This window comes from Sorangium sp. So ce124, from assembly GCF_051525235.1.
In the GTDB taxonomy this organism is placed as follows: domain Bacteria; phylum Myxococcota_A; class Polyangia; order Polyangiales; family Polyangiaceae; genus Sorangium; species Sorangium atrum.
The window spans coordinates 6087501-6145171 of record NZ_CP150312.1 but is presented as its reverse complement, the minus strand read 5'-3'; the positions used below and the strand labels follow the sequence as shown (position 1 = coordinate 6145171).

General features: G+C 71.4%; 40 protein-coding genes and 1 pseudogene (1 of these 41 only partly in view). 15 read left to right on the top strand and 26 right to left on the bottom strand.

Annotation, left to right across the window (positions count from 1 at the left end; genetic code table 11):
* Positions 1–720, bottom strand: partial view of a glycosyl hydrolase family 18 protein gene (locus WMF19_RS22970; RefSeq protein ID WP_437901027.1) — the 5' portion only. It extends 573 nt beyond the left edge of the window; the window shows 720 of its 1293 coding nt (coding positions 1–720); it begins with the start codon at positions 718–720; the stop codon falls past the left edge of the window.
* A gap of 617 nt (positions 721–1337) precedes the next feature.
* Entirely contained in the window at positions 1338–2735 is a 1398-nt protein-coding gene (locus tag WMF19_RS22965; RefSeq protein WP_437901026.1) for a sigma 54-interacting transcriptional regulator, read from the bottom strand.
* Positions 2736–3335: 600 nt separating this feature from the next.
* Between WMF19_RS22965 and WMF19_RS22960 the strand changes: the two genes are divergently transcribed.
* The gene (locus tag WMF19_RS22960; RefSeq protein WP_437901025.1) at positions 3336–4952 is read left to right on the top strand and encodes a cellulose binding domain-containing protein; all 1617 of its coding nucleotides are present in this window, start codon (positions 3336–3338) and stop codon (positions 4950–4952) included.
* 297 nt (positions 4953–5249) lie between these two features.
* A complete protein-coding gene (locus WMF19_RS22955; protein ID WP_437901024.1) occupies positions 5250–6269 on the top strand; it encodes a glycoside hydrolase family 11 protein in 1020 nt (339 codons plus the stop codon).
* Positions 6270–6357: 88 nt separating this feature from the next.
* On the opposite strand, the gene WMF19_RS22950 is transcribed toward WMF19_RS22955, so the two are convergent.
* Positions 6358–7158 carry a DeoR/GlpR family DNA-binding transcription regulator gene (locus WMF19_RS22950; protein WP_437901023.1) on the bottom strand — a complete coding sequence of 267 codons (801 nt, stop codon included), beginning with the start codon at positions 7156–7158 and terminating at the stop codon, positions 6358–6360.
* 190 nt (positions 7159–7348) lie between these two features.
* Here WMF19_RS22950 and WMF19_RS22945 point away from each other — a divergent pair, with 190 nt between their 5' ends.
* Complete coding sequence (locus tag WMF19_RS22945; protein ID WP_437901022.1) at positions 7349–8569, top strand: MFS transporter; 1221 nt, start codon at positions 7349–7351, stop codon at positions 8567–8569.
* 66 nt (positions 8570–8635) lie between these two features.
* Here the strand turns inward: WMF19_RS22945 and WMF19_RS22940 are convergent, their stop codons facing one another.
* Positions 8636–9265, bottom strand: coding sequence for a class I SAM-dependent methyltransferase (locus WMF19_RS22940; protein WP_437901021.1), 630 nt, complete (start codon positions 9263–9265; stop codon positions 8636–8638).
* Between the two features lie 133 nt (positions 9266–9398).
* Between WMF19_RS22940 and WMF19_RS22935 the strand changes: the two genes are divergently transcribed.
* A complete protein-coding gene (locus WMF19_RS22935) occupies positions 9399–10667 on the top strand; it encodes a sulfotransferase family protein (RefSeq protein WP_437901020.1) in 1269 nt (422 codons plus the stop codon).
* 30 nt (positions 10668–10697) lie between these two features.
* On the opposite strand, the gene WMF19_RS22930 is transcribed toward WMF19_RS22935, so the two are convergent.
* Positions 10698–11531, bottom strand: a complete 834-nt coding sequence (locus WMF19_RS22930) for an alpha/beta fold hydrolase (protein ID WP_437901019.1) — start codon at positions 11529–11531, stop codon at positions 10698–10700.
* A gap of 232 nt (positions 11532–11763) precedes the next feature.
* Positions 11764–14088, bottom strand: coding sequence for a response regulator (locus tag WMF19_RS22925; protein ID WP_437901018.1), 2325 nt, complete (start codon positions 14086–14088; stop codon positions 11764–11766).
* A 991-nt stretch (positions 14089–15079) separates the two neighbouring features.
* Here WMF19_RS22925 and WMF19_RS22920 point away from each other — a divergent pair.
* Entirely contained in the window at positions 15080–16540 is a 1461-nt protein-coding gene (locus tag WMF19_RS22920) for a serine/threonine-protein kinase (protein ID WP_437901017.1), read from the top strand.
* A gap of 103 nt (positions 16541–16643) precedes the next feature.
* On the opposite strand, the gene WMF19_RS22915 is transcribed toward WMF19_RS22920, so the two are convergent.
* The gene (locus WMF19_RS22915; protein ID WP_437901016.1) at positions 16644–17492 is read right to left on the bottom strand and encodes a helix-turn-helix domain-containing protein; all 849 of its coding nucleotides are present in this window, start codon (positions 17490–17492) and stop codon (positions 16644–16646) included.
* Positions 17493–17685: 193 nt separating this feature from the next.
* Here WMF19_RS22915 and WMF19_RS22910 point away from each other — a divergent pair, with 193 nt between their 5' ends.
* Positions 17686–18084, top strand: a complete 399-nt coding sequence (locus WMF19_RS22910; RefSeq protein WP_437901015.1) for a hypothetical protein — start codon at positions 17686–17688, stop codon at positions 18082–18084.
* Between the two features lie 6 nt (positions 18085–18090).
* Here the strand turns inward: WMF19_RS22910 and WMF19_RS22905 are convergent, their stop codons facing one another.
* The 3 genes from WMF19_RS22905 to WMF19_RS22895 form a co-directional block, all read right to left on the bottom strand.
* Positions 18091–18798: a DUF4336 domain-containing protein gene (locus tag WMF19_RS22905; RefSeq protein WP_437901014.1), complete on the bottom strand. Its 708-nt coding sequence runs from the start codon at positions 18796–18798 to the stop codon at positions 18091–18093.
* Positions 18799–18863: 65 nt separating this feature from the next.
* Positions 18864–19469, bottom strand: coding sequence for a glutathione transferase GstA (gstA, locus tag WMF19_RS22900; protein ID WP_437901013.1), 606 nt, complete (start codon positions 19467–19469; stop codon positions 18864–18866).
* A 43-nt stretch (positions 19470–19512) separates the two neighbouring features.
* On the bottom strand, positions 19513–20268 hold the full coding sequence (locus WMF19_RS22895) for a Uma2 family endonuclease (RefSeq protein ID WP_437901660.1): 756 nt from the start codon (positions 20266–20268) through the stop codon (positions 19513–19515).
* Between the two features lie 743 nt (positions 20269–21011).
* Here WMF19_RS22895 and WMF19_RS22890 point away from each other — a divergent pair.
* Entirely contained in the window at positions 21012–21620 is a 609-nt protein-coding gene (locus tag WMF19_RS22890) for a LysE family translocator (protein ID WP_437901012.1), read from the top strand.
* Positions 21621–21797: 177 nt separating this feature from the next.
* Positions 21798–22919 (top strand): acyl-CoA dehydrogenase family protein, encoded by a 1122-nt coding sequence (locus WMF19_RS22885; protein WP_437901011.1) that lies wholly within the window; start codon positions 21798–21800, stop codon positions 22917–22919.
* Between the two features lie 63 nt (positions 22920–22982).
* Here the strand turns inward: WMF19_RS22885 and WMF19_RS22880 are convergent, their stop codons facing one another.
* Positions 22983–29009 (bottom strand): AAA family ATPase, encoded by a 6027-nt coding sequence (locus WMF19_RS22880; protein ID WP_437901010.1) that lies wholly within the window; start codon positions 29007–29009, stop codon positions 22983–22985.
* Between the two features lie 64 nt (positions 29010–29073).
* A complete protein-coding gene (locus WMF19_RS22875; protein ID WP_437901009.1) occupies positions 29074–30060 on the bottom strand; it encodes a response regulator in 987 nt (328 codons plus the stop codon).
* A gap of 1230 nt (positions 30061–31290) precedes the next feature.
* On the opposite strand from WMF19_RS22875, the gene tkt reads away from it, so the two are divergent.
* From tkt to WMF19_RS22860, 3 genes are all read left to right on the top strand, one after another.
* The gene (tkt, locus tag WMF19_RS22870; RefSeq protein WP_437901008.1) at positions 31291–33279 is read left to right on the top strand and encodes a transketolase; all 1989 of its coding nucleotides are present in this window, start codon (positions 31291–31293) and stop codon (positions 33277–33279) included.
* Positions 33280–33665: 386 nt separating this feature from the next.
* Positions 33666–34610 carry an AEC family transporter gene (locus WMF19_RS22865; RefSeq protein ID WP_437901007.1) on the top strand — a complete coding sequence of 315 codons (945 nt, stop codon included), beginning with the start codon at positions 33666–33668 and terminating at the stop codon, positions 34608–34610.
* A gap of 535 nt (positions 34611–35145) precedes the next feature.
* Positions 35146–36441, top strand: a complete 1296-nt coding sequence (locus tag WMF19_RS22860) for a PAS domain-containing protein (protein ID WP_437901006.1) — start codon at positions 35146–35148, stop codon at positions 36439–36441.
* A gap of 112 nt (positions 36442–36553) precedes the next feature.
* On the opposite strand, the gene WMF19_RS22855 is transcribed toward WMF19_RS22860, so the two are convergent.
* The 5 genes and pseudogenes from WMF19_RS22855 to WMF19_RS22835 all read right to left on the bottom strand — a co-directional run bounded on the left by WMF19_RS22855 (position 36554) and on the right by WMF19_RS22835 (position 41083).
* Positions 36554–38101, bottom strand: a complete 1548-nt coding sequence (locus WMF19_RS22855) for an Hsp70 family protein (protein WP_437901004.1) — start codon at positions 38099–38101, stop codon at positions 36554–36556.
* Between the two features lie 62 nt (positions 38102–38163).
* Positions 38164–38532 carry a Uma2 family endonuclease gene (locus WMF19_RS22850; RefSeq protein ID WP_437901003.1) on the bottom strand — a complete coding sequence of 123 codons (369 nt, stop codon included), beginning with the start codon at positions 38530–38532 and terminating at the stop codon, positions 38164–38166.
* Positions 38472–39293 carry a hypothetical protein gene (locus WMF19_RS22845; protein ID WP_437901002.1) on the bottom strand — a complete coding sequence of 274 codons (822 nt, stop codon included), beginning with the start codon at positions 39291–39293 and terminating at the stop codon, positions 38472–38474. The genes WMF19_RS22850 and WMF19_RS22845 overlap by 61 nt, the downstream gene beginning before the upstream one ends.
* A 246-nt stretch (positions 39294–39539) precedes the next feature.
* Positions 39540–40621, bottom strand: a pseudogene (locus WMF19_RS22840) (NADH:flavin oxidoreductase/NADH oxidase).
* Positions 40622–40684: 63 nt separating this feature from the next.
* Positions 40685–41083, bottom strand: a complete 399-nt coding sequence (locus tag WMF19_RS22835) for a PEGA domain-containing protein (protein WP_437901001.1) — start codon at positions 41081–41083, stop codon at positions 40685–40687.
* 141 nt (positions 41084–41224) lie between these two features.
* Between WMF19_RS22835 and WMF19_RS22830 the strand changes: the two genes are divergently transcribed.
* Both WMF19_RS22830 and WMF19_RS22825 read left to right on the top strand, forming a co-directional pair.
* Positions 41225–41512: a hypothetical protein gene (locus tag WMF19_RS22830; protein ID WP_437901000.1), complete on the top strand. Its 288-nt coding sequence runs from the start codon at positions 41225–41227 to the stop codon at positions 41510–41512.
* A 7-nt stretch (positions 41513–41519) separates the two neighbouring features.
* Positions 41520–41957: an HNH endonuclease gene (locus WMF19_RS22825; RefSeq protein WP_437900999.1), complete on the top strand. Its 438-nt coding sequence runs from the start codon at positions 41520–41522 to the stop codon at positions 41955–41957.
* On the opposite strand, the gene WMF19_RS22820 is transcribed toward WMF19_RS22825, so the two are convergent.
* Entirely contained in the window at positions 41936–42322 is a 387-nt protein-coding gene (locus WMF19_RS22820; RefSeq protein ID WP_437900998.1) for a VOC family protein, read from the bottom strand. The two genes, WMF19_RS22825 and WMF19_RS22820, sit on opposite strands and share 22 nt — an antisense overlap.
* A 284-nt stretch (positions 42323–42606) precedes the next feature.
* Between WMF19_RS22820 and WMF19_RS22815 the strand changes: the two genes are divergently transcribed.
* On the top strand, positions 42607–44445 hold the full coding sequence (locus WMF19_RS22815; RefSeq protein WP_437900997.1) for a M2 family metallopeptidase: 1839 nt from the start codon (positions 42607–42609) through the stop codon (positions 44443–44445).
* A gap of 15 nt (positions 44446–44460) precedes the next feature.
* Here the strand turns inward: WMF19_RS22815 and WMF19_RS22810 are convergent, their stop codons facing one another.
* The 5 genes from WMF19_RS22810 to WMF19_RS22790 all read right to left on the bottom strand — a co-directional run bounded on the left by WMF19_RS22810 (position 44461) and on the right by WMF19_RS22790 (position 49517).
* Positions 44461–45282, bottom strand: a complete 822-nt coding sequence (locus tag WMF19_RS22810; RefSeq protein WP_437900995.1) for a GNAT family N-acetyltransferase — start codon at positions 45280–45282, stop codon at positions 44461–44463.
* 291 nt (positions 45283–45573) lie between these two features.
* On the bottom strand, positions 45574–46146 hold the full coding sequence (locus tag WMF19_RS22805; protein ID WP_437900994.1) for a hypothetical protein: 573 nt from the start codon (positions 46144–46146) through the stop codon (positions 45574–45576).
* A 307-nt stretch (positions 46147–46453) separates the two neighbouring features.
* Positions 46454–47746, bottom strand: coding sequence for a cytochrome P450 (locus WMF19_RS22800; protein ID WP_437900993.1), 1293 nt, complete (start codon positions 47744–47746; stop codon positions 46454–46456).
* Between the two features lie 130 nt (positions 47747–47876).
* Positions 47877–48230: a hypothetical protein gene (locus WMF19_RS22795; RefSeq protein WP_437900992.1), complete on the bottom strand. Its 354-nt coding sequence runs from the start codon at positions 48228–48230 to the stop codon at positions 47877–47879.
* 600 nt (positions 48231–48830) lie between these two features.
* Positions 48831–49517, bottom strand: coding sequence for a DUF1349 domain-containing protein (locus tag WMF19_RS22790; RefSeq protein WP_437900991.1), 687 nt, complete (start codon positions 49515–49517; stop codon positions 48831–48833).
* A 94-nt stretch (positions 49518–49611) separates the two neighbouring features.
* Between WMF19_RS22790 and WMF19_RS22785 the strand changes: the two genes are divergently transcribed.
* A complete protein-coding gene (locus WMF19_RS22785; protein ID WP_437900990.1) occupies positions 49612–50094 on the top strand; it encodes a hypothetical protein in 483 nt (160 codons plus the stop codon).
* 19 nt (positions 50095–50113) lie between these two features.
* On the opposite strand, the gene WMF19_RS22780 is transcribed toward WMF19_RS22785, so the two are convergent.
* The 3 genes from WMF19_RS22780 to WMF19_RS22770 all read right to left on the bottom strand — a co-directional run bounded on the left by WMF19_RS22780 (position 50114) and on the right by WMF19_RS22770 (position 56896).
* The gene (locus tag WMF19_RS22780) at positions 50114–54712 is read right to left on the bottom strand and encodes a HEAT repeat domain-containing protein (protein WP_437900989.1); all 4599 of its coding nucleotides are present in this window, start codon (positions 54710–54712) and stop codon (positions 50114–50116) included.
* A 143-nt stretch (positions 54713–54855) separates the two neighbouring features.
* On the bottom strand, positions 54856–56316 hold the full coding sequence (locus WMF19_RS22775; RefSeq protein ID WP_437330648.1) for a hypothetical protein: 1461 nt from the start codon (positions 56314–56316) through the stop codon (positions 54856–54858).
* 235 nt (positions 56317–56551) lie between these two features.
* Complete coding sequence (locus WMF19_RS22770) at positions 56552–56896, bottom strand: hypothetical protein (protein ID WP_437900988.1); 345 nt, start codon at positions 56894–56896, stop codon at positions 56552–56554.
* Positions 56897–57671: the final 775 nt, after the last annotated feature.

Sequence of the window (57671 nt, the reverse complement as noted above, 5' to 3'; positions counted from 1 at the left end):
GATCCTGCGATCCTGGGTCGTCCGTGCGTACTCGATGTCGGCGTTCAGGTTCGTCGCTGCTCCCTTGCCATCACCCGGCGGCTCCCAGTAGACGGCGCCCGTGGTGCCGGGCGATCCTCCGAAGGGCTTCGCGGCAAAGAGATAGATCACGTTGTAATTGCTGTTGATGTCCCGGATGCGGACGGGCGCTTCCGTCCAGTTGGGGTAGTAGCCAGCGACGACCTTTTCGGGGAGCCCAAAGCCCGCGCGGGGTCTGTCGTCGGGGCTGTCGCTGCAGCCGGAGTACGGCTGCCAGAAGTAGGTGCTGACGGTCGGGATGAAGCCGGGATTGTCGTACCTGGCGATGTAGGCCGACCCCTCGTAAATCACGATGTCCCCCGCGGCATACGGCTGACCCTGTTGCCATTGCGGATAGCTGCACGAGCCCTCGGTGGGCTCGGGGCTGGAGCCCTCGGTGGGCTCGGGGCTGGAGCCCTCGGTGGGCTCGGGGCTGGAGCCCTCGGTGGGCTCGGAGCTGGAGCCCTCGGTGGGCTCGGGGCTGTCGCTGCAGCCGGAGTACGGCTCCCAGAAGTACGTGCTGACGGTCGGGATGAAGCCGGGATTGTCGTACTTGGCGATGTAGGCCGACCCCTCGTAATTCACGATGTCCCCCGCGACATACGGCTGACCGTCCTGCCACTCCGGAAAGTCTGCGCACGCGGCGGATTCGTTCTGATCCACCTCGAGCTCCTCCGGCGGACTGGAAGCAAGGCATCCGAGCCCGCTCGCGGTGAAGGCGACGAGGAGAAGCGAAAGCTTGGGAGCAATCTTGGAAAGATGGAGAGACATGGTAGCCTTTCTTCGACGAGAGACGAACGCTCGCCGACGGTGGTCTCGCCGGACGCAGCATTGCCCTGCTGCGATCCGGCGCCGCTGGGCCGTGACTCGCCGCTGGGCTCGCCTCGATCACCACCCGTTGATGGGGACATCGTGGTACCGAGCGCGGCCGGGTCGTCGTGGCCCGATGCAACTGCGCTGCTGCTACTGCTGCGCTGCTTCTGTTTCCCGGAAGAGCAAGCGATGTACCAGTCGTGATGATGGCCCCGACGATGGGCGCACGGCGTCGCGGCAGCCCGTCGCTGAGCTCTTCCTGGCGCCGACGCGCGGCGATCGCGCTCGGCGAGCCGGGGGCGCGCGTGGGCGATCGGGGAGATCGCACCGCGATCGCCTCGATCGCGAGCGTGGGAACTCCTGGATCGCCCCCGGCGATCCGGCGCTCTCGGGCCGCCTGGAGCTCATCCGCGGCCTGTCGCGCGCCTGTCGCGCGCCTGTCGTCCCGCGCGCCGGCGCCGCGGGCGTCAGGTGGAGCGCCGTGCGCGCAGGATCTGGAAGTACCGCCGCGCGATGCCCGACGCGGCCGCCGCGTTGCTGACGTTGCCCCCGTGCTGCGCGAGGACGCGCTGCACGTAGCGCCGCTCGAAGTGATCGACGATCCGCTCCCGCGCGCGCGGCAGGGGCAGGTTCAGCGCGAGGATCTCCTCGACGATGTCGCCGGATGTCCCGGGCTCCGCGCCGCCGCGCGTGGAGGGCGGAGCCGGCGCGCCCGGGGAGGCCAGCCCGGCCCGGGTTGTCTCGATCGGCGCGGCCTCGCCGAGCGCCACCCGGCGCGCCACGGCGTTGTAGAGCTCGCGCACGTTGCCCGGCCAGGCGTAGTCCTCGAGCCGCTCGCCGAACCCCGGGGGGAAGGGCGCGCCGCGGCCCGCGAGCTGCCGCCAGAAGTGGTGCGCGAGCACCGTGACGTCCCCCCGCCGCTCGCGCAGCGGCGGCAGCTCGATCCGCGCCACCGCGAGCCGGAAGAACAGATCGTCCCGGAACCGCCCTGCCTGGATCTCGCGCTCCAGATCGCGCCGCGTCGCCGCGAGCACCCGGATGTCGACGCGGATCCACCTGTTCGAGCCGACGCGCTGCACCTCCGAGCGCTGGATCGCGCGGAGCAGCTTCGCCTGCAGCCCGAGATCGAGATCGCCGATCTCGTCGAGCAGCAGCGTGCCGCCGTGCGCCTCCTCGAAGACGCCGCGGCGGGCCTCGTTCGCGCCGGTGAAGGCGCCGCGCTCGTGCCCGAAGAGCGCCGACTCGACGAGCGTCGGCGGCACCGCCGTGCAGTCGAAGACCACAAACGGCCCGGCGGCGCGCGGCCCCTGCTCGTGGATCGCCTCGGCGAGCACCTCCTTGCCGGTCCCGGTCTCGCCCTCGATCACCACGGGGACGCTCGAGGCCGCGAGGCGCTCGCACAGCGGGTAGAGCAGCCGCATCGCCTCGCTGGCGCCGACGAGCCTGCCGAACTGCACGGCGGACGAGAGGTCGGCCGCCTGCGTGACGCCGAGCGCCTCGACGCGGAGCACCGTCTCGCCGATCCGGACGAGCTCGCTGCCCTGGAGGTACGCGTCGCCCACGCGGATCCCCTGGACGAAGGTGCCGTTCGTCGATCCGAGGTCGGTGACGCGGAGCCGGGCGCCGGCGAGCTCGAAGGCGGCGTGGCGGCGCGACACGAGCCGGTCGGTGAGGGCGATGTCGCAGGCGGGGCTCGTGCCGGCGAGAACGCGCGAGGGCAGCCCCGGCGCTACCGTGAACCGTCGGCCCTCGTCCGGGCCCGCCATGACGGAGAGGGCGAAGCTCTCGGCCGCGGCCGCAGCGGGGCGCACCGGCCCGGGCAGGAGTTCGGTGGAGGCGGCATCGTCGTCGCTCAACGGAGGCATGCTTCCATCTCAGCAGGCCTCCGCGCCGACGTCACGGCCGCGTGACGTTCGTGCCTCGATGGATCAAAGAAGATCCAGAGGGCAGCTATAGTGAAGTTATCCAGCGTTTGAACCCCCCGAGCCGCTCCGCGATCGCCATGACGCCGGGTGCGATCCCGCCGATCGCCCCTTTCCCCCAGAGATCGCACCCGAAGGATCGCCGGGATCGCCCTCGCACACACTCCCGGCAATCCTCCCTCGAGCCTGTCGCTTCAAAGCCCGATCCGGCGCTGCTCAGCGCTGGCACACGCTGTGCTTGAACACGCTGTGCTTGAAGGTGAAGTCGGCCGTCGCGCCCAGACCAGGCGACGGCGGATCGGCCCGTAAGCACCGAGGCTCGGGGCGGTCCCACGCACATCGTCCGATCGTTAGGAATCGTTGCGATCGAGCGCATCGCAATCTTTCGACCATGCGGGCGTGAAAGGAGCACGATTGACAATCATGAACTCGAGATATCTACATGCTGTCGAGCAGACGAGACGGGCTGGTCGACGCACACGTGCCACGTCCCTCGAAGGGATCGCCCATTTCTTGCGGGCTCGCGCCCTCCGCCTTGCGTGCTTGAGCATCTTCATCGCGCTCTCGACTTGCGGTCACTCGAGCGATAGCCTCGCCGGAGCGGCCGACTTTACCGTTCAATACAGCAACTATGACGCCGCCGTGCCGAACGACTCCATCATCGAGGCCGGGATAAAAATCCGCAACAACACCGCTGCCTCGATACCGCTGAGCAGCATCGTCATACGCTACTGGTTGACGAAAGACAGCGCGACGACCGTGACCCCGGCGTGCTGGTGGTGGAGCCCTGGCTGCAGTCGAGTTACGCTGACGACCGGGACAGTGTCCTACACTGGCGCTGATCGCTACGTGCAGATCGGCTTCACCAGCGCCGCCGGAAGCCTGGCTGCGGGGGCGACGACCCAGCCGATCGACCTCGGGATCGAGTTCAACGCGAACGTCGTCGAGACCGACGATTACTCGTATGGAAGCCAGACAACCTTCTCTAACTTTGGCCGTATCACCGTGCACGACGCCGGCTCGGCTCCCACGGGCGGCCTGCGCAGCGGTACGCCGCCCAGCGGCAGCGTGTCGCCGCCTCCGGCGCCGATCTCCCTGACGGCCACGGCGTCGAGCGCAGGCGCGATCGCCCTGAGCTGGGCGGCGAGCAGCGGTGCGACGAGCTATGACGTCTACCGATCGACCACGTCGGGTTTCACGCCTGGCGCGGGGAACCGCATCGCCAGCGGCGTGACCTCTACCAGCTACAACAGCACCGGCCTGGCGGCGTCGACCACCTACTATTACAAGGTCACGGCCCTGAACGCGGGCGGCGCGTCTGCCGCCTCCAATCAGGCGAGCGCGACGACCCGGGCCGGCAGCGCGGCCACGGCCGAGTTCTTCGACGATTTCAGCTACAACGGGACCAGCGACGCCAACTTCACGAGCTGGTGGTCGGTGCGGAGCTGGTCGGGGGCGCCGGGCGTGAGCGGCGCGGCGTGGCTGGAATCCAACGTTTCGATGGTCGCTGACCCGCAGAGCTCCACGAACAAGCTGATGCGTCTCAAGGCGAGCACGAGCGGCACCGGAGCGACCACGTCGCAGGCCGAGGTGATCACCAATGCCCAGAAGTTCCGCTTCGGCACCTACGCTGCGAGGGTCAAGTTCAACGACACCCCGCTGTCCGGCACGCGCCTTTACGCCGACAAGCCCGTCGAGACCTTCTTCACCTTGACCGAGTGGGCCGCCGGCGACCCGGACTACTCGGAGCAGGATTTCGAGTACATGCCCAACGGCGGTTGGGGCCAGGGCAACACGAGCACGATGTGGCTGACCTCGTGGGAGACGTCGGACGTGAACGTCTCGAACTCGGTCTCCGCGAACTTCAACGGATTTCACACGCTCGTCGTCCAGGTCACCAGCACGTCCATCAGCTATTACATCGATGGAGTGCATCGCGCGACGCACGGTTCCATGTACGCTCCAGAAGTGGATCAATTCATCTTCTTCAACCTCTGGTACGATGAGCTCGACGCCGCGAAGGGCAGCTCGCGGACATACCACGAGGACGTCGACTGGGTCTACTTCGCCGAGGACACGATCCTGTCGTCCGCCGAGGTCGACGCGAAGATAGCTGGCTTCCGCTCTTCGTCGATTCCCCGTCGGGACACGGTGCTTTAGAGCGACGGTCACCCGCTTCGGATACGGGCTCACCTCGGCGTTTTCGGTGCTCGGCGTACAGGAGTCTCAGGACCCTATATGTCTCACTTGGATGGCCGAACGGGTTCTGCAGATCGCGGGAGGGCCTGTCGAACTGGCGCTCGTCACCGCGCCGGTGAACTTGTCGAGCTGCCCATGGAACGGGATGTTTGCGCGGGTCTGGAAACTTCTGCCCGATGCGGCGAGCCGACGACGAGCTCTCCTTCCAGCGGTTCGCCTCCCTTGATCACCATGTGCATACCCTGGCATGCTCCAACCATGAAGGTTCTCGTTCCGTCGCGTTGGTCGCTGGGTACCCTCGCCGCTTGCCTCGCTGCCGCGGCTTTCACCGGCTGTTCCGGCTCCGGGGAGGTGAAGGACGACAACGGGAGCGGCGGATCGATCGCAGGATCCACCGGCGCGAGCGGAGGCGGTGGTCAACCGGGCGCCGGGGGCACGGGCGCTGCCTCCGCTACCGGAGGCGTCACGGGGAGCGGCGGCGCGAGCAGCAGCGGCGGCGGGCTCCCTGGTGCGGGCGGAGCGACGGGTGGAGGTGGCTCCACCGGCGACGGCGGGTCCACCGGTGAAGGCGGCGGGTCCACGGGCAGCGGCGCGAACACCTGCCCGCCGGCGACACCCCTGACCGGAGGCAGGGAGTATTGCTCGAACAGCCGAGGCAATGCGGGCAATGGTTACGGTTATGAGCTCTGGGCGGAGGGAGGCGGGAAGGGCTGCATGACCGTGCACGGCGTCGACGCCGCGTTCAGCGCGGAATGGAACAATGTCGAGGATTTCCTGGCGCGCGTCGGGCTCGACTTCAACCAGACCCAGAAGCACACCCAGATCGGCACTGTATCGGCGGAGTTCGCGCATACCAAGACGGAGGAGGACGGCGGCTTGACGTACATCGGCATCTACGGCTGGACCGTCAACCCGCTGCGCGAGTTCTACATCCTCGACGACTGGGGCAGCGAAAAGCCGGCAGGTTTCTCTTCCGACGGGACGCCGCGGGACGAGGTAGGAACGCTCACTGCCGATGGTGAGACCTACGACGTGTGGAAGAAGACCCGCGTGAACAAGCCGGCCATCACGGGCGCGAGCGCGACGTTCGATCAATATTTCAGCATCCGGCGGACGGCTCGCACGTGCGGCACCATCTCCGTCTCCGAACACTTCACCAAGTGGGAAGCGCTCGGCCTTTCCCTGGGGAATCTGCACGAGATCAAGCTGCTGGTCGAGGCCCAGAACAACAGCGGGACAGTCAAGTTCACGACGGCGAAGTTCGTCGTGAAAAAATGAGCAGAGGCGTCCAGGGACCTCGAGCTCGGCATGGCCAGGGCGAGCCTGCGCCTCCCAGAGATCGTGGCAGGATCTCTGACCCGCTGGACTAGGCCGGCTCCGCCTCGAGGTCCTGGGTGATGGTGACGCCCGCGGCCCGGTAGGGGGCGAGCGCCTCCTTCGACACGCCGCGCTCGGTGAAGAGCCATGTGAGCTCGCTCAGCGGCGCGACCACGTACGGCGACACGGTGCCTAGCTTGTCCGCGGTCACCAGCGCGACGACCTCGGCCGAGGCCTCCACCATCGCCCGCTTCACGTACGACTCGTCCAGATCCAGCGTGGTGACGCCGAACGTGGGATCGAGCGTGCACACCCCCAGATAGCAGAGGTCCGCCCGGATCTGGCGCACCCCCGCGATGGTCACCCCGTCGGCGGCGGCCAGCGGATCCTTGCGCATGCGCCCGCCCAGCAGGACCACCTCCACCCGCGGGTGCTCCGAGAGCGCGATGGCGACAGGAGGGCTGTTGGTCACGACCGTCGCCTCGAGATCGCGCGGGAGGTGGCGCGCCACAGCCACGTTGGTCGTCCCGCTGTCGATGAACACGACCTGACCCCGCTTGATCAACGTCGCCGCGGCCCGCGCGAGCTCTTCCTTGGCCTTCGGCCGCTGCCGCTCGCGCGCAGGGAAGCTCGGGTTCACCCGCGAGACCGGCAGGCCGCCGCCGTGAACCCGCTGCAGGAGCCCCTCGTTCGCCATCTCGCGCAGATCGCGCCGGATCGTGTCCTCCGAGACCCCGAAAGCACGGCTCAGCTCGGCGGCCACCACCTTCCCGTCACGTTCCAGTACCGCGAGAATATGTTGGCGCCGCTCGGCCACCATCAGGCCGGAGGTGTCTGCGTTGTTTTGCACGATTGTTCCTGTTTGTGCACGAAGTTGCTTGATACGGTCCGATCCGGCCCCATGATCTTTCCCTGATGTTCACGAAAATGCACGAACCTTCCGGGGAGCCTCCAACTTTCAACGCCGTCCTCCGGACGGCCTTCCCCGGGCCGCGGCTGTGCGCCAGCGGCTCGCCTGGTCCTGCGCGGGGGGTGCCGTGATGGGCGGCGCCTCCCTCTCGCTCGTCGACGACGTCGCGCGCGCCCGGCGCGCCGTCTCGGTCATGTTCGTGGCGAACGGCATCGCCTTCGCGTCCTGGGCCGCGCGTGTCCCTGCGGTCCGCGAGCGGCTCGGGCTGCGCGACGGCCTGCTCGGCCTCGCCCTCCTCGGCCTCGCCTGCGGCGCGATGCTCGCCTTCCGCGCCGCCGGGCCGCTCGTCGCCCGCTTCGGGAGCCGGCGCATCACCCGGATCTCGGCCCTGCTCCTGTGCGCGGCGTTGCCCCTGCCAGCGCTCGCGCCGTCCTTCGCCGCGCTCGTCGCGGCCCTCCTGCTGCTCGGCGTGTGCAACGGCCTCATGGACGTCGCGATGAACGCGCAGGCCGTCGAGGTCGAGCGGCGCTCCGATCGGCCCATCCTCGCCTCGGTCCACGGCATGTTCAGCCTCGGCGGGCTGATCGGGGCGGCGCTTGGCGCGCTCGCGGCCGACCGGGCGCTGTCGCCCGCGGCGCACCTCCTCGCCGTCGCCGCCGTCCTCGCCGCGGCCGTCGCGCGCGAGGGCAGGGCGCTCTCGGCCGACGCGCGCCCCGAGCCATCGACCGCGGCCGCCCCCGGGGCCGCACGCTCGACAGGGCTCCTCCTGCTCGGCCTCGTCGCCTTCTGCTCGTCCGTGGGTGAGGGCGCGATGGCCAACTGGTCGGCCGTCTACCTCCGCGACGAGCTCCACACCACCGCGGCCTTCGCGGCGACCGGCTACGCCGCGTTCTCGCTGGCGATGCTCCTCGGGCGGTTCTCCGGGGACGGGCTGACGCAGCGGTTCGGCGCCGATCGGGTCGTGCGCGCGGCCGGGGCCGTGGTCGCAGGCGGGCTCGGCGCGGCGCTGCTCGCCAACGCCCCCATCGCCATGCTGCTCGGGTTCGGGTGCGTGGGCGCCGGCCTGTCGGTTGTGGTGCCGCTGGTCTTCCGGGCCGGGGCGAGCGCCCCCGGCGTCGCGCCCGGCAAGGCGCTGGCGACGCTCGCCACCCTGTCGTACGGCGGCTTTCTCGTCGGCCCTCCGGCCATCGGCCTGGTCTCCGATCGCCTCACCTTGCGCGGCGGCCTCGCCCTCGTCGTGGCGCTGGCCCTCGTGATCGTCGCGCTGGGTCCGGCGGTCATCCGCGGGCCCGCGTCCCGCGCCCCCGCCGCCCGCACGCCCGCGCGCCCGCAGGTGATCAGGGCGCACTGACCGCGGGCACCGGCGTGTCTCCTCCCGATCCGGGGCGATTGATCGCGAGCTGCTCGCGCCGAGGGATCAGCGCTTGCGCCACACCGTCGCCAGCCACGGCTGCTGCTCGCGCGGCCGGCCCGCCGGTCGATAGTAGTGCTCGATCTCCTCGAACCCGGCGGCGGTCACGTGCTCCCGCCACCGCTCGAGCGACCAATAACAGCCGTACCGGTCGCCCGACCACCCCTCCCGATCGTCGCCGCGCGGGTTCGAGCTGAAGAGGACGCCGCGCGGGCGGAGCGCGGCGTGGAGCTCGCGGAGCACGCGCGGCAGCTCCTTGCTCGGCACGTGGAACAGCGACGCGTTGGCGAATATCCCGTCGAAGCGCCCGGCTTCGAGGTCGAGGTGCAGGAAGTCCTGGTGGAGCACCTCGCAGCCCGCGTGTCGCCGCGCCATCTCGACGAACCGCGCGGACCCGTCGAGCCCGACCGGATTGTGCCCGTCCGCGCGGAACGCCGCGAGATCGCGCCCGGGGCCGCAGCCGAGATCGAGGATCGTGAACGGACCTGCCCCCTCCAGGGCCGCGAGCAGCGCGGCGCGGTTTTGCGAGACGTCGTGATCGCGCGTGCCCTCCCAGAACGACAGGGCGTGATCGTCGTAGTGAGCCAGGGTCCTCTCGGTGAGCGCGGAGAGCCGGGGGGCGCTGTCGTCGTGCATGGCGGCAGTGTGGGCCGGGAGCGCCCCGCCGAAAAGGACCGCGAGGCGCTCGCGGCGCGGCCGCCGACCGGCCCGCGTGCGCCCGGTCGGCGCTATCCCTCCGTGCGGCGCGCGCCTACCCTGAGGCTGGCGCATGCGCGGACCCACGAGATCGACCCGTCATCCGTACCGCGTGTCGATGCCGTTCCGCGCGGTCAACGCGGTAGGGGCGCGGATGGGGCGCTCGGCGCTCCGTGCGATCGCCCCCCTGGACGTCGACGTCCTGTCCGTGCGCGCCCGGCGGCGCACGGGCCTGACCGATCCCGGCGAGGGCTGGTTCTGGGAGGGGCTGCGGGTCCTCTCCGCCTCGCTCGAGGACGAGGCAGAGCTGGCCCTGCTCGGGAGGCTCGGCTTCGGCGAGGAGATCGAGCGGCAGATCGCGAATCGCCTGCTGCTGCGGGAGGACGCGCGGCGCGAGCCGCGGATCGCCGAGCAGCGCACGCCGCGCCCGGTCTTCATCGTCGGCTATCCGCGCACCGGCACGACGCTGCTGCACAACCTGATGACGCTGCACCCCGACGCGCACGCGCCGCGCTTCTGGCGGCTCCACGCGCCGTCGCCGCCGGTCCGTCCCGAGGACGAGGCCCGCGACCCCCGGCGCGCGGCGGCGAAGCGCCGCGTCCGCCTCGCGCACGCCATGTGTCCGATCTTTGCTACCATCCACGAGCTTTCTGCGGACAGCCCGGAAGAGTGCGTGTTCCTGATGCAGAACACCCTTCTCCCCTATGTCCGCGCCGAGACGCCGTCGTACAAGAGGTGGGCGCTCGCGCAGGACCTCGTCCCGGACTACCAGCATCACCGCCGCCAGCTGCAGGTGTTGCAATGGGGGCGCCCCGAGGGGCGCTGGGTGCTCAAGTCTCCCTTCCACCTGCCGGCGATCGCCGCGCTCCTGCAGGTGTATCCGGACGCGTGCATCGTGATGACACACCGCGATCCGCTCCGGGTCGTCCCGTCGTTCTGCAGCCTCGTCGCGGCCGCGCGCGCGATCCACCAGCGGCGGGTCGAGCCACGCGCGGTCGGCCCGAGGGCCCTCGATCTGCTCGGCGCCATGATGGACCGCTTCCTCGAGGCCCGCGCGCGGCTCGATCCGGCGCGCTTCTTCGACGCGAGCTACGAGGAGCTGACCGCGGATCCCGCCGGGCTGGTGCGGCGCATCCACGAGCGCTTCGGCCTCGGGTTCGACGGCGCTGTCGCCGCGCGGATCGAGGGGTGGATGCGCGAGCACCCGCAGCACCGCTGCGGGGTCCATCGCTACGCTCTCGACGAGTTCGGGCTCACCGAGCGGGAGGTGCTGGACCGGTTCGGCGGCTACCTGGAGCGGTTCGGCGAGCTCGCCGCGGGGAAGCGAGGGCGGCGGAGCTGAGCCGGAGAGCGGGAGCGCCGCAATCGGGGCTCAGGCAGCATCGAGCCAGGCCTCGAGCTCGGCGGCGAACGCTGCCGGCGCGTCGAGCATCAGCCAGTGGCTGGTCTCCGGCAGCACGACCGCCGTGAGCGCGGGCCTCAGCGCGTGGAGGCTTTGCGGCCATGCGTTCGAAGGGGCGAGGATGGCGTGGGCGCGGGCGCCCGGTGCGGCGAGGTAGCGGTCGAGCGCGCTCACGGACTCGAACTGCAGCAAACTCTGAGTCATGCCGAGCAGCCGGTCGTGCGGCGTGGCGGCGAGGCGCGCCAGCACCACCTCCCGCGTCGCGGGCGTGCTGCCCGCGAGCGCCTCGCTGAACATCGCGACGGCGATATCGCGCCAGCCGTCCGCCGCGAGCGCGGCGAGGTAGGGCGGGAACTGCTGCGCCTGGACCTCCGCTGGCAGCTGCGTGAAATCGCGGGGCGGGTCCGCGAGCACGAGGCGCGCGACCCGCTCCGGGCGGGCGGCCGCGGTGGCGAGCGCCACGAGCGTGCCATAGCTGTGGCCGACGAGCGCCACGCGCGGGAGATCCAGGGCGTCGAGGACCGCGAGCACGTCGGCCGCGCAGGCGGAGGGCGTGTAGTCCGCGTCGGGCGGGGGCTCCGACGCGCCGTGCCCCCGGAGGTCGATGGCCACTGCGCGCCGCCGGCCGGAGGTGTGCGCCAGCGGCGCCTCCCAGAAGCCGGCGTGGCCGACCATCCCGTGCACGAGCACGACCGGCAGCGCCTCACGCGAGGAACCGGCGCCTGCGTCGGGGCGGGGGACGGCGGCCGGATGATCGACGATGTGGAGCGCGCCCGCAGGGCCCGCGACGGTCAGAGAAGGCATGGGCGTCTGCTACCTCGGTGTATGGGTCCGCGTGAAGGGGCCGTGTTGCGCTGCGAGGGCGGAGCGTAGGCGAGGCGCTCGTTCGAAGCAAAGGTGCTCTCCCAGGGGCGCTTCGCCTTGGGTCACGCGCAGGGCGATGTCCTCGGAGCCGGGGAGAGCCGGTCGCCGAGCCGATACGACCCCTTCAGGAGCACGGGTTCGATGTGAACGAGCCTGCCTGCAGGGAGAGCCGCTACGCCTCGGCGCGGTGCAGCTTCTGAACGAACGCCGCGAGTCCCGGCGGCGACGACGTGAAGTGGATGCGCACGACGTCCTCGGCGCGCGCGTCGAGCTCGATCACCTTCGCGTGCAGCTCGCCGCCGAGCTGCTCGGCGAGCGGGCCGGACGGGTGGATCTGGAGGTTCGTGAAGGGCGCGGGCCGGGGATGCAGCCGGAGCACGGCGCCGAAGGGGGAGAGCCCGAGGATGAAGGCGGACTGCGGCTCGCCCTCCACCCGCTTGCCCGCGAGGCGCGCGCACACGACCGGCAGCGGCGACGAGAGCGAGAGGATCTCGACCCGCCGCTCGGGCAGGTAGAGCCGCTCGGGGTTGTCGAGGCCCAGGACCTCGTGGACCAGCACACGGTTCGAGAACCCCTTCACGGCCAGCGCGTGGCTCTGGCCGAGCAGGAGGCCCGCGCCGGCGGCGCGGCGCGTGGTGTCCGCGATCAGGATCTGGCGGCCCACCGTGCACGACTCGATGCGGGACGTCAGGTTCACCTGGGCGCCGACCACGCCGTATTTCGTGCGCGCCTCGGAGCCGATGTTGCCGACGACGACCGGGCCTGTGTTGAGCGCGATGCCCATCTGCAGCGTCGGCAGGCCCTCGGCGCTGTTCTTCTCGTTCACCGCGTCCATCGCCATCTGCATCTCCAGCGCGCAGGCGACCGCGCGGCGGGTGTCGTCGCCCGCCGGGAACGGCGCGCCGAAGAGCGCGAGGATCGCGTCGCCGATAAACTCGATGATCGTGCCGCCGCGCGCGACGATGATGCGCGCCATCTCGCCGAGGTAGCCGTTCAGGAGCCGCATGACGACGTCGGGCGGCATGTTCTCGGTCATCGTCGTGAAGCTGCGGAGGTCCGTCATCATGATGGTCACCTCGCGCTCCTCGCCGCCGAGGAGCTGGGCCTCGGGCGAGGAGAGCAGGCGGTTCACCACGTCGTCGCTCAGGTAGCGGCCGAACGTCTTGCGGATGAACTCGCTCTTGACCGACAGCTCCGCCGCGAGCTGCGAGAGCTGCTCGCGCGAGCGCTTCAGCGTGAGCTGCGTGTCGAGCCGCCCGAGCAGGATGTCGAAGTCGATCGGCTTCGTCACGTGGTCGTTGGCGCCGAGCTTGAGCGACTCGACGACGTCCTCGCTCGCGCCGCGCGTGGTCACCATGATCACCGGGAGCTCGGCCTGCGACCGGCTCTGGCGCAGGGCCGAGAGCACGCCGAGGCCGCTGATGCCGGGCATGTTCACGTCGAGCAGCACGGCGTCGAAGCGCTCGCGCGCGGCGAGCCCCAGCGCGCGGGGTCCGTCCTCGGCGGACGCGGTGCGGTAGCCGTTGTTCTGCAGCACCCGACAGAGGACGTCGCGGTTGCCTCGGCTGTCGTCGACAACGAGGATGGTGCCGCGCCCGCTGCCCTCGATCTCGGCGTGGACAGCGGGCTCCTCGTGCGGGGAGGGGATGCTGACCTTCACGCTCGAGGGCGCGTCCTCGTCGCCGTTCTCCATCGCCTGCACGATGGTGAGCAGCTTGCGCGACGCGAGCTCGATATTGCGGATGTCCTCGATGTGCTGCGGCGCGACCTTGCCCTGCAGCGACGCCACGAGCAGGCGCGTGTAGCCGAGGATCTGGTTGATGGGCGTGTACGGATCGTGGCCTCCGCCGTGCGGCTCGTGGAGCCGCTGCGGCTCGCGGCCCGCGGACGGCCTGGCCGACGCCGCCGGCTGGTGCGCGGCGGGCAGCGCGCCGGTCGCCGTGCGCTTGCCCGGCGACGAGGCCGGCGCGTGGCCGCGGCCGGCGTCTTCGTGGCGGGACGCCTCCGGGATCCGCGAGCTCGGCGGTTCGGGCGGCTGGGTGGCGGGCGCGGCGGGGGAGCCCTCGGACGGGTCCCACCGATCGAACGGATCCTGCAAGGTATAGCCGGCGCGCGCCGCGGCGGCGGCCGCGGCGGTCGGCCGCTCTCGCCAGCCGCGCGCCTCCTGCGACGCATACGCGCCGTGCGGAGAGAGCGGGACGCTCGGTCGATCCCGCCGAACGCGCGCGTCGGCCGGGAAATGGCTGCCGCGCGCCGGGGGCGGCGCGTGCTGCTGAGGAGGCGGGAGGGTGCTGCCCCCGCGGTTCGATGCGGGCGCCGGCGGCAGGGCGCTGCCGCTGCCGGCGCTGTTCCGTGTCAGGGGCGGCGCCGACGGCAGGGCGCTGCTGCTGCTGGCGCTGGCGCGCGACGGGATCGTCTCCGGCGGGGTCCCTCGCGACGGCACGGGGCTGACCGTTGCCTTTTTGGGCGCGTCCTTGTCGGAGGGGGATCGGCTCATGGTTCCGGCGATTCTACGCCTGCGCGCGTAGACGCAACCATGGATGACACCAGCGCTTCATTTTTTATCGCACCCCTACGCATCAGCTTCAGTCTCGGCGCGGGTGGATTTCCTCCGCCGGCGTACGCGCGAGCTCCGCGGGCGTCCAGGCCGTCCTCGGCTGGGTGAACTCTTTCAGTGAGCCGGCACCCAGAAGTCGAGAGGCTTCAATCCTCCTCCAGGGGACAACCCGCCTGTCGCGGCGCGTGATCCAGGGAGGCGCGAGCGCGCCCCGCGTGGAGCTGGACAGGCCCGCCCTCCGATGTCGGACGATGTCGACCCCCAATGGGTCTCGCCCCGTCCACGTGACTCCCGCGCTGGATCGAAGACACGAGCGCCACCCTCCATGCTGCCCGGACGGTGGTTGTGGAGGCAAAATGAAAGACTTTTTTCGAAGTCAAGAGGCGATGAGCCCTCGCGCCCCCCCCGGCGGGCTCACCCGACGCCGCGAGGTGAGCCCATGGATGAAGCCGCAGCGGATCGCGGGCCATGGCCGCACGACAGGCACGCTTGTTCCCGCGCTCCCCACCTGATGATCGGGTGGCCTACCTTCAACTCCGTTGTTCGGCGCCGCCGCTCGCGGCGACGGGCGCCCTCGACCGGCTGGACGAAGCTGGCGCTCGACATGCGCTCATCCGCCGACATCAGCGCACGGGGGATGTCCGTCCCCGTGGCCGTCTCGCATAGGAGTTCTCCGCGGCCCCTGGGCTCCTGGGGGATGCAAGAGACGGGGTGGCTTCAATGTGCGCGGGTGCGCGACACGCGCCTAGAACTGACTAGAGCTGGCTAGAGCTGACACACGTGGCGGACGTGGCGGAGAGCACTTTGTTTCTCTTGCAGAGGCAATGAAGGCGTCGTAGTGATCTATTTACGCCATTCGGGCGATTTTCGGCTGGAGCTGACGGAACCACCGGCTCGAGCCTGTGCGAGTGCGAGAAGGAGTAGCAGAGGTATGCCCCTGCACACCGGACAGATGGTGACGCCTTCGCTGAGGCTCGTGCGCATCCTCCGGCGCGGCGGGATGGGGAGCATCTGGGTTGCCGATCGGCTTCCGCTGAAGGCTCAGGTAGCCGTGAAGTTCATGTCGCCCGAGTACGCGGACGACCCGGGCTACGTCGAGCGGTTCCGGCGAGAGGCGGTCGCTGCGGCGCAGATCACGAGCCCGCACGTCGCGCAGGTCCTCGATCACGGCTTGACGGCGGAGGGCATGCCGTACATCGCGATGGAGCTCCTCCGCGGCGAGGACCTGAGGGTCCGTATCAGCCGCCAGGGCCGGCTGCCGCTCGGCGAGGTGGCGCGTATCGTGGCGCAAGCGGCCAAGGCGCTGGGGCAGGCGCACCGGCTCGGCATCGTCCACCGCGACATCAAGCCGGACAACCTGTTCCTGACCCAGGTGGACGGGGAGATCTTCGTCAAGGTGCTCGACTTCGGTATCGCCAAGCGGGTCCGGGACCTGCGGGTCACCTCGACGGGGAACGTGGTCGGGACGCCGCTCTACATGAGCCCGGAGCAGCTCGTCACCCCGCGGGATCTCGATTTCCGCGCGGATCTCTGGTCGCTCGGCGTCGTTGCCTATCATGCGATGACGGGGCGGACCCCGTTCTCCGGAGAGACGCTCGCGGCGCTCACGCTCGCCGTGCACAGGGGGCGGTTCACGCCGCCCAGCGCGCACCGGATCGACGTGCCGGCCGCCGTCGACGAATGGATGGCGAGGGCCCTTCAGCAGGATCCGAGCGCGCGCTTCGGGTCGGCGAAGGAGATGGCCGACGCGCTGGAGCGGGCGCTGTCGTCGCGCAAGTGGGGCACCGAGACGCCGGCTCCGGCGGGCGCGGAGAGCGTGATCGAGGCGCCGCCCGTGAGCTCGCAGGACGGCGTGGTCACCCGGCGCAACCCTGTCATGACGTCCCCGTCGATACCGGTGGTCGAGGCGGATCTCTGCGAGGACGACGGCGGCGATGGCACGACGGCGGTCCTGGGCACGGCGTCGAGCCGCAAGAAGCGCAAGAAGCCATCCGCGCGGATAGCAGCGGCAGCCGCGCTAGGCGCCGTGCTGGCCGGCGCCAGCCTGTTCTTCGGCGTCCGGTTCGCCGCGCCCGCAGCCGACAACGCCGCGCTCGCCGCCGTCGCCCCCCGCGGCGCCGGGCTGTCGAGCTCGACCGAGGCGACGCTCCTCGCCAGCGTCGTGGAGGCACCCCGACCGCTGCTCGCGCCGGAGCTCCAGGAGCCGGTCCAGGCCGCGGCGGCGCAGCCCGAGCGCGCGCCCACCAGCGAGGCCTCGCGGTCGACGACGAAGAAGCAGCCCACCGCGCGGCCCGCGCGATCCCCCGGGCGGATCAAGACCGCCCCGTCCACCGGGCGGCACACCCGACGCATCAAGCCCTTTCCCCGCAACGACATCGCGATGCACCGGTAGCGCTCTCGGCGTTGCGCATCGCGACGCACCGGGAGCGCTCTCAGCGCTGCCCAGGGGAGCGCGGGCAGTGCGCGGCCGGTCGATGCGCGCGCGGCGCGCGCCTTCAGAGCGGGGCTCGATGCGATTCCTCTGCAGAGGGCCGTTGTCCTCGGCGTCGCGCCGTCGCGCGCAGCGCCTCCGCGGTCGCCTGGTCCGCGGGGAAGAACGACTCGACCGCGAGCTCGGACAGGGTGACGTCGATCGGCGTGCCGAAGACCATGGTCGCGCTGAGGAAGCTCAGGATACCGTCCTCCGTCCTGAGCCGGAGCGGCACCGCGATGGCGACCGGGTCGGGCTCGCGGGCGGGCTCAGGGCGCCTCGATCCTTCCGGCGATGGATAGCGGATGAGCTCTTCGAAGAGCGTCACGAGGGCGGGATCGGAGCTCACGTCGATCTGACGGCGCAGGCGCGAGAGGAGGTGCGCGCGCCACTCGGCCGAGTTCTCGATGCGCGGCGCGAGGCCCCCTGGGTGCAGGCTCAGGCGCAGCACGTTGATCGGGGGCCGGAGGAGGGCGTCGTCGGCGCCGGCCAGGAATGGGCCGATCGCGCCGTTCGCGGCGACGAGGGTCCAGTGCCGATCGATGGCGACCGCCGGATAGGGCTCGTGGCCGGCGAGCACCAGATCGACCGCCCTGCGCGCCGCCGCGAGCGCGGGATCGCCGAGGCTGCGCTCCGGATAGAGCGGCGCGTACCCCGCCGCCACGAGGAGCTGGTTGCGGTCGCGCAAGGGCACATCGAGGCGCTCCGCCAGGTGGATCACCATCTCGCGGCTCGGCTGCGCGCGGCCGGTCTCGAGGAAGCTCAGGTGGCGTGTCGAGATGTCGGCCTCGCAGGCGAGGTCGAGCTGGCTCATTCGGCGGCGCTGGCGCCACGCGCGCAGGAGACCCCCGATCGGCGGGTGTGAGCTCGTCATCGCGAGTCGACCCTAGCACGCCGGGAAATGACGCCCATTACCTGGGAGGTAATCGATCCCATGCCGAGGGCGCCCCAAGGTGAGCGGTGTCAGGGGCGCTGCGGAGTCCCGGCGCGCCACGCGCGTCCGCTGCCCCGCAGGTCCCGCCCACCGAGGGGCGATGAGCCCCCGACCGCAACGAAAGGAGCCCACCATGTCGTTCGTGATCTCTCCTCGCTTCCTGCGCCGCGCCCTCCTCGCCGACGCGGCCGTCAGCGGCGCTACAGGCCTCCTCATGCTCGCGGCCGCGGCGCCCCTCGCCGGCCTGACTGGCCTCCCCGAGCCGCTGTTCCGCTGGGCTGGAGCGAGCCTGCTCCCGTTCGCGGCGCTCGTCGCGTGGCTCGGCACGCGCGAGCGTCCGGCCCGGGGGGCCGTCGTCGCCGTCGTCGTCGCGAACGCGCTCTGGGTCGTCGACAGCGTGCTCCTCCTCGCGCTCGGCTGGTTCGAGCCGACGGCGATCGGCTATGCGTTCGTCGCGGCGCAGGCGCTCGCCGTCGCGCTCTTCGCGGAGGCGCAGGTCATCGGGCTGCGCCGCGCGCAGGCGGCCGCCTGAGAGCGCTCATCTCCCAGGCAGGAGCCGGCCAGCACCGGCGCCGATCCACGCGAGCGCGCTGCGCGTCCGGTCCTTCGCCTCGCCTCGGATGACGTCGCCGTGGGCGACGACGACGCGCTCGAAGTCCCACGCGAGGACGTCGGCGACGCTGCGCGCCGCCGCGGCGCGGTCCCTCATGAGCACGCGCCACACGTGGTCCTGGGCGGCCTTCCTCCACACGCCGCCGACCCAGAGGAAGACCTTCATGGCGAAGCTGCGGGCTTCATGCACGTTGAAGAGGAGATCCGTCACGATGAGCGTCCGCGACCGCGCGTGCAGGAACACGTGCTCCGCGATGTACGGCACGCCCTCGATCAGGCGGACGTCGAGATCGTCGCCGATCTCCGGCGCGACGCCGGATCGGGGCAGCGGGGTGAAGCGAAGGCCGGAGAGCTTCTTCTCGAGCCCGGGCGCCCCGAGCACGCCGGCGCGCGGCCAGCGCTCGGTCGCGGCCCTCAAGAAGACGTGGTGGAGGCAGCTCGGGGCGACGAGGGCGCGCACCTCGCCGAGCGCATCGATCTCCCGGGCGGTGTCGTCATCGAACGCCAGCGGCGAGTGGATGACGAGCCCGCCGTCGGCGCGCCTCACGACCGTCGTGCGCGCTGGCAGATCGCCGAACGGCAGCCGGAAGTCCCTCTCGTACACCCACACGTCCTCGGCGATCGCCTGCAGCATGCCGTCATGCAAAGTCGCGCGTGATCGTTGCGTCAAGGCGCGTATCCCCAGGGACCGAAGGATGCCTACCGCCTCCGCTCGGCCTCGATGGCGGCCTGCACTGCAGGGCGGGCGCCGACGCGCTCCCTGTAGCGGCCGAGGACGGGCCATCCGCCGAGATCGACGCCCGCGAACCTCGTCCACGTCATCACGGTATAGAGGTACGCGTCCGCCACCGTGAACCGCTCGCCGAGGAGGTACGTCGTGTCCTCGAGGCGGCGCGCCGCGAAGGCGAAGCGCCGGCCGAGGAGCGCCCTCGCCGCGTTCTTCTGCTCGTCCGGCGCCCTCGGCTTGAAGAGCGGCGAGAACTGCTTGTGCAGCTCGGTGCTGATGAAGCTCAGCCACTCCTGCAGCCGGTAGCGGTCCAGGGTGCCGGCCGGGGGGGCGAGCCCGGACTCGGGCCTCCGATCGGCGATGTACTGGACGATCACCGGCCCCTCGGTGAGCACCGCGCCGCCCTCGATCTCGAGCGCGGGCACGTATCCCTTGGGGTTGATCGAGGTGAAGTCGGCGCCCGACCTTGTCTTCTTCGTGCCGAGGTGGACCTGCTCGAGCTCGAACGGGAGGCCGGCCTCGCGCAGCGCGATGTGCGGAGAGAGCGAGCAGGCGCCAGGGCTGAAATAGAGCTTCATCGCGTTCTTCACAGAGGAGCGAGAGGAGCGCGGGATCCGAACGTTACTTCAGCGTGTCGGGATCGACGCCGAGCTCCCGGAGCCTCGCCGCCAGCCGCATTGCCTGCTGCTCGGCGGATTCGGCCCGCTGTTCGGCGGACTCGGCGCGTTGCTCGGCGGACTCGGCGCGCTGCTCGGCGGACTCGGCCCGTTTCGCGAGCTCCTTGCCTGCGGGCACGAGCTCTCCCTCGGGGGTGAAGAAGCGAACCTGCCCCTCCTCGACGCCAAGGAAGAGCTCCAGCTGAGTGCTCCAGAGCCGTCCGGAAGCATCGGGGGAGAGCGGCTCGTACTGACCGTCGAGGAGGTGGAAGCCCGAGAGCTCGAGCGTCTCCGGATGGAACCAGAAGTAGTCCGGCGTCCGGAAGACGTCCTGGTAAATCTGCTTCTTGAGGCCGCGATCGGTGCTCTCTGTGCTCTCCGAGAGCACCTCCACGATCACGTTCGGATACCGGCCGTCTTCTTCCCAGACGACCCAGCTCTTGCGCGGCCTCCGCTCGGTGCCGAGCACGACGAAGAAATCAGGGCCCCGGAAGTGCTCGGTCTTGAGCTGTTTGGGGCTGAAGTAGATGGTCAGGTTCCCCGCGGCGAAGAAGTCGGCCCGGTCCTTCCAGAAGAGCTCCAGGCTCTCGAGCAGCAGGATCATCTGGACGAGGTGCTGGTAGCTCTCCATCGGCGGCTCGTTGCTGTACAGATCGCCCGGCGGGGCGACGACGCTCGGGTCGACGATCTCCGCCGGCATCGCGAAGGCGAGGGACGTCATCCCGGAAGCCTGCCGGAGGATCCCCCCCGCAGCAAGGTCCGCGGCGTACCTCGACGTGTCCGCGTAGCCGCTCGATAGCTTGCGGATCCCGGGGGCGCTCATTTCGAAATCCACCATTCGGCGGAGTCCCCGCCAGCGTGCCTGCGTTCGTCCTGTCCGGCCAGCGCAGCGTCCGTCGCTGCGGCACGCCGGCGCGTGGTGGCACCGCGCGCCGCGCGCTCACGCTCAGCTCGCTCGCGTCCGGTCGCGCGAGGGGGCCGCCCTCAGAGGCGGCGCCGGTGAGGTTTGCGGGCGCGGGAGGGGTTGCGTCGCGTCCGGTAGGGAGGACGCTCGCAAGCCTCGGCCGTCGGGCGAGCGAGCTGCCCAGGAGAGCTGAAACTCAACGGCCGAGCGGCGGCTCGCTCCTGCCGCATGACAGGCTGTTGCTCGATCGGGCAATGTGTTGCCTATCTCCTATCGGCGCGCCCTGAACCCCTGGTTGGGCGATGTGTGTTTCTGGCCGCCGGGACGGGCCTTCTCGTCGAAACCGGACGACGATCACCGCTGGTCCGACGCTTGCTCAACAGCCCCGGAACAGCGCGCGTCGCGTCGCTGCGGCCCCGGACGGCCGGGCGCCGGAACCGCGGAGTCGTCGCCCACCAGCACAGAAGGAGCCTCGATGCTGCTGCATAGCAGGTTCGACCACGTCGCCAGGAACACCATCGACCACTGGATGAAGCCCGATAGCATCCACCTGTCGGCGGGTGAGCGCTGAGTTGCTGCTGGCCTGCTGCATGGCCGTCTTCGTCGCGTCCATCATACCGAGCCCATCGATGCTGCTCGCGCTCGCCAAGGGCGCCAACCACGGCTGGGGGGCAGGGGCGCTCTCCGGGGCCGGAAACATCGCGGCGATGATCGTGCAGGCGGTCGCCTCCTACCTCATGATCCTCGAGGTCGGCGGCCTGTCGAGCTCGCTCTTGCTCGGCATGAAGCTCGTGGGGGCGCTGTACATCTTCTATATCGGCTGGACGCTGATGGGCATCGCCAATTCCGGGAGCGACCGTGAGGTCGCGGCGCGGTCCGGGTCGTCGTGGCAGCACGTCCGCGACGGCTTCATGTTCGCCGTCGTCAACCCCAAGGCGATCGTGTTCTTCGCCGCCCTCTTTCCCCAGTTCGTGAGGCGGAGCGCGGCGGGCGGCGTGATCGCGATGGGCGTCCCGATCGTCACCATCGGCTTCGCCTGCTTCATGATCTATGTCGTGGCGGGCCGCGTGATGGTGGAGATCCTCGGGAACGGGCGGCACGTCGGGAAGATCTTCGGCATCTGCATCATGCTGTGCGCGCTCGCGCTCCTCTTCGCCCGAATCGCCTGATTCGCCCGAATCGCCTGATGAACACCTCGGGGACGCGCGCTCCGCCTCGACCCTGGCGCGCCGCCTCGGCGCCGCTGCGAGGAGGCTGCAGCCTCCAAGCAGGTGGGGGCACGTGCCTCGGCCGCGATGCGCCGATCTCCTGGGTCGCCTCGCTGCCGCGGCCTACACTCCCTTCGCATGTCCCCCGGATCGCCCACGCCGCCTGCCACGGCCGGCTCCGCCGCGCTGATCGAGCGCGCCCGCCGGCTCGCGACGCTCGTGCTCGCCCCTTCGGCGAACGCCACGGATCAGGCCGCGGCGGTTCCCCGAGAGCACATCCGCGCGCTCGCGGACGCAGGTCTCCTCGGGACCGCGACGCCCGCATGCTACGGCGGCCACGGCGCCCCGCCGCAGGTCGCGCGCGAGGTCCTGGAGATCCTCGCCGGTGCCTGCGGTGTGACGGCGTTCGTCCACATGCAGCACGCCGCCGCGTGCCCGCTCATTGCGCGCGGCGACAACGAGGCGCTCAAGGCGCGCGTCCTGCCTCGTTTCGCCGCCGGCGAGCGGTTTTGCACCGTCGGCTTCTCGCACGTCCGCCGCCCGGGCCCGCCGATGGTCAATGTCGAGCCCGACGGCGACCGGTTCCGCTTCGACGGCACCGTGCCCTGGTTGACCGGCCATGGGATCGCCGACGATGCGGTCATCGCCGGCGCGCTCCCCGATGGTCGCCTGATGTACGTCCTGACGCCGCTGGAGGCGGGGAACTCCATCGAGGCATCGCCGCCGCTCCGCCTGAGCGCGATGAACGCCTCGGCCACGGTGTCGCTGACGCTGCGCGATCTGCGCGTCGGCCCCGAGCAGGTGATCACGACCCTGACGCGCGAGCAGCAGGCCGCCCGCGACGCTGCGGGCCTGCTCACGCCGTCGGCGCTCTCCCTGGGCGCCGCCGGCGCCGCCGCGGCCCTGCTCGCGGACCTGGCGGAGCGCCGCGGCAGCGCGCGCCTGGCGGACGCCGCGCGGGCGTTCGAGGAAGAGAGGGAGTCCGCCCGCGCCGAGGTCGATGCATGGGCGGACCGGCCGGAGGCGGAGGGCCAGGCAGAGCACGCGGTCCGCGTTCGCGCCTGGTGCATCGATCTGGGCGTCAGGGCCGCGCACGCCGCGGTCGCTGCGACCGGAGGCAGCGCCAACCTCCTCGACCACGCCGCGCAGCGCCTCTTCCGCGAGGCGATGCTCTATTCGCTCACGGCCCAGACGCGCGACTTGCAGACAGCGACGGTGCAGCGGCTGCTCGAACGGGCGACCCGCCCCAGGTCGGGGTAACGACGGCGACCCGGCGGCTCTCGCCCGCCATCCTTGGCACCATCCCCGGACCTGGGCCGCTCGCTACGTCGATTCTTGCGGATCTGCGCGGCCGTCGGCGCCGCCCGCGCCGTTTGGGCCGTACGCGCCGACAAAGTCCCGCAGCTTCCGGGTCTGGTAGCTGCGTGCCAGCGTCGTGAGCTGCTCGATCCAAGGTCTGAGCCGCGGATCGTGCTGCGCTATCCGCTCCGCCTCCTCCAGGATCTTGTGGACGAGCCCCTTCTTCGCGAGCGCCGACAGCATCGCCAGCTCTTCGGCCGGAGGCGGCGCGAGGTGTCCGCCGCCTTCGGGCTCCTCCGTCGGCGCGTCCCGAGCGGGGGCTTCATCGCGGCGAAGCCACTCGATGCCAAGCAACCGCGATATCTTGTCGAGGAGCGCGCTCGCCACGATCGGTTTGGGCAAGAAGTCATCGCAGCCGGCGCTGGCGCACTGCTGCCGCTCGGCCTCGGATACGCTCGCCGACGAGGCCAGGATGACGACCTGCCGGAGCTCGGGCATGCGCCTGAGGCGACGCGCGGTCTCGTAGCCGTCCATGCCCTTCATGTACACGTCCAGCAGGATGAGCGCCGGCGCGCGCAGCGCCGCCATGCGCAGCGCCGCCTCACCGCCGTCCGCCTCGCGCAGCTCGAAGCCGAGCGGGCCGAGGAGCTCGCGTACCACCGCGCGATTGTCGGGATTGTCGTCCACGATGAGCACCGCGCGGCGCTCCCCCTGATAGCCGACGATCGTGTCCCACCCCCTGGCTTCGCCTGGGCTCGTCGCGAGCTGCACCTCGGCGAGCGGAAGCGTCACGGCAAAGACACTGCCCGCGCCGACCTCGCTTTGCACCTCGATCGCACCACCCATCTGTTGCACGAGCTTCTTCGTGATGGCGAGGCCAAGCCCTGTGCCCTCGCTCTTCGCGCTCTGCTCCCCCACCTGCTCGAAGGGCTCGAAGATGCGCGACAGGTGCTCCGGGGCGATCCCAGGACCCGTATCCTCGACCCGGAACCGCACCATCCGCCCTGCCGGGACGCTCTCCTCCAGCACCTCGACATGGAGGGCCACGCCTCCCCGCTCGGTGAACTTGATGGCATTGCCGAGGAGGTTCAAGAGCACCTGCATCAGCCGCTTCTCGTCGGCGCGGACGGCCTGAAGCGCAGGGCCGCGAAGATCGTGGGAGAATGTGATCGCCTTCGCTTCGGCGCGCACCCGGCACAGGTCGACCACGGTCCGCACGAGCGCAGGCAACCGGAACTCCGTCAGGACGGAGTCCATCTTCCCCGCCTCGATCTTGGCCAGGTGCAGCAGGTCATTGATGAGCGAGAGCAGGTGCTCGCTCGACTTATGGATGACCCGCAGGCCCTCACGCCACGCCGGCGGGACGTCCGGGGTTCGCTCCAGGATCTGGGCATAACCCATGATCCCGTTGAGCGGCGTTCGCAGCTCGTGGCTCATGCTGGAGAGAAAGTCGCTCTTCGCCTGGCTGGCGCGCTCCGCGGCCTCCTTGGCGATGCGGAGCTCGACGGTGCGCTCCTTGATCTTGGCCTCCAGGTCCCGGTACAGGAGGGCGTTCTCGACGGCGATGGCGGCCTGCGCGGCGAGCACCGACAGGAGCTCCACCCGCCGTTCGGGGAACGCCGCAGGCACCTCGCGATGCTCGAGGTAGAGCACGCCGAGGAGGCGCCCTCGATGCGACAAAGGAAGCGAGAGGAGCGAGAGCACGGGGCGCGAGGCCAGGTGCGGATCGGCCGCGAAGCGCGCGTCCGACCTGGCGTCGTCCACCACGACCGGCTCGTTCGTGCGCGCCACGTAGTGCACCACCGTCCTCGCCACCTCGCTGCTCTGCGAGAGCGGCTCGGACAGGCCCGTCTCGATGCGGCCTCCCTCCACCGAGAGCCGCGCCACGACCGAGAGCTCTTCGCCTTCGCCGAGCAGCAGGACGCCGCGCTGCGCCCCGGCGCTCTCCAGCACGAGCTCCATCAGACGCCCGACGACCCGCTCCGGGTCGAGCTCGCTCGACAGCGCCCGCGCCGCGCGTACCGCGGTGTTCACGTCGAGCTGCGCGCCGCCCGTGACTCCCGTGGTGGTCAGCGTGGCGACGCCCGTCGTGCGGCGGCGCTCCGCCGTCGCGGGCTGGACAGGCGCACGGAGCAGGGCGGGCCACCTCGCCTCCAGGTGGGCCACCACGGCGTGCGCTTCCCAGCGAGCATAGGCGTCCCTGGCCTCGCGCAGGTACAGCGCGGCGATACGGCTCCTGCCCGCCTCGAGGTGAAACTCGGCGCAGAGCTGAGCGGCCAGGGCTTCGATAGGAAAGAATCGCTGCTCGCGCGAGAGCTTGATGGCCTCGTCGTACCTGGCCATGGCTTCGTCGGTCTTGCCCTGCACGCGGGCGTGCTCGGCCTCGAGGAGGCGCAGCTTGTGGAGGAAATTGTCCGCGCTCCCCTCGGCGAAGTACCTCAGCCGCGCGAGGCCTCGCTCGATGTCCTCGCGGAGCCCGTCCCGCTCCGCCGCGTCCGCGGCCGCCGGCCAGCACCTCGCGGCCGCGAGCGCGAGCCAGAGCGGTATGTCCGTGACCGGGGGAAAGCCGAAGATGGACACGCGGAACTGCTCGGCCTCCCGTGCCCGCGCGAGCGCCTTCGGGTACGCGCCGGCGACGAGGAACAGGTGCGCCTCGAGGATGCGAGCCAGCTCGGCCGCCATCCCGTCTCCGTCCGCCAGGAGGGAGCGCGATCCTCGTGAGAGCGGCTCGCCCGACAGGAGCCTCCCCGCGCCGTCGGCGTTCGTCAAGAGGTCGCACCACGACGCGATCGCCTCGAAATAGTGCGTCCCGAGCGCGGTCCCCGCGCGCTGCATCAACCCCCAGCGCGCCGCCCGGTGCGCCTCGAGCTGCCGGAGCGGCTGGCCACGCCACACTCGGTAATAGAACAGGTCGCCTTCCAGCCCCCAGCTCGCCCCCTGGAACGAGCCGACCTTCAGGCCGGTCGCGCAGGTCCGCTCGAAGATGGGCGCCATTTCATCCGCGGGGCGGGAGTAGGCCGTGTACTGCCCGTGGAAGGACAGACACTCTGCCAGAAAGGGCGACGCGACACGCTCGGCCGCGCGCACTCCAGGGCCGACCCAGCACGCAGCGCGACGATACATGCCTGTGGTGAGCGACCAGACGTTCGCGAAGCAAACGATGATGAAGGGAGAGACCGGCGTGAGCGCGCGCCGCTCTCGCACCCTCAGCACGGCGCGGGCGATCACGAGCCCCGATAGTATCGGCGCACCGCCGATCGCCGCACACACCATGAGGTGCATCGTCAGCGCATCGATGAGCACCTGCTCCGGGGAGGGATCGAGGGGCATCCCTTCGAACGCGTCCGGGTCGCGCTCGAACCATCGATCCAGCTCGGCGGACTCCTCGAGGAGCGCGGCGCCGCGCTCCTCGTCCGCGCCCGGAAATGTGATGTCCTGCTCCGCGAGCGCGGCGAGCCCGAGCTCGACCCCTCGCGCGAACTGGCCCGCCGCCTGGGCGCTGCGGACGCGGAGCTCCTGCGCCGAGAGCCTCGTGAGCGCCGGCAGCGGCATGGCGAGCAGCCGCGCGCACCGCGCCTCGACGTCGTCGAACTCCCGCAGCAGAAAGGCCGCCTCGATCTGCTCGAGCGCGAGCTCCGCGCACAGCGCCGCGTCCTTGCGCCAGGCGTCATCGCCCAGCAAGCCCCGCGCGGCCTCGGCGAGGCTCAGGAGAAGCCGGTACGAGCTCGCCGCCTTCGCGGCGCGCGCGGCCTCGAGGTTCAGCCGCGCCAGCGCCTCGCGCTCGCCTGCGGAGTCCATCCGCGCTGAGCCGAGGTTGAGGTGCCGCACCAGCTCCAGGAGCTCTTGCGGTGTGCCCCCCTGCGCCCGATGCCGCGCCCACAGCCGCCGGCCGATCTCCAGGTGCGCCAGGACGCGCTGCGCCGGCGGGGCCCGCTCGTAGCTCGCCTGCTGCACGCGGTCGTGCAAGAAGCGGTATTCAGCGTCGAGCGCTCCTTCTCCGGTTCCGGTTCCGGCTCCGGTTCCGGCTCCGGCCTCTCCCAGCGCCTGCGCGGTCCGGTAGGCTCCATCGGCGGGCACCACCAGCTCCTCCCGCAGGGCGGGCCACAGCGCGCCGGTCACCCGGGCGCGCTCCCATCCGCTGAGCCGCTCCAGGTCGTGGAGGTGGAAAGCGTGCCCCGCGCACGCCGCGAGCCCCAGGAGCTGCTGTGTCGCTTCAGGCATCTCGAGCAGCTTGTCCGTCAGGAGGGCGACGACGTTGTCGGTCACCTGCGCCTGCTCGATCTCCTTCTGGCCCCAGCGCCACGCGCCGCTCTCCGGGTCCCGCGCCACCTTGCTCTGCCGGTGCAGGGACAGCAGCAGCTGCTCCATGAAGAACGGGTTTCCTCGCGTTTTTTGCCACAGGATACGCGAGAGCGGCTCCACCCGCGCCGCCTCGCTGTTCAGCGCCCGCGCTGTCCATGCCTGCACGTGCTCCGCCGAAAGGGGGTGCACCGACATCCTCGACACCCTCGCCCCGCTCTCCTCGACCGACGCCACGAGCCTCCACAGCGGGTGCTCGGGGGGCGCCTCGTTGTCGCGGTACGCCGCGATCAAGAGGAGCTCTCTTCGCTCCGCGTCGGTCAGCAGCGTCCTCAGGATCTCCAGCGTGGCGCTGTCGGCCCACTGCATGTCGTCGAGGAACATCACGAGCGGCGCGTTCGGCGTCGTGACCGCCCGCACGAAGTTCAGCCAGGTCAGCCGCTGGCGGGCGAGCACCTGCTCGCCGTGCACCGGCGGCACCGGCGCGAGCTTGCCCATGATCAGGTCGAGCTCCGGCACCACGTCGGCGATGAGCCGGGCGTTGTCCCCCACGTCGGCCCTGATCCGCTCCTGCCACGCCGTCAGCGTCGGCTTCGGGCTCGCCAGCCACTGCTGCATCAGCGCCCCGAACGCTTGCGCCATGGCCGCGTAGGGCGTCGACCGCGCGAGCTGGTCGTGCTTGCCCGAGATCAGGAGCCCGCGCCCCGCGCGCGCGATGTCCCGGTAGACGGTGCGCACGAGCGCCGTCTTGCCGATGCCGGACGGGCCGCCGATGAGCACGAGCTCCGCCGCGCCCTCGGCGGCGCGGGCGAAGGCCGCGCCCAGCAGATCGCGCTCATGCTCTCGCCCGACGAGGACGTCCGGCAGCCGCAGCTTCTGCGAGAAATCCTTGTCCCCGAGCGGGAAGCGCTCCACCGCGCCGCGCTCGCGCCACATGCGCAGCGCTCGCTCCAGGTCTTCCGCTGCGCCTTTGGCCGTCTGGTACCGCCGGTCAGGGTTCTTCGCGAGGAGCCTGGACACGATCGCCGCGAGGCCCGGAGGCGCATCGGGGACGACCTCGTCGAGGGACGGCGGCTCCTTGGCCAGGTGCGCGTGCACCAGCGAGAGCGGGTCGCGCTCGGTGAACGGTAGCCGCCCTGAGAGCGCCTCGAAGAGCGTCACTCCGAGCGAGTACAGATCGGTGCGGGGATCGAGCGCTCGCGCTGTGCGGCCCGTCTGCTCGGGCGACATGTACGCCAGTGTCCCCTCGAGCCCTTCGGGGATGCTCGCCGCCGTCGCCTCCAGCGGCAGCGACGAGGCGATGCCGAAGTCGAGCAGCTTGACCTGCCCGTACGCCGCGTCGACAAGCACGTTCTGTGGTTTGATATCCTTGTGCGTTATGCCGGCCGCGTGCACGGCCTCGAGGGATCGAGCGAGGAGCGCTCCCAGCCTCAGCACCGCTTCCACCGGCAGGCGCCCGCGCTCGGCGAGCTCTAGATCCAGCGACCGGAGGCCGGCGTCCTCGATCACCAGCGCGGCCGTGCCGCCCCGCTGCAGGAGCTCCCGCGCCCGCGCTACCCCCGACACCTCTCCGAGCTGTGTCAGGATGTGATGCTCATGCAGGATGCGCCCCATCACGCGCGAGCTCGGCGCGGCCGCCGCGGGGAGCTTGAGCACCACCCTGTCGCCGGAGGGGCGATGGACCGCGCGGCACACGCGGGTCTCGGCCCCTTCGTGCATCACGTCCCCCACAACGTAGTCTCTCAGATCCATCCCGGTTCAGCTCCTCTTCGGGTCCGGCGGAGACGCCCGGCGAACGACGGAATTCTCCGGTACTTCAGAGCTCGGGCTTGTGCCGGCGGCGGCCGCGTGTCCGCAGCGCGTGCTCCACGCCCGACTGCAGGGTGGCCTTCGTCACGAGCTGATCGAGGTGCAGGTCGAGCGCCACGAGCGTTTGCGCCACCTCTGCGCGGATGCCCGTGACGATCGTCCGCGTGCCGAGGAGCGAGAGCCCCATCGCCGCTTGCACGAGCATGCGCGCAACCGTCTCATCTACTGCTTTTATGCCGGTGATGTCAATGATGAGAGTGTCCGCCGTGCGCTCGCTCGCTCCGCGCAGCGCTGTCTCGATCGCTTGTCCGGCACGCTCGACGTCCACCGTGCCGATGAGGGGCATCACGAGGACGCCATCGATCATCGGAATGAGCGGAGCGGAGAGCTCGAGGAGCCGCTCTCGCTGGGCCGCGATGATCTGCTCTTGCAGCGCCGCCCTGGCCGCCTCGGCGCTCTCGCTCTGCGCCAGCTGCTGCGAGAGCCGCTCGTTCGTGTCGCGCAGCATCTGCACGGCCTGCGCCAGCGCCTCCTCCGCCTTGGCGCGCTCCCGGATCTCCTCCGTGAGCCTCGTATTCCGCTCCTCGAGAGCCCGCGTTGCGCGCCGGAGCGAGATCTGGGTGTGCACCCGCGCCAGGAGCTCGGTCTTCTCGAACGGCTTTGTCACATAGTCGACGGCGCCGACGCGGAAGCCCTGGATCCTGAACCTCGCTTCGGCGAGCGCCGTCATGAAGATGACGGGGATGCTCTGCGTCGCCGGATCGGCCTTGATCCGCCGGCACGTCTCGAACCCGCTGAGGCCGGGCATCAGAGCGTCGAGCAAGACGAGGTCCGGCTGGGCCCGGCAGGCCAGCTCGATCGCCTCCTCACCGTCGCGCGCGACGGCGACCTCCAGGCCATCGGAAATGAGCGCGCTCGACAGCACGGCCAGGTTGTCGGCGCTATCGTCCACGATGAGGACGAGCCCAGAGAGCGGAGTTTCTTGCTCTTGCATGGGATTCTGCCGGCTCAGCACGATCGAGCGAGCCTCGTGCGCCCGGTCGGCGTGCCCCGGCGGATAGCGAGCGAGCAAATGCGTACACGGTGAGCTGGCGGCCCCGTCACAAGAAACATTCCACCTTCTCTTCTTCGGTTCGTACCACGGGCTGTTCAGCCTTAACATACCTTTTGTAGGCGGAAGCGGAGAGGGTCGTAGGGTGGGCGGAGAGGGTGGGCTGAGCCACACAGGTCCTCCCTTTCATCTACGTACACATGAGGACGCATGGGATGGGCGCTTTCCGCCTCGTTCCGAGGTCCCGTGTCGGCTCGCCTCACTTGCTTTCGTTCGCGGGGAGTCCTCCGCTTTTTTCGGCGCTCACGCTCCATCCCGATCTCCAGCCGCTGGAGCTCCTCACGCTCGGGCGTCCTGAGCGCTGCCGGCCGCTGGCATCCTGAGCGCTGCCGGCCGCTGGCCTGTGCTCCTGCCCGCCTGGGGGCTTCTCGCGAGATGAATGTGCGCGCGAGTCGGCGCACCTAGCGCATCGTGGCCTGCGCTCCTCCCGCGTCCAGAACCAGGAGGGAAGCGCTCGGGGAACCCGTCGTCAGTGCCCGGAAGGGAAAGGTGGAGCACGTGAGACACGGAGGTGCTCGGCTGTGGCAGGGGCAACGCGTACGGCGAAGCCGGAACCAAGTCAAACTCGATGCTTCCGGCGCGGAGCTCTGGCGCCGCAAGTCAACGAACACGCGCGCCACGGTACGAGGCATGACGACGTATCGCGACGGCCGTATCGCGCTTGTCGGCGACTTCATGGGCACAGCCGATTTCGGCACCGGTCGCTCACCGCGGCGGGCAAGGACGGCTTTGCCGGGGTCGTGGCCCCCTGACGCACGCGAGCGCGCCTGCGCCACGGGGTGACGACCGCACCGGCGCCATTGCGTCCCGCGCCGCGGGGCGGCGGCTGTTCGCGTGACACCGCCCGGGGTCCGTCCCCGCGCGGCGCCACGCGAGCACCCGCCGGGGCCCGCGAGCCCCAGCGGGCCGCGCGGCGGGCGTCTGCGCATGGCGGCCGATGACCGGACCGGCCAGATCTCCGCCCTCCGCCCCGCGGCTCCCGCGCATCCCACGAAAGCCTGGACAGTCACGCGAGCGCCGAGGCGCGCTCGGACCGCTCCAGGCGCCGGGCGGCGGGGTGAGGGGCCTCGCGAAGGGGCGCGCTTCGCGACGAAGTAGGTTAGAGTGCGCGCCATGCCTGATTTCGCCAAGCTCGCCGCCGCGGCCTCGATCGCCCGCGGCCTCGCCATGGACGCCGTCCACGCCTGCTCATCCGGTCACCTCGGCCTACCGCTAGGGGCCGCCGAGATCGGGGCCGCGCTCTACGGCGACATCCTCCGCCACGATCCGAGCGAACCGCACTGGTTGAACCGCGATCGTTTCGTCCTGTCCGCAGGCCACGGCAGCATGTTCCTCTACGCCTGGCTGCACCTCTCCGGCTATCCGGTGTCGCTCGACGACGTCCGGCGCTTCCGGCAGTGGGAGTCGAAGACGCCCGGCCACCCGGAGTACCATTACACCGAGGGTGTCGAGGCGACGACGGGCCCGCTCGGCCAGGGCGTGGGCAACGCCGTCGGGCACGCGGTGGCCGCCAAGATGCTCGCCGCGCGTTACAACACGCCGGAGCACACGATCTTCGATCTCCAGGTCTACTGCCTCGCCGGCGACGGCTGCCTCCAGGAGGGCGTGGCCGCCGAGGCGGCCTCCTTCGCGGGGCATTTCAAGCTCGACAACCTGATCCTCATCTACGACGCCAACGACGTCACCCTCGACGCGATGGCCATCAAGACCCAGAGCGAGGACACGGCCAAGCGCTTCGAGGCCTACGGCTTCGAGGTGCTCCACATCGAGCAGGGCAACGATCTGGAGGCCGTCCACCGGGTGCTCGGCCAGGCGCGGGCGTCGAAGAGCGGAAAGCCGAAGTTCGTCGTCGCCCACACCCTCATCGGCAAGGGGATCCCGGAGGTCGCCGGCACGCAGAAGGCGCACGGCGAGGGCGGCGCCAAGTTCGTGGATCAGGCCCGCAAGAACCTGGGGCTGCCCGCGGAGCACTTCTACGTCAGCGAGGAAGTGAAGCAGTTCTTCGCGACGCGCAAGGAAGAGCTCGCCAAGGTGCGCGGGGCGTGGGAGGCGACCTTCCAGGCCTGGCGCGCGAAGAACCCGGAGCTCGCCCGCCAGCTCGACGACGGCCTCGCGAAGAAGCTCCCGGCGGACCTCGACGCGCGCGTCCCCGCCTTCGCCGCCGGCACCAAGGTCGCCACGCGCAAGGCCGGCGAGACCGTGCTGCAGGCGGTCGCCGAGGCGGTGCCCGCGCTCATCGGGTCGAGCGCCGACCTCTACGGCTCGACGTTCAACTACATCGCCTCGAGCACCGACTTCGATCCGGAGCACCCCGGCGGTCGGAACATCCGCGCCGGCATCCGCGAGCACGGCATGGGGGCGATCGTGAACGGCATCGCGTACCACGGCGGCCTGCGGCCGAGCGGCGCGACGTTCCTCGTGTTCGCGGACTACCTGCGGCCGAGCGTCCGCCTCGCAGCGCTGTCGCACCTGCCGGTCATCTACATCTTCACGCACGACTCGGTGGGCGTGGGCGAGGACGGGCCGACGCACCAGCCCGTGGAGACCGTCGCCGGGCTGCGCGCCATCGTCGATCTGGACGTCATCCGGCCGGCGGACGCCGAGGAGACGGCCGGCGCCTGGATCTCCGCGCTGGAGCGCAACGACGGCCCGACGGTCCTCGCGCTCACGCGCCAGGCCGTCCCGCTGCTCCCGGGCGACGCCGCCGCGAAGCGCGAGGGCGTCCGGCGCGGCGCCTATGTCCTTGTCAAGGAGACGGCGGCGCTCGAGACCATCCTGATCGCGACGGGCAGCGAGGTGCAGCACGCGGTCGAGGCCGCGAAGCGGATCGGGCCCGGCGTCCGCGTCGTCTCGATGCCCTGCGTGGAGCGGTTCGCGCGCCAGGATCACGCCTACCGCGAGGCCGTGCTGCCCGCCGCGTGCACGCGGCGCGTGTCCATCGAGGCGGGCGTCACCTTCGGCTGGCACCGGTGGGTCGGCTTCAAGGGGATCGCCCTCGGGATCGACCGCTTCGGTACGAGCGCCCCCGGCGACATCGTGATGGATCGGCTGGGCATGAACGCCCAGGCGGTGGTGCAGGCGGTGCAGGACCTCGTGCCCTGACCACCTGAAGGAGCGAGGGAACGCCGGGAAGCAATATTCCTCGGCGTTCCCGGCGCGGTTTCCATCTCCCGTTCCGCTGCCGGCCGGCCGGCGTTATAGTCTGCCGCGGTGCGCTGCCCGCTCTGCACTTCGCCGCTCGCCTACATCCATGGCCACGCCGCCTGCGTGAACAGCCGTTGCCCCATGTTCGGCGCCAACCAGGCCGAGTGCTGCACCGGTGAGACCGCGGAGAGCTGCCCTGCCGCGGCCGACGGCGGCGCGGCGCCGCGGCCATCCTACGGGACACCGGGGCGACGCGCGCGATGACGCGGGCGCTGGTCGTTCACGAAGGCCGGGTGAGGGACGAGAGCGCTGGACGCCGCCCCCCGCCGAGCTAAAAGCCGGCCGTGCCGTCGGGCGACCTGATCTCGCAGCTGCTGGCCCTCTTCGCGGTGCTCGGGGTCGGCGTGCTGCTGCGGGCGCTGGGCCGGGCCGGTCAGGCGGACGCCGCCGTGCTGCACCGGCTGGTCATCGACGTCACCACGCCCGCGCTGATCGTCACCGTGCTCCGCCGCTCGGGCATCGGTCACGGCGCGTGGGGCGCGGTCGCCGCGTCGACGGTCGCGCTCTTCGCGTGCGCCCTCGCCGGGGTCGCGGTGGCGCGGGCGCTCGGGCTCCCGCGCGCCGCGCAGGGCGCCGCCGGCCTCGTCGGCAGCTTCTCCAACACCGGCTTCCTCGGCGTCCCCGTCGTGCTGGCCCTCTACGGCGACGCGGGCGGCGCGGCGGGGACGGCGATCCTCGTCGACAGCATCGTCACGGCGTTCCTCCTGTGGACCTTCGGCGTAGCGCTCGCCGCGCGCATGGGCGGGGGCGGGGGCGGGGGCGGGGGCGGGCGAGGCCTGCTCGCGGTGCTCCTGCACCCCAACGTGCTGTCGATCGCCGTCGGGCTCACGCTCCACGCGGCGCCGATCCCGCTGCCGGTGTGGTTGGAGCACGCGCTCGGCGCGCTCGGGAGCGCGACCCCGACGCTCGTGTTCCTCGCGCTGGGCCTCAGCCTCGACCTTGCCTCGCTCCGCGGCCGCGTGCGGCCGCTCGCGGCGATCGCCGCCGTGAAGCTGCTCCTGTCGCCCGCGGTCGCGCTCGGCGCCGCGGTCGCGCTCGGCCTGAAGCGGCCCACCTCCGAGGTGGCGGTGCTTCAGTCCGCCATGCCGACGTCCATGGTGTCCGTGATCGTCGCCGCGCGGTACGGCTGCGACGGCCAGTTCGCCGCGGCCACGGCGGTCGTGACCACGCTCGGGGCGCTGGCGAGCCTGCCGATCGTGATCGAGGTGCTGCGCCGGATCGTCCCGTAGCGCGCCCTCCGCTTCCCCGCTCATCAGGCGCCAATCTCTGGAGCATGCCTGTCGCAAATGAGACGGAATTTCATACCGCCACCGCGCGTCCATCCGCTTTGAAGATCGGCTCGATGATCATCCGGACGGCGGCCTTGGCCACGCGATCCCGAACCGTGGAAATGCCCGTGGGATCTCCCCGACTCGAGCATTTCCCCAGGTGTCTCACCCGCAGCCATCGGTGAGGCGCGCAACCGCTTGACCAGGATGCCCGGCCTCCTGGGGGAGGGGCCCCGCCAGGTGCAGGCGAGTTTCCGCTGTGCCTACATCAGGCGCGAGCGAGCTACCTGACGCGACCCAATTCGACGCAGAGCGCAGGTCCCGCGCAGGTGTGAGCGCCACCACGCGCCCAATCGCTGAAAGTCGAGCTCAGCAAATCGGCTTGGCAATGCCGGACGGAACATGTAAGTGTCCGGCGTGTAATAGTGAATGTACACGACCTGAGCGAGATGGCCACTCGCGAGCTGAAAGGGTAGATCCGATGATCCCCGGGGGCATGGACATGGAGGGACTGCAGGCGGAGCTGGAGCGGCTCCGCTGCGAGGTCAAGGCGCTGGAGCAGCGCGCCCAGGCCGCGGAGGCGCAGGCGGCGCTGTATCAGGGCGTCTTCGAGCACCTGCCGGTCCCGTCGGCCCTCTACGGCGCCGACGGCGTACTTGTGGACATCAACCGGCGGAACCGCGAGATACTGGCCGTGCCGTCGAAGGAGGCCATGGTCGGCAAGCATAATATGTACGAGGACCCTGTCGCCATGGCGGGCGGATACACTGCCCACTTCGATCAGGTGATCCGGAGCGGCGGAGGCGTGATCATGGCGCCGACCGCGTACAACACGGCCGACGCCGGCCTCGAGCGCACCGAGGACCGCACCGTCTGGACCGAGACCAGGATGTCGGCGGCCGACGTGGGCGACGCGCGCTACGTGATCGGGATCAACCTCGACGTGACCGACAGGATGCGCGCCCAACAGGCGTACCAGGACAGCACGGCATTCGTCACCGCAATCGTGGAGCACGCGCCCAGCGCCGTGTACGTCAAGGATCTGAACGGCCGCTATGCGCTCGTCAACAGGCACTTCGAGCGGCTCATGGGCCTCTCCCGCGACGCGGTGCTCGGGCGCGCCGATCGCGACGTCATGCCCTCGGAGCTCGCCGAGGCTTTTGCGCAGTCGGAGCGGCAGGTCATCGCGACGGAGGCGCCGCTCGTCAAGGAGGAGCAGCTCCTGCTCGAGGGCCGCGTCCATTCCTTCGTGACGAACAGGTTCCCGCTGCTGGATTCACGAGGCAGGCTGCATGCGGTGTGCGGCATCTCCGTGGAGGTCACCGAAAGCCGTGCGGCCGAGGCCGAGGCTCAGCGGCTTCAGGACGAGATCATCCACCTGCAGGAGGCCAGGCTGCGCGCCCTCTCCACGCCGCTGCTGCCGATCGCGCGCGGCGTGGTGGTGATGCCGCTCATCGGCAACATCGATGCGCCGCGGGCTCAGCAGGTGCTCGAGATCCTGCTGGCGGGCATCGTCGCCCACCAGGCCTCGATGGTGATCCTCGACGTTACGGGCGTGCCGACCATCGACGCTCAGGTCGCGAGCGCGCTTGTGCGGACGGCGCGCGCGGTGAACCTGCTGGGCGCGCAGGTGCTCCTGACCGGGATCCAGCCCGCCATCGCGCGGACGCTCGTCGAGCTCGGGGCGGATCTGGGCGGGCTCCTGGTGCGGTCCACGCTCGATTCGGGCATCGCGTATGCCCTCTCGCCTCGCCCCGGTCGCGCGAGCGGGCAAGCCGCCCCGGGCGCGTGAGCGGGCAGGCCCGCGTGTCGTCGAGCGGAGGCGATCCCTTCGATGTGCGATCAGGAGTGCCCGTTGCCAGCGCCCCATGGGCGATCGCGAGCAACCCGGTACCAGCGCGCCCTCACGCCCCGACCTGGTAGACGCGCCGGTACCCTGCCTCCACGTCGGTGATCGTCACCTCGACGATCCCGTGCGAGGTGATCGCGTACTGCTCCTCGATCAGCGGCCCCTCGCTGCCCATGCGCTCGACGGTCACCCCGCCGAGCTCGGCCGCGCGATCGCGGAGCCGCCTGTCGAAGGGGAACACGACCTCGTTGAACGCCGTGATGTCGCCGTGGGGCACGCCGAGCCGGTCGAGCGCCGCGCACTCGACGAACCGGTAGCGGCCGACGTTGTGCGCCGCCCGGTACACGCGCCGCGAGACCACCGGCGCCTCGTGGCTCGACGGGATGCGCGCCTCCCGGTCGAAGATCGGGTCGAAGACCACCTCGTCCCCGCCGCTGCCCTCCCGGAACACCCCGAAATGGCGCGAGAGCCGGTCGGAGAGCTCGAAGCCCGCGTCCTCGTCGACGGCGATGGCCAGGCCGATCGCGATCGCCGCCGAGGGGTAGGGGGAGCGATGGACGCGGCGCCCGAAGCGCTCGCGCAGCGTCCGCGCGACGACGGGCAGCGAGCTCGCGCCGCCGACCACGTAGATCCCCGCGATGTCGGCGAGCGCCTCGCCTGCGCCGGCGTCGAGGCGCGCGATCACCGGCTGCATCGCCGCGATGGTCGACTCCACGAGGGGCACGCACCGGTCGTAGTAGTCGGAGGTCGCGATCGTCACCTCGCGGGCGGGCGAGAGGTCGCCCAGGCAGGCCTCCAGGTCGATCACGATGCGCCGGGAGTTCGGGTTGAGCCGCTCCTTCGCCTCGCGGCACTGGTCCGCGAGCGCCGCGAGCGCGCGCGCCGGCAGGTCCTCGTGCTCGATCTTGCCGGCGTCGAGCGCCATCGAGGCCAGCGCGGCGTCGAAGTCGTCGCCGCCGAGGTGGTTCAGGCCCGCGGTCGTCACGGCGTCGTGGCTGCGCCCGGTCATGTGGACGAGCGACGCGTCGAACGTCCCGCCGCCGAGGTCGTAGACGACGATGTGCTCGCGCTTCGACGTGATGGTGCTGCGGTGGCGGTGCGTGTACTCGAAGCCGGCGGCCGACGGCTCGTTCAGGAGCGCGATGACCTCGAAGCCGGCGCGGCGGAACGCGTCGAGCGTCACGAACCGCTGCGACCCGTGCGCGTTGGCCGGGGTCGCCACGACCGAGATGAGGCGCCCGTCGTCGTCTTTCTTGGGCCGGTTCGACCGGTTCAGCACGGCGTCGCGGAGCGACCGCAGGAACAGGGTCAAGAGATCGAGCACCCGGAGCTTCGTCCCGCCGATCTCGACCTCGACGTCGGGCGACGCGCGCGGGCCGGAGAGCACGCGCTTGAACGACCGGAGCACCGTCCACTCGGGGTCCGAGGCGACCGCGAGGGCGTCGAAGCCGAACCGGAGCTCCCCCCGCCGCTCGGCGGCCACGGAGGGGTAGAAATCCACGGTGTCCCCCGCCGCGTCCTGGAAGCTGACGACAGGGTAGTTCCCGCGATCGCAGCACGCGACCACGGTCCGTGTGGTTCCGAAATCGATCCCGAGGCGCAAGGTGGGGTCTCCTCCGGCCCCATGCTGCCACATCCGGCCGCCCGCGGTGAAACTCTGCGAGGTCAGTCGGCTTCCAGCGCGAAGGCTCCGTCGTAGATGGCATCGACCGAGACCTGCGCGCCGTTCGCCAGGGAGATCGTGTCGCCACGCTCGAGCACGCGATACCGCCAGGAGCCCTCCCCCTCGCGTCGATAGTGCTCGATACGCACGTGCCACGGTGAGACGAGAAGGTAGTCCGTCAGGCAGGGGAGGCGCTGGTACCCCTCCCACTTCTCGCCCCGATCGAAGGCCTCGGTGCTGCGCGAGAGCACCTCCACGATGGCAGTCGGGTTCGAGAGGACGTCGCCGGTGCCTGGCTCGGCCGTGAAGCTCAGCTCATCGGCTCGCCTTCCTCCGCGTCGGCCCAGAGCACCTCGCGCTCGTACACCCACCCGCTCGCGGACAGCTCCAGGAAGACCAGCGCGAGCTCCGCTTCATGGCCGCCGACGCAACCATCGAGCGCGTGATGCCGATCCACGACAGCTGCCAGTCGCCGCGGGCCGTCGCCCCGCCGTGCAGCAGGTGCTCCGCGCTGCAGCTCGTCTCGGACGTGCCCCGGTGTGCGGCCGCCGAGGCGCTCCTCGACGAGCTGCTCGGCTTCTCCGCCGAAGAGCACCCGTGGGACCGTGAATTCGTGGCTGCCGAGCCCCTGGAACACGGCGAGGATGTCCAGCACGCCGAACGCGCCTGCCAGGGGCTCGAGGCGCGCGGCGTCGGCGGCCCTCCACAGATCCCGGTGTACGAGCGTCGCGAGATCGATGTCGCCTGGCTGCGGCGGCGCCTCTCCGCGCACGCGCTGGACGAGCGCCGCCCATCCGGCCCCGAATGGGGCGCTGTCGAGCGCGCAGCCGCGCAGGTGATCGAGGCGCATCCGCCCCACTGGCCCCGTGTGCTCGGCCCCCTCGCGCGCCCGCTCCTCGAGGGCGTCCGGGGGCATGACGCCTTCGGACGCGGCCCACGCGAGGGCCCGCCGCGCGGGAACGTAGACGTATCGGCGCTCTCCTCGCTCGAAGAGGATCAGGTTGCGGCGCTGGTACTGCCAGAACCACTGGCTCACCCCGAGGACAGACCACGAATCGAAGAGCCCTGGAGGGTCGATGCGCACCGTATCGAGATCGCCCGTCGTCCAGTGACGCTCCTGGGACCCGAGCATCAACGCGGTCAGCGGCGTGTCGGAGGTGGTGACATCGTCGGCAGCGCGGCGGTGCGAGCCCTCACGGCGGGGCTCCCCGTGAGGGGCCGGCGTCCTGTAGCAAGTATGGCTGACCCGCGAGGGTGCAGGTCTCGATGGCTCGACCGCGCGCCCGCGCAGCGCTTCCCACAACCATCGACGGACGCTCCATCGATCCCCCATCGGTCGAAGATAGCTGCGGACGAGGGGACGGCCAGCTTCCCCTGTTCAGCGCTTGAGCCAGTGCCCGTAGGGCGGCGGGAGGACGCGGAACGGCTGCTCCACTCCGAGCTTCTTGGCCGCGTGATAGGCCCAGTGCGGGTCGTCCAGGAGGGCGTGCGCCAGCACGATGAGGTCCGCCTGGCCCTCCTTCAAGGCTGCTTCGGCCTGCTCGGGCTCGTTGATGAACCACCCCGCGGCGACCGGCAGCCCCGCTTCCTTCCGGATGCGCCCGGCGTGCGGGAGCAAGAAGCCAGGGCCCCAGGGGATCTTCGAGAGATCGGGCACGGCGAACCCGTGGCTCGCGTCGAGAAGATCGAGGCCGGAGGCCTTGAGCCGCCTCGTCAGCTCGATCGACTCCTCGACCGTGACGCCGCCGTCCACCCAGTCCGTGATCGAGAGGCGGATCGTCAGCGGCAAGCGCTCCGGCCAGACGTTTCGCACCGCCTCGAACGTCTCGACCAGGAAGCGGATCCGGTTGTCGAACGACCCCCGTACTCGTCGGTGCGCGCATTGGCGAGCGGCGAGTAGAAGCTGTGCGCCAGATAGCCGTGCGCGAAGTGCAGCTCGAGCCACTGATAGCCCGCCTCGCGTGCCCGCCGCGCGGCGGCGACGAAATCGCCCTTCACGCGCTCGATGTCGGCCTTCGACATCTCCCTCGGCACCTTGGGGAGGTTCGCTCCGAACGCCTTCGCCGAGGGCGCCAGCGTCTCCCATGCGCCCTCGTCCTGCGTGAGGTGATCGTCGCCCTCCCAGGGCCGGTTGGCGCTCGCCTTCCTCCCCGCGTGCGCGAGCTGGATCCCGGCGACCGCGCCCTGCTCCTTGACGAACGCGACGATCCGCTGGAGAGGCTCGATCTGCCCGTCCTCCCACAGACCGGCGTCTCCGGGGCTGATGCGGCCTTCCGGGGATACCGCCGTCGCCTCGGCGATCGCCAGGCCGACTCCGCCCCTCGCCATCGAACCCAGATGAACGAGGTGCCAGTCGGTCGCGTACCCGTTCCTGGAGGAGTACTGGCACATGGGAGAGACGACCACGCGGTTGCGCAGCGTCACGTCCTTCAGGCGAAAGGGCTCAAATAACCTCGTCACGGAGACCTCCTTGTCAAGCCGGCGCAGCTTTGCACGCCTCCGCTCCCCGCGGGATGCATGACGCTACTTTTTCTCGCCCTGCTTGTCGCCCGTCGCGCCGCCGCTCGCCTCCACGAGGGAAGGTGGCGGGTCCGACTGGACCGTCTTCGCGTCGCCGGGCTCGAGCGTCACCATCATGGTCCGGTTGCCGCGCTCCGGGTCCACGAACGTCACCTCGTGCGACCCGGGCGCGACCTTGCGCCCCGAGATCGGCGTCGTCCCGATGGGCTTGCCGTCCAGCAGGATCTCGGTCGGCTGCGCGGCGATCACGTCGAGCATCGGCGCGTCGTCGAGCGGCGGCTCGGGCTCCGGCTCGGGCTCGGCCGCGATCGGCGCGGGTTGCGGGGGCTCCGGTGGCGGCTTCGGGGCGCCGCCGCAGCCGGCGATGGCGAGCGTGACGAGGAAGGTGGAGGTGCGAAGCATGGACGCGAAGCTAGACAGGAAACGCGCGGGAGGAAATGGTGAGGGCGACGCCTCGCGCGAGCTCGCGCGGCGGCAGCCCGCGGCCAGGCGCCGCGCAACCCGGGGGATCCCCCGGAGACGGCGGTGTGCTACCGTCCCTCCATGGAGCCACCGCGAGCCGGCGCCGGGAAGGAGACCGCCATCCTCAGCCGCATCATCCGCCCCGAGCGGGATGATCTCTCTCCGGAAGCTGCCCGATCGATCCTGCAGCTCGCCTTCGACGAGCAGGATCGCGCGCGGATGCACGAGCTCGCCCAGAAGGCGCAGCTCGGCGACCTCACCGCGGAAGAGCAGGCCGAGCTCGATGGATACTGCCGCATCGGGCGGCTCGTCGACCTCATGCACTCGAAGGCGCGGCGATCGCTGAAGCGGGCCGGGCTCGCCGCGTAGACCCGGGATGGACGCCGCGCTCGTCGCGTCCGTCACCCGACGCGCACACGCCGTCTGCGAATATTGCCAGCTCCCGCAAGCGGTCTCGTCGATCCCGTTCGAGATCGATCATATCGTGGCGCAGAAGCACGGCGGCCCGACAGTTCTGGAGAACCTCGGGCTGGCGTGCTTCTACTGCAACAGCCACAAGGGCCCCAACATCGCCGGGATCGATCCGGCGTCGGGCCGGATCGTCAGGCTTTATCACCCGCGCAAGGACAGGTGGAACAAGCACTTCCGCTGGGATGGGCCGCTCCTCGTGGGCCTCTCTCCCGTCGGGCGCGCCACCCTCGCCGTGCTCGTCATCAACCACCCTGATGCGATCACCTTGCGAGCTTCTCTCATCGAGGAGGGGCTCTTTCCCCCGACCGAGCGATCGCTCGGTCACCCGCCGCCGCTGCCGTAAGGGCGGGTGAGGATCTCGAGGAAGTGCCCGGCTGGATCGGGGAAGTAGACCCCGCGCCCGCCGTCATGGTGGTTGATCTCCCCGGGGTGCTGCGCTCTGGGATCTGCCCAGTAGGGGATCTGGCGTTCGCGGATTCGACCGAAGATCTCGTCGAACTCGGCCTCGCTGACCAGGAAGGCAAAGTGCTGGGAGCGGATCTCGCCAGGGGTGTCCATGAAGTCGAGCGTGACGTCGTTGTCGAGGCGCACCGTCAAGAAGTGCCCGAACGGCACCGGCGCCGAGAGGCCCAGGATCTCGGTCAAAAAGGTGGCGGATGTCGTCTTGTCCCGCGCCGGGACGATGGTGTGATTGAGCTGGACGGCCATGCTCGCTTCCTCCCTTCCGTGGGCGGTTGCCCATCTCCGGCAGATCTTGAGCGATCTCGCGGCGAGGAGCCACCTCCAGGCCTGGCGCGATGAGCCGGATCGAGCGGACTTTGCCGACTCTCGGCCCTCGCCGCGGCGCGCCCGAGAGGATTGCTGGAGCCGGCGAGCGGCCTTAGGAGCCCCACCAGGATCGCGGCGCCGAAGCGCACCCCGCGCCCTCTGCGCGTCCGGGGTGGAGGGACGGTTTTACGCCGGAGCTGACCGCGATCGAGGAGCGGCGAGAAATGGTGCGCATTCCGATGTTCGTCGTCGCCTTGCCCTGCAGCATGCTCGCGCTCACGGCGGCCTGCTCCGATCCCGCCCCGCCCACGTCGCCCGTGGCGCCGAAGCCCACCGACCCGGCGGTGGAGGAGGCCGCCCGGTTCATCGATGCGGCCGAGGCGGAGCTGCACGAGCTCAGCACCTACAACAACCGCGCGGCGTGGGTGGCCGCGACGTACATCACCGTCGACACCGAGATCCTCTCGGCCGCGGCGAGCGCGAAGCTGCTCGGGGTGCAGGCCGATTACGCGAAGCGGGCCGCTCGCTACCTCGCCCTCGATCTGCCCTATGACGTCCGCCGCCGGCTCGAGCTCCTGCGAACGTCCCTCACGCTCTACGCACCCGCCGATCCCGCGAAGACGAAGGAGGTCGCGACCATCGCGTCGAGGCTGGAGGCGATGTACGGAGCGGGCAAGTACTGCCCGGCGAGCGGCCAGTGCCTCGATCTCGAGCAGCTGAGCAGGATCCTCGCGACGAGCCGCGACCCCGAGGAGCTGAAGCGGGCGTGGGTCGGCTGGCACACGGTCTCTGTCCCCATGCGCGGCGATTTCACGCGGCTCGTCCAGCTGGCGAACGAGGGCGCCCGCGAGCTCGGGTTCAAGGACACTGGCGACGCGTGGCGCTCGAAATTCGAGATGCGGCCCGGCGTGCTGTCGCGGGAGGTCGATCGCCTCTGGGGGCAGGTCAAGCCGCTCTACGACGCGCTCCACTGCTACGCGCGGGGCCGGCTCGCCGCGAAGTACGGCGAGGACGTCGTGCCCGGCGCGGGCCCGATACGAGCGGATCTGCTCGGCAACATGTGGGCGCAGGACTGGAGCAACGTCTACGATCTCATGGAGCCCGAGGGCGCCGCGCCGATCTACGATCTCGACGCGGCGCTGCAGGCGAAGGGGTACACGCCGATCGAGATGGTGAAGACGGGCGAGCGCTTCTTCGTCTCGCTCGGCTTCGAGCCGCTCCCGGCCACCTTCTGGGAGCGGTCGCTCTTCGTCAAGCCGGCGGATCGCGACGTCGTCTGCCACGCGAGCGCGTGGAACATCGACGACGAGGAGGATCTGCGCATCAAGATGTGCATCGAGATCACGGCCGGCGACTTCCAGACGATCCACCACGAGCTCGGCCACAACTTCTACCAGCGGGCGTACAATCACCTGCCGCTCCTGTACCGGGACAGCCCCAACCCCGCGTTTCACGAGGCCATCGGCGACACGATCGGGCTCTCGGTCAGCCCGGAGTACCTCCAGCGGATCGGGCTCGTGGACCAGCTGCCCCCCGCCTCCAGCGACCTCTCGCTCCTCCTCCGCGAGGCCCTCGGCAAGATCGCCTTCCTGCCGTTCGCCGTCGCGGTCGACCGGTGGCGGTGGGGGGTGTTCGCGGGGGACATCCAGCCGGCGGGATACAACGAGGCCTATTGGGAGCTCCGGAAGAGGTACCAGGGGGTCGCGCCGCCGGTGCCCCGCTCCGAGTCGGACTTCGATCCTGGCGCGAAGTACCATGTGGCGGCGAGCGTCCCGTACATCCGGTACTTCTTCGCCCATATCCTCCAGTTCCAGTTCCACCGCGCGCTCTGCGAGGCAGCGGGGTACAAGGGGCCGCTCCACCGCTGCACGATCTACGGCAGCGAGAAGGCCGGCGAGCGCCTCCGGCGGATGCTGGAGATGGGGCGGAGCCGCCCTTGGCCGGATGCGCTCGAGGTGGTGACGGGATCGCGGCGGATGGATGCGGGGGCGATGCTCGACTACTTCGGGCCGCTCAAGGACTGGCTCGACCAGCAGAACCGCGGCAAGACGTGCGGGTGGTAGGCGGGGCGCGCGGGATCAGGCCTGCGGCGGCGGCAGGTAGTCCGGCGGCGGCGTGTAGAAGGCGAAGCGCGTGACCGCGTGGTAGCCCATCGCTTCGTACACGGGCCGCCCCAGGTCCGTCGCGTGGAGGACGGTCCGCTGGGCGCCGGTGGCGCTCAGCGCGTCGTCGAGACAGCAGCGCATCACCGCCTCGGCGTAGCCTTTGCGCCGGTGCTCGGCTGCGGTGGCGACGAAGCCCACGTACCGGATCCCCTCCACCATGAACGTCGCCGCGCAGCAGACCGGCTGGTCGCCGACGTAGCCGACCCGCCCGAACGCCCGGTCGTCCCACAGCGCCTCGTGGGCCAGGGCGGCGCGCCCGATGGGGAGCGGGAGGCTGTACGCGGTGGAGTTGAGATCGGCGACCGCGGCGCGCGTCTCGGCGTCGTCCACGCGCCTGAGCTCCAGGCCGGCGATCTCCCGCCGCGGGGTGGGGAGCGCCTCGGCCACCATGCCCATGATCGACACCGCAGGCTGGAAGCCGAGCCCGGCCAGGAGCTCGGCGCTCGCGTCCGCGTCACCGCCGGGCGCCCAGCTGTCGGACAGCGCGAAGAACCAGGGAACGCCGCCGGCCCGGGCGAGCTCGGCGCCGATGCGCACGCGGCGTTCCAGATCCGTGAGGTTGCCGGCCGGCGAGGAGAGCGTGGCGATGTTGAGCAGGGCCATGCCCGTGCCCGAGAGGATGGCGGAGACGCCGTCCGTCTGCTCGATCCGGTGGCCGGGGAGGCAGCGGCTGAAGTGGATCCAGGCGGCCAGGAACTGCGCGTTGCACTCTGCGATCTCGTTCGGGTCGGACATGGGAGACCTCCTCTGGACGGAGATATACAGGGCCGGGCGCCCCGGCGATCGAGCTTTCGCCGTCGGGCATGCGGGCCCGCGGCGCTGCTGTGGTTTTCGGCCCGGCAGCGGCAGAGCGCTCTGGCCGGGCGGGATGACCCGATCGAGATTGGATTGACGGATCAGGGCGCTGGATGCGACGAAATCAGCGCGAAGGCGCCAATCCCAGAGGACGCGGACCGGAGAGCGGGGTCGCGCCGACGGGCGCGAGGGGGCCGAGGTCCGCGCCGCTCGTCCCTGCCTCGGACGGCCTCACGGCTTGACCGACCCCAGCGTGTGGCAGTTGTTGCACGAGAAGTCGCCATTGCCGGTCGTGGGGTCGTACTGGACGCGCTGGAGCAGGCTGGCCATCTCGGGCACGACCTTCTCGAACATGAAGGTGCTCCACTCCGCGCGCTCGGGGTGCTCCGGGTCTTGCACGTACTCGAGGAACCCCTCCTCGGTGTCGGGTAGCACGGCGATCTCCGGGCTCGGCATGGCGTAGGCGCGCGTGGCCCCGTCGGCGCCATGGCACGTCGTGCAGTCCATGGTCTCGAACGCCGGGTCGTACGCCACGAACACCTCCTTCATCCGCGGCAGGACGTCGCTGTTCATGTACGCGACGCGCTGCTCGAAGCTCATGTCCTTCCACGCGGTCGGCTCCGGATCGCCGGAGTCCTCCGCGCCACCGCACGCGGCGACGAACAGGCACGCTGCCATCGAGACGCGCCTCACGACCGCGCTGCGTGTCCTCGTCCGGTGATCGGAAGGCGGCGCGTGATCCGGCTGCCCCTGCGTCGTCCTCGCGTCGTTGGTGGCCGGTTCCGCGGTGATCATGGATCGCATGTCGTGTCTCCTCCTGGGTCGAGCTGGTTCGAAGCGGGTGGTCCGGACGGCACTGACCGGATGCGCCCTGGTTCTACCGTCACGACGAACGGGCGGACCCGAGATCGACACGCTCAGCGATGTTTTTTTGCTGCCGCGATCTGTCGTCAACTGCTTGAAACTGCTGGGTCATGAGCGCGCCATGGCGGCGAGCCTCCACGTCGACCGACGTCGGCTGACGTCCACTGGCGCCGGCTGATATCGACTGATCTCGACCGACGCGGACCGGGGCAGGGGCAGGGATGCTCTCCTGATCCCCGGGACGCGGTCACGCCGCGCCGAGCGTCACCGGCACGGCCGTGGGCTTGCGGAAGAACAGGCTGGGCGCGTAGCTCGGCCGCGCCGCGGCGGCGAGGCGCAGGCCGGGGAACGCCGCGCGCAGCGCCTGCACGGCGCACCTCACCTCGATGCGCGCGAGGGGAGCGCCGATGCACGTGTGGACCCCCCAGCCGAAGCCGAGGTGCCGCCCGCGCGGGGTGGCGACGGGACGGGTCACGTCGAACCGCTCCGGGCTCGGGAAGACCGCGGGGTCGTGGTTGGCGGCCCCGAAGAAGGCGAACGCCGTGGCGCCCGCGGGGATCTCGACGCCGCCGACGACAGCGGGTGCCGTCGCGCGCCGCGGCTCCATCTGCACGGGCGCGTCGATCCGGAGCGTCTCCTCGATCGCCGCCTGGAGCAGCGCCGCGTCGCCGCCGATGGCGTCCCAGAGCGCGGGCGCCTCGAGCAGGCGGAGCACGAGCGAGCCGATCAGGCTCGCGACGGTCTCGTAGCCGGCGAAGAACAGGACGATGAGATGGGAGATCATCTCGTCGACCGACAGCGGCGCCTCGCCGTCGACGTGGGCGCCGATCAGGGCCGTGATGAGGTCGTCGGCGGGCTCGGCGCGGCGCCGCTCGATGAGAGCGGCCAGGTAGCGCTCGTAGGAGACGAACCGCCGCGCCGCCTCCACCTTTCGCGCCGTGTCGGCCGCCGGATCGTAGAGCGTGAACCGCTCGTCCTGGCAGGCCCTGAGCAGGGGCGCGTCCTCGAGCGGTATCCCGACGAGGGCGGCGCTCATCTGCAAGGGGAGCGGGAAGGCGAGCGCCTGCATCAGATCCACCGGCCCGCCGCCGAGGTCCATGGCGCGCACCAGCTCGTTTGCGGCCTGAGCGATCGACGGCTCGAGGGAGGCGACCCTCGCCGGCGTGAACCCCTTGGAGAAGAGGGCCCGCGCGCGCGTGTGCCCGGGAGGGTCGTTGTTGAAGAGCGCCGGCGGCATCTCGTAGACGCCCTGCTTGAGCTCGGCGACCACCTCCGGCGGCAGATCCGGCGGCAGGTCGAGGATGTGCGCAGAAGAGAACAGGACCGGCTCGCGGAGCACCTGCGTGAGCTCGGCGTGGCCCGTGACGAGGTAGGCGGAGAACGCCTCGCTGTAAGCGACCGGCGCCTCCCGGAGGGCCGCCTGATAGAACGCGCGCGCGGGGTCGTCTGCATAGCCCGGCGAGAAGGGCTGGAACAGCGCGCCGACCCGGCGCGCGCTCTCGCTGACCGGCGTCCCGTGAGGGGTGTTCTCGTCAGGCATCGATCCCGAGCGTACCGGGTCCGGCGAGCGAGGGAAACAGCCCGCGAGCACGGCGCCGCCTCGATCTCGACCCGGCGGTCACGCTCGGCCGGGCTCTCCCGCCGCGCGCGACCGCCTGATGGGATGGGATCTAGAGGTCCTGGATGTAATCACATCCGATGCTTCTGCCGAGGTTGTGACAGTGGATGGCGGTCTCCGGCGCCAGGTCGAAGCGATGGATGTTCGGAGTCCGGTAACAAGTGGACTGGTCATTGCCGACGATCAGATATGCCCACCGCCTCCCCGTCGGGGTGGGGCCCGACATCGTGCAATCGAGCCTGGTCCCTGCCATGAAGCCGTTCACGATCGCTTGCTCGGTCTCGCCGGCTTCTTCGCTGTCGCCCGGCGGATCCATGGAACCCATGCACGCAGAGCCGGTGACGCAGACGAGCCCTGTCACCAGCGCCATGCCGAGCCAGCTCTGGAGATTGCGACGATTGCTCATACTCCCCCTCTTTCTACGACGGAGGCTCGTCGCGGTGGCGCCCCGGTGGTCACCGTTCGCGAGCCTCGTCGGATTCACGAGCAAGAGCTATGCTCGGGGCGTCTGTCACCCGACGCTACAGCGTCACTGGCCTCGCTTCAGATATCGAGACATCTCCGCTCTCGGGGCAAAATCGTGCGACAGGGGCACGGAGAACATCCCGAGAGACAGGGAAACGAGCGACATCGACGAAGGATAAGGTCGCCAGGGACACGGAGCCTGGCGACAGGACATGGAGAACGCCGCCAGGGACACGGAGTCGAGCGATATGGAGAGGGAGATCTTGGCCAGGGACAACGACCGGAGCCCTGGCGACCTGCGGCGTCGGCGCCAGGGACACGGAGACCGCCGTCAGGGCCGAGGCATGGCGGGCCGGGGGCCGAGGTATGGCGGGCCAGGGACGAGGTCCGGCGTGCCGGGGACAAGACGCGACGTGCCAGGGACACCCGGGAGCGCCTTCGCCTGTCCCTGACGCCGGCCGTCACGCCGGATCGTGCGCGAGCACGGGCGCCGCGGGGGAGCGCGCCGGAAGAGGCCGCGCGCCATCGCGCGACCCGCGCTTCACAGCACGTGCGGGAGCGGCAAGGCGAGCCCGCTGAGCGGCGGCATCTGGCCCGCGCGCGCCAGCGCATCGCCGTACGCGGCGTCTCCGCTGCGGAGGTCGCCGAGCCGGCGCGGCGCGAAGCGGATGTCGTCGAAGGCCGCGGTGCAGCCGTCGCCTGCCGGCGACTGGGCCGAGAAGCCGACGGCGAGCTCCGCCGTGCTGCCCAGCGAGAAGCTGCGGACGAGGTGCCATGTCGTCCCGTCGGTGGAGGCGTGGAACGCGCACACCCGCCCGAGCCGCGAGACGCGCAGCCAGACGTGATCCGCGTCGACCTCGAAGGATCGGCGGTCGTCCGACAGGCCGCGGGTCACCACGGAGACGACCGTCGGGGCGCCCTCCGGCGAGAGCTCGAAGCAGAGCTTCGCCCACGAGCGCTCGTGCGCCCAGAGGAGCAGCACGCCGGCGTCGCGCACCGCCGAGAAGCCCACGGTCACCCGCGCGCTGGCAAGGAAATCCCCGTGCGGCGTCCCGAGCAGGCGCGGCGCGTTCAGGGCGCCCCGGGTGCGCTCCGGATCGAGGAACAGGTCCGTCTTGCCGCCTGCTGTGACGGTCAGGCTCGACGTTTTCCCGGCGCTCCAGCTCCTGGGCGGTACCTCCCAGCGGAGTGGTGTGGGCCACGGCGTTAGGTGCACAGGTTCGCTCACCTCGTATCCCTCCCCTGCATCGCGTCGATGGTACCGGAGTGTGCTCCTGTATTGTCGTGGAATCGTTTCGGTGTGTATGGAGGATCTCGGTTCCATGCGAATTACCGTCTTTCTGGTCTCCTGCTGCTTGGTTGGAATCCTGACGGGATGTTTGAAACCGAGGCACGGACCGCCCGAGTTCCTGCTCGGTGCGACGGCGGTTCAGACGTCGCCCGGTCGCGATGGTCATCGAAACGAGACCTCCGGCGCCGGGGTCACCGGCACCGGGTACGCGGACGCCGCGATCGCCCTCGCCGGTGCGGCCGGGTCGACCGTCGCAAACCGCGCGGTGTACGACACGTGTTACGCGGCGTGTCCGACCGGGACGGCGTGCGACGCAGCCACGGGGATGTGTGTGCGGCAGCCGTGCGGAGGGAAGTGTCCGGCCGACTACCGGTGCAGGGTCGTCGAGGGGAAGGAGGCGTGTGTCCTCGGTGAGCCCGACCGCGGCGTGGTGTCGCCGCCGGCCGCGCCCGGGGCAGGGGAGCTCGGGCCGGGAGGGGCGCCCGGGGATGCGCCGGGGCCGCGCGTGAACTGAGGAGCGGCGGCCGGCTCGATCACCGCCCCTCGATCCGCCTCATCACCTCTGCATAGACGTCGCGCCGGTCCGGCCGCGCGCGGCCCAGCGCGTCCTTGAGCGCGGGGATCGCCGGGGCGCCCACGTGCCCGAGCCCCTCCGCGGCCGCGCGGCGGACGACCGCGTGCGGGTGCAGGAGCAGGCCCACGATCGCGGGGAGCGCGGGCGGCCACGGCGCAAAACAGAGGATCCGGATCGCCGAGCGGACCACGTCCGGCAGCGGATCCGAGAGGAGCGCGCACGTCGCGCGCAGGTAGGCGGCGCGATCCACCGCGTCGCGGAGCAGCCGGTGCGCGTGGAGCCGCACCCGCGGACGTCGATCGCCGAGCAGCTCCACGAGCAGCGCCGCGAGCTCCCCGTCGGGCGCCCCGGCCAGCGCCGAGAGCGCCCGGCGTGCCTGCTCCGCGTCCCCTGCGCGCGCGAGCCGCACGAGCTCGTGCCGCGGCGGACCCCGGTCGCTCGCCTCGGGCGCGCGCGGCTCGGGGCGCGCGCGCAGCGCCTCCAGCGCCCGCGCGTCCTCGGCCGCGCGTCCCCCTCCGGGCGGCCGGAGCGGGCCGTCGTCGAGGGAGAGCCGCCCGGCCAGATCGGCGCGCCCCTCGGCGCGGAGGCGCTCCGCCACGGCCTCGAGCTCCGGCGTCCGGAGCAGCCGCTCGCCCGCGATCAGATCGAGGTAGCCCCACCCGCCCTGCCGGAGACGATCGAGCAGGCGAGCCGCCCGCGCGTCGGGCGCGACGCGGCGGATCGCCTGGGCCGCCGCCGCGCGCGTCCCCGGCGCGCCCGACTCCCACCACGAGAGCAGCTGCGGGAACAGGCGCTCCGCTTCCGGCGGCATCAGCAGGTCCGCGAGGCGCGCCGCGCGCTCCCGGCGCGCCTCGTCGGCCGGGTCGCCCCGGAGCTCTCCCTCGGAGAGATCGAGCAGCGAGGACGCCAGGGAGGGCAGCCCCGGGGGGTCCACGCCATCCATGTCGCCGCGCAGGTAGGCCTGCAGCGCGGCGGCGCGGGCGTCGGGCTCCGGCCACGAGAGGAGCGCGACGGCGGCCTTGCTCCGGAGCTCGGGCGCGGGCGCGGCCAGCATCGACAGGAGGCGCTCGCGGAGCGCGGCCGAGCGCGGCTGGTCGAGATCGGACGGCCGGGGCACCCGCGCGTCGCCGCGCGGCGCGGCCGCCTGCTCGGCGAGGGTCCAGGGCGGCGCGCCGATCGGCTGGAGCGCCTCCATCCAGTCGAGCAGCGCCGGCCGCGCCGCCTCGGCCGCGGCCGGGAACACCTCGATGAGCGCGGCGAGCTGCGCGCGCGAGCCGAGGCCGCCGCGCGGCGCCGCCCGGAGCGCCGCGAGCGCCGCCGGATCGAGCGCCGCGGCCCGGAGCGCAGCCCGCCACGCGGCCGCGCCCTCGGGATCCTCGCCGTCGCCCGCCTCGGCCGCCGCCCCGAACGCCTCGCGCAGGATCGCCGGCTCGGCCGTCCACGGATCGGCGGCGGCGCGCGCCATCGCGAGCGCCTGATCGACGTCGGCGCGCCCGAGGATCGCCCCGCACCGCCGCAGCAGCGCGAGCGGCGAACGGCGCGCCCCCGGCGCCGGCGCGAGCCCGCGCACGCGCGCCGCGACGCCGAGCGCCTCGGCGCGCGCGAGCTCGGGCGCCGCCTCCTCGAGCAGCGGGAGCAGCCCGTCGCGCAGATCGGCCGCCGCCGCCGCGAGCCCGTCGAGCAGCGCCGCGGCGTGCCGGGCGTACAGGCGCGCCTCCGCGGGCGACCACGGGGCGGTGGACACGCGGGCGATCAGCCGGAGCGCCGCGTCGCGCAGCGCCGGCTCGCCCGCTGCCAGGCGGAGCCACTCCGGCGTGAGCGTCCGCAGGGCGGCGAGCCACCGCTGCGTCAGCGCCGCCTGCCGCTCGAGCAGGCGCCGCGCCGTCGCGTCGTCCCAGCCATCGCGGGCGAGCGCGGCAGCGAGCGTGTCCGCGTCGTCCGGGGGAGGCGCCGCGCCCGGGCGCCCTCGCTCGCGGGCGGGGAGGCCGTGCGCCTCGAGCTCCACGGCGAGCTCGCCGGCGGTCCCGGAGACGAGGGCGATCTCGCCGTCGAGCACCCGCTCGAGCAGCCGCGCCGCCGCGGCCGAGCCCTGGCGGAGCCCGCCCCGGATCGCCTGCGCCGACAGCTTGCCGCTCAGGGCGTCGAGCAGCCGGTCGCGGGCGCGCTCGTCCTCCACGGCCCCTGCGGCGGCGAGGATCGTCGCCTCGCAGGCCGGCCCGACGATCGACCGCAGCGCGGCCTCGAGCGCCGCGCGCAGCCCCGGGTTGTCGTGACGGCCGAGCCAGAAGACGAGCTTCGGAACGGCCTCGGGCCCGCCCGCCCGCGCCAGCGCCTCGGCCGCCGTCTTCTTGATGCCCATGTTCGGGTGATCCAGGCACGCGGCGATGGCGGGGCACGCCCAGCGCGCCCCCATGCCCCCGAGCGCGCGCAGCGCCTGCCGCGCCGTCTGCACGTCGCCCGCGCCCGTGAGGAGCGTCAGGCTGGCCGAGAGCGCCTCGACGCCGTCCTCGGCGAGCAGCGCGATCACGCGCTTGCGCACGCGGGGATCGCGGTGGCGGAGCAAGCGCGGGACGCGCGAGCGCGCGGCCTGACCGCGCGCCGACCGCAGCAGGTCGACGAGGAGCGCGCGCTCGCCCGCGGACACGCCGGGTCGGTCGAGGAGCTCGAGGGCGAGGCTCGCGAGCAGCGCGTCGCCGGCAGCGCGCTCGCTCGCGGCGTCGAGGAGGCAGGCAGGCCGGATCTTCCGGCGCTGGTGGAGCCGCCGCCCGAGGCCGCGGATCGCCTCCGCGACATCGTCCGGGATCGCCGGCTCCGCGGGTCGCGCGGGGCCCGTGTCGAGGTCGCGATCGGGCGGCTCGGCTGGCCCGCCGGGGATCCACGCCGCGGCGAGGTCCGCCGCGATCCGGAGCAGCAGATCGGCGATCGCCGGGAGGGCGCTCGCGTCGCCAGCGCGCGCGAGCGCCCTGAGCGCGTCCGCGGGCGTGCACCGCTTCACCGCGCGCTGGAGGACGGCGAGCTCCGCCGCCTCGGGCGCGCCGAGGTCGGCGGCGATCTCTGCCGGCAGGTCCCGTGGGTTCAGGCGGGCGACGAGCGCGCGCCGCTCCGCCGGATCCTCCGTCAGGTGCCAGAGCAGCGCCACGGCGCGATGGCGCTCGCCGCGGAGGTGCGGGACGATCGCCGCGTCGCCCTGGCCGAGCGCGGCCCGGAGCGCGTCCGCCGTGCGCGGGCCGCCGATCGCGGCGAGCGCCTCCAGCGCCGCGGCGGGCGCGCGCGGCAGGGCGGCGAGCACGTCGTCCTCCGCGGCCGCGTGGCGCAGGGCGCCCAGCGCGCGCAGGAGGGGCGCGGGCGAGGGCGCGTCGCGGAGCTTCTCGGCGAGCGCGTCGCCGAGCGGGAGATCCGCCGCGCCCTGCCGCGCCATGGCGACGATGATCTCGGCGCGGCGCGGCCAGCTCGCGTCGCTGCCCGGCGCCGCGGCGAGCGCCGACAGGAGCGCACGCCGGCAGGTGAAGGCGATCGCCGCGACGTCCTCCGCGGCGATCGCGGGATCGGCGAGGGCGAGGTCGAGCAGGGCCGCCGCGTGCTCCGGGGCGGGGAAGTGCCCGCGCCGGTGCAGCGCGCGCAGGCAGGCGATCGCGCTCGGGCCGAGCAGCAGCGGATCGCCCGCCGCGACGTTCAGGATGGCGCCGACGTCCTCGCGGGTCGCGTGCTCGCCGAGGAGCGTGAGCGCCCGCTGCCGGAGCCGCGGCGGCGCGTCCTCGCGCGAGACGAACGCGCGGAGCGCGGCGCCCTCGCCGTGGCGCGCCGCCGTCTCCAGCGCGGCGGCGGCCACCTCGGGGGCGCCGCCGAGGAGTTGCCCCAGGCGCGCGCCCTGGAGCGGCCCGCCGGCGAGGACGGCCCAGGGCTCGGCGAGCTCGCGCAGGGCGGCGGCGACGATCGCGGGCGCCGGCGCGTCGAGCAGCGCGGCGAGCACCGCGCGCGCCTGCTCCGGCGCGAGCAGCGCCGCATGCAGGCAGCGCCGCGTGAGGTCGAGCGCCGCGGCCGCGAGGACCGGCTCGCGGCGCGCCGCGAGCTCGGGGAGGAGCGCCTCGGGGGCGGGGATCTCGGCCGGATCGAGCGCGTGGAGCGCCTGGTAGAGGAGCTCGCCGGCGGGCTCGCCGCGGACGGCCTCCGGCCGCGTGAGGATCTCGGTCCGGAGCCACGCGACGCGAACGGCGGCGGGGAGCGAGGCCTCGCGCCACGCCGGGAGGCGCTGATCCGGGAGGGAGGGCCAGAGCTCGCGGTAAAGCCCGGCGAGGAGCAGCGCGACCTCCGGCGTCCTGTCCAGCGTGCGCGGGAGCAGCGCCGCGAGCTCTCGCCGCCCTGCGCTGCCCTCGCGCCCTGCGGCCTGGGCCATCCGCGTGAGCCCGAGGTACCGCACGCGCTCGTCGTCGTGCTTCACGAGCCGGGGGAGCATCTCCTTGCTGCAGCGCGCTTCATCGACGCGCTCGACGTGCTCGGCGAGCCACCGCACGTCCGCGCGGCGGAGCGCCGCGGCGAACGTCTCGTCCAGGTGCACCATGGCGGCGCCATCGTAGACCGGCGCGCGGCGGCGCGGCGCCGGCAAAGCGACGGCCGGCGCCTCGTCACCGAGGCCGTCGGCGCGCGGTCACCGCGACGGCCAGCGCCTCGTCACCGAGGCCGTCGGCGCGCGGTCGCTCCGGGTCACTCCGACGGCCTGCTCCCCGTCACGGCAGCGCGCGACAGGTTCAGCAGCGCCTTCGCGCGCGAGTACGCGATGTACGGGTTGTCCGTGGAGCCGCCCAGATCGTCGGCGTCTTCCCCTGGGCCCTGCGCCCTCACCGGGAGCCAGAGGTAGTCGGGGTGCAGCTGCTTGCCGTTGATGCCGTTGACCAGGGAGGGGTTCTTGATCCACTCGCCGCCGAGCACCGCCAGCCGATCGTCGAGCTCGAGCACGTAGTGGAGCTCCACGTTCAGGACCGGGATGTTGCGCTGCGCGGGGGGCAGGAGGAGCTGCTCGGGGCTCACCTCGTCCGAGACCATCCCGTAGCGCCCGCTGACGCGGACGAAGCGCCTCGCGTACGGGTTGAACCGGTAATTGTAGCAATCCGCCCCCTGGAACCCGCCGTTACACACGAGCCGCGCTGCCTCCTGCGCGCTCACCTCCGTCATCGTGTCGATGGCGAACGAGGTGACCGGGTAGCTCCACACCTCGCGGTGCCAGGTGTAATCGACGACGAAAGCGCGCCGCGCCCGCGCGCTCGACGGCGAGCTGATGGAGCTCGCGCCCAGCCCGAGGAGGCCGGTCATGGCGATGTGCATCGTCCCGGGGTTCAGGTCGCGGCACGCCGGGTCGACGGGCCTGCCGTACTGATCGCGCTGGACGAGGTCCTCCCGCGTCTCGCAGCGCCGCCCGGACACCGTGGCCGAGTCGCTGTGGTACAGCTCGGTCATGAGCGCCTCGATGTCGGCGGTGCGGAACAGGATGCACCCCGTCTCGACCGAAGCGCACGTCGTCACCTTGCCGCCCGAGAGCTTCACGCGGATGTCGTGCTGCGGCGGCCCGCCGTCCTCGGCGACGACGTAGGCCGCCCAGCCGTTGCAGTGTCCCCACCAGTACTCCGGGGTCACCCCTTGATACAGGCCGTGGTTCTTGAGCTCCCAGTAGGTCGTCGGCCCCGCCACCTGCGTCGCCCTGGGAGCGCGCAGCCCCTCGGCCCGGCCCCCCTCCAGCGCGATTGCGCCCGCGGGCGGAGCGAGGGACCGGCCCTGTCCCGCGTAGAACAGGAGATCGTACTTCTCGGCCGGCGAGAGGTTGTCTGGATCGGACGTCAGATCGCCGTAGTCCTTGACCGCGGAGTTCCACCGGTCGGCGATTCCGTTCTTGTTCTGCGGCCACCACTGCGAGGCGAAGGGGCCCCCGGACTGGCCTTGCAGCAGGCTCGAGTTCAGCGCCACGTACGACCCCCTGAGCTCCGGATGCAGGCTCGTGGGCAGGTTCGCGCCGTCGATGGGCTCTCGCGTCCCGGTCAGCGGGATGAGGAGCTCGTGCGAGCCGCCGAGGATCTGCCCGGTCTCCGGCGAGAACCCGAGCACGTACGGTATCGTTCCACCCTCGATGAAGCGCGCCGTCTCCGGCTGCGCGCCGCTCTGGAGAGCGGCCACGCCTTCGCGTGGCGGCTCTTGTTGATCCAGGTCCATACAGCCCAGCGCGAGAACCGCTGAGCCCACCGCGATTGCACCGATGCGCATTGTCATGGCCGCTCCCCCCAGACGCCTACCCCGTGCCACCTGGGTCGCCGGTGTCTGCAGAGGTCAGGCCAGCGGAGAGGAGGATGCGTCGCGCAAACGATGCACGCGCGCGGTACGTGCGCGCAGCCGTGCTGCATTGAAGGTCTCGTTAGTCCTTTGCGTACTCCTTTGCGCTCGGGTGTATGCGCTCCAGACGGCCGACGGTGCGCTCACGCGCCTCTGGCCCGCGCACGGTGAGCGCCCACGGCGGGCTTTCGCCCGGGATGGTCTCCTGCGGCGTCACGTCCTCGTGCGAGCCGAGGTCGTGGCGCGCCAGCTCGGCCCGCACGCCGGGTCCGGCGGCTGGCGCGCCGCGCGCCGCGCCAGCAGGCACGACAGCAGGCACGACGTGCTCGCGCCCCGGGCGGTCTGTCGTGACGTGGCGGGCGGCCGGTACCTCGGACGTTTCGGCGCCGCCGTTTCGGCGCCGCACCAGGTGATGAGGCCGGCTCATGAGGCGCGGGCGATACCGCGCGCACGAGACCGCCCGGCCGCGCCGCGGGCCCGTTGACACCTTCCTGAAACATAGATAAGTTCACCGTCGCACGTCGGCGGAAACGCAGGCGGAAGCCGAGATCCTGAGCAGCGAAACCGCTGCGCCTTCGGATCGCTTGCCCGGCCGGCCACGGCAGGTCGGCAAGCGAACCGGATCGATCCAGTGGAAAGAAAGGGTTGACAGGTTCGAGGTGGGCCGTTAAAAGGCCCGCCCCGAGCTGACGGACCAGCAGCTGAGCAGCGGAAGCGCTGCGGCTCTGGGCCGCTTGCCTGACGATGCTGACGATGAGTCCGGCATCCGACGAGCGAGCAACCCGATCAGCGAGTCAGCCTTCCTCGTTCAAACTCCTCGAAAGAGGGCGCGAAAGAAAGGGTTGACAGGTTCGAAGCGGGTCGTTAGAAAGCCCGCCCTCGAACTGGCGGAGCAGGAGCCGAACAGCGGAAGCGCTGCCGGCCTGGGCCGCTCGGTTGTTGGTGGTTGTAACAAGTCGACCTGCTCGAAAGAAAAGGTTGACAGCTTCGAGGCAGGCGGTTAGAAAGCCGGCCCCGAAACGACGGAGCTGGAGAGTCGGCAAGCAAAGGCTTGTGTCTCTCTGGGCCGATCGATGCCAGCCTCAGCGAGAGGCGAGCGGCGCGACGAGGCGACCCAAAAGGGGAGCCACAGTCGAGCCGGCTCGGCCGGAGGCAGGCGCGGATTGCGGATGGTCGAGGTGAGCTGGTCTCTCCTCCTCGGT

Coding starts and splice junctions, on each gene's coding strand:
- WMF19_RS22965 (WP_437901026.1), bottom strand. CDS start 2,735: ATGCCTCCGTTGAGCGACGACGATGCCGCCTCCACCGAACTCCTGCCC.
- WMF19_RS22955 (WP_437901024.1), top strand. CDS start 5,250: ATGAAGGTTCTCGTTCCGTCGCGTTGGTCGCTGGGTACCCTCGCCGCT.
- WMF19_RS22945 (WP_437901022.1), top strand. CDS start 7,349: ATGGGCGGCGCCTCCCTCTCGCTCGTCGACGACGTCGCGCGCGCCCGG.
- WMF19_RS22940 (WP_437901021.1), bottom strand. CDS start 9,265: ATGCACGACGACAGCGCCCCCCGGCTCTCCGCGCTCACCGAGAGGACC.
- WMF19_RS22935 (WP_437901020.1), top strand. CDS start 9,399: ATGCGCGGACCCACGAGATCGACCCGTCATCCGTACCGCGTGTCGATG.
- WMF19_RS22930 (WP_437901019.1), bottom strand. CDS start 11,531: ATGCCTTCTCTGACCGTCGCGGGCCCTGCGGGCGCGCTCCACATCGTC.
- WMF19_RS22925 (WP_437901018.1), bottom strand. CDS start 14,088: ATGAGCCGATCCCCCTCCGACAAGGACGCGCCCAAAAAGGCAACGGTC.
- WMF19_RS22920 (WP_437901017.1), top strand. CDS start 15,080: ATGCCCCTGCACACCGGACAGATGGTGACGCCTTCGCTGAGGCTCGTG.
- WMF19_RS22915 (WP_437901016.1), bottom strand. CDS start 17,492: ATGACGAGCTCACACCCGCCGATCGGGGGTCTCCTGCGCGCGTGGCGC.
- WMF19_RS22910 (WP_437901015.1), top strand. CDS start 17,686: ATGTCGTTCGTGATCTCTCCTCGCTTCCTGCGCCGCGCCCTCCTCGCC.
- WMF19_RS22905 (WP_437901014.1), bottom strand. CDS start 18,798: ATGCTGCAGGCGATCGCCGAGGACGTGTGGGTGTACGAGAGGGACTTC.
- gstA (WP_437901013.1), bottom strand. CDS start 19,469: ATGAAGCTCTATTTCAGCCCTGGCGCCTGCTCGCTCTCTCCGCACATC.
- WMF19_RS22895 (WP_437901660.1), bottom strand. CDS start 20,268: ATGACGTCCCTCGCCTTCGCGATGCCGGCGGAGATCGTCGACCCGAGC.
- WMF19_RS22885 (WP_437901011.1), top strand. CDS start 21,798: ATGTCCCCCGGATCGCCCACGCCGCCTGCCACGGCCGGCTCCGCCGCG.
- WMF19_RS22880 (WP_437901010.1), bottom strand. CDS start 29,009: ATGGATCTGAGAGACTACGTTGTGGGGGACGTGATGCACGAAGGGGCC.
- WMF19_RS22875 (WP_437901009.1), bottom strand. CDS start 30,060: ATGCAAGAGCAAGAAACTCCGCTCTCTGGGCTCGTCCTCATCGTGGAC.
- tkt (WP_437901008.1), top strand. CDS start 31,291: ATGCCTGATTTCGCCAAGCTCGCCGCCGCGGCCTCGATCGCCCGCGGC.
- WMF19_RS22860 (WP_437901006.1), top strand. CDS start 35,146: ATGGACATGGAGGGACTGCAGGCGGAGCTGGAGCGGCTCCGCTGCGAG.
- WMF19_RS22845 (WP_437901002.1), bottom strand. CDS start 39,293: ATGCTCGGGTCCCAGGAGCGTCACTGGACGACGGGCGATCTCGATACG.
- WMF19_RS22835 (WP_437901001.1), bottom strand. CDS start 41,083: ATGCTTCGCACCTCCACCTTCCTCGTCACGCTCGCCATCGCCGGCTGC.
- WMF19_RS22830 (WP_437901000.1), top strand. CDS start 41,225: ATGGAGCCACCGCGAGCCGGCGCCGGGAAGGAGACCGCCATCCTCAGC.
- WMF19_RS22825 (WP_437900999.1), top strand. CDS start 41,520: ATGGACGCCGCGCTCGTCGCGTCCGTCACCCGACGCGCACACGCCGTC.
- WMF19_RS22820 (WP_437900998.1), bottom strand. CDS start 42,322: ATGGCCGTCCAGCTCAATCACACCATCGTCCCGGCGCGGGACAAGACG.
- WMF19_RS22815 (WP_437900997.1), top strand. CDS start 42,607: ATGGTGCGCATTCCGATGTTCGTCGTCGCCTTGCCCTGCAGCATGCTC.
- WMF19_RS22810 (WP_437900995.1), bottom strand. CDS start 45,282: ATGTCCGACCCGAACGAGATCGCAGAGTGCAACGCGCAGTTCCTGGCC.
- WMF19_RS22805 (WP_437900994.1), bottom strand. CDS start 46,146: ATGCGATCCATGATCACCGCGGAACCGGCCACCAACGACGCGAGGACG.
- WMF19_RS22800 (WP_437900993.1), bottom strand. CDS start 47,746: ATGCCTGACGAGAACACCCCTCACGGGACGCCGGTCAGCGAGAGCGCG.
- WMF19_RS22795 (WP_437900992.1), bottom strand. CDS start 48,230: ATGAGCAATCGTCGCAATCTCCAGAGCTGGCTCGGCATGGCGCTGGTG.
- WMF19_RS22785 (WP_437900990.1), top strand. CDS start 49,612: ATGCGAATTACCGTCTTTCTGGTCTCCTGCTGCTTGGTTGGAATCCTG.
- WMF19_RS22780 (WP_437900989.1), bottom strand. CDS start 54,712: ATGGTGCACCTGGACGAGACGTTCGCCGCGGCGCTCCGCCGCGCGGAC.
- WMF19_RS22770 (WP_437900988.1), bottom strand. CDS start 56,896: ATGAGCCGGCCTCATCACCTGGTGCGGCGCCGAAACGGCGGCGCCGAA.